The 57,671-nt window shown below is 40.2% G+C and carries 51 protein-coding genes, 1 pseudogene and 1 riboswitch; of the genes and pseudogenes, 16 read left to right on the forward strand and 36 right to left on the reverse strand.

Annotation, left to right across the window (positions count from 1 at the left end):
- Positions 1–541: 541 nt before the first annotated feature.
- Together PTI45_RS20080 and PTI45_RS20085 are read left to right on the forward strand one after the other, a co-directional pair.
- The gene (locus PTI45_RS20080; RefSeq protein WP_069329369.1) at positions 542–1,471 is read left to right on the forward strand and encodes a DUF2268 domain-containing putative Zn-dependent protease; all 930 of its coding nucleotides are present in this window, start codon (positions 542–544) and stop codon (positions 1,469–1,471) included.
- Positions 1,446–2,225: a MerR family transcriptional regulator gene (locus PTI45_RS20085; RefSeq protein ID WP_069329370.1), complete on the forward strand. Its 780-nt coding sequence runs from the start codon at positions 1,446–1,448 to the stop codon at positions 2,223–2,225. Before PTI45_RS20080 ends, PTI45_RS20085 begins: the two co-directional genes overlap by 26 nt.
- A 514-nt stretch (positions 2,226–2,739) precedes the next feature.
- Here the strand turns inward: PTI45_RS20085 and PTI45_RS20090 are convergent.
- The gene (locus tag PTI45_RS20090) at positions 2,740–4,131 is read right to left on the reverse strand and encodes an NCS2 family permease (protein ID WP_069329371.1); all 1,392 of its coding nucleotides are present in this window, start codon (positions 4,129–4,131) and stop codon (positions 2,740–2,742) included.
- Positions 4,132–4,305: 174 nt separating this feature from the next.
- A riboswitch (purine riboswitch) is annotated at positions 4,306–4,404 on the reverse strand.
- Positions 4,405–4,847: 443 nt separating this feature from the next.
- Between PTI45_RS20090 and PTI45_RS20095 the strand changes: the two genes are divergently transcribed.
- The 5 genes from PTI45_RS20095 to PTI45_RS20115 all read left to right on the forward strand — a co-directional run bounded on the left by PTI45_RS20095 (position 4,848) and on the right by PTI45_RS20115 (position 9,950).
- The gene (locus PTI45_RS20095; RefSeq protein ID WP_069329372.1) at positions 4,848–5,648 is read left to right on the forward strand and encodes an ABC transporter ATP-binding protein; all 801 of its coding nucleotides are present in this window, start codon (positions 4,848–4,850) and stop codon (positions 5,646–5,648) included.
- Between the two features lie 3 nt (positions 5,649–5,651).
- A complete protein-coding gene (locus PTI45_RS20100; protein ID WP_083243641.1) occupies positions 5,652–6,467 on the forward strand; it encodes an ABC transporter permease in 816 nt (271 codons plus the stop codon).
- On the forward strand, positions 6,464–7,390 hold the full coding sequence (locus tag PTI45_RS20105; protein ID WP_083243642.1) for an ABC transporter permease: 927 nt from the start codon (positions 6,464–6,466) through the stop codon (positions 7,388–7,390). Before PTI45_RS20100 ends, PTI45_RS20105 begins: the two co-directional genes overlap by 4 nt.
- Before the next feature lie 75 nt (positions 7,391–7,465).
- Complete coding sequence (locus PTI45_RS20110) at positions 7,466–8,542, forward strand: ABC transporter substrate-binding protein (RefSeq protein ID WP_069329373.1); 1,077 nt, start codon at positions 7,466–7,468, stop codon at positions 8,540–8,542.
- A 49-nt stretch (positions 8,543–8,591) separates the two neighbouring features.
- A complete protein-coding gene (locus PTI45_RS20115; RefSeq protein ID WP_069329374.1) occupies positions 8,592–9,950 on the forward strand; it encodes an aspartate aminotransferase family protein in 1,359 nt (452 codons plus the stop codon).
- Here the strand turns inward: PTI45_RS20115 and PTI45_RS20120 are convergent.
- Entirely contained in the window at positions 9,925–11,613 is a 1,689-nt protein-coding gene (locus tag PTI45_RS20120) for a PucR family transcriptional regulator (RefSeq protein ID WP_069329375.1), read from the reverse strand. The genes PTI45_RS20115 and PTI45_RS20120 overlap by 26 nt on opposite strands.
- Positions 11,614–11,944: 331 nt before the next feature.
- On the opposite strand from PTI45_RS20120, the gene PTI45_RS20125 reads away from it, so the two are divergent.
- The 4 genes from PTI45_RS20125 to PTI45_RS20140 all read left to right on the forward strand — a co-directional run bounded on the left by PTI45_RS20125 (position 11,945) and on the right by PTI45_RS20140 (position 16,423).
- Complete coding sequence (locus PTI45_RS20125; protein ID WP_069329376.1) at positions 11,945–13,336, forward strand: NAD(P)-dependent oxidoreductase; 1,392 nt, start codon at positions 11,945–11,947, stop codon at positions 13,334–13,336.
- Positions 13,337–13,473: 137 nt separating this feature from the next.
- On the forward strand, positions 13,474–14,766 hold the full coding sequence (preA, locus tag PTI45_RS20130) for an NAD-dependent dihydropyrimidine dehydrogenase subunit PreA (RefSeq protein ID WP_069329377.1): 1,293 nt from the start codon (positions 13,474–13,476) through the stop codon (positions 14,764–14,766).
- On the forward strand, positions 14,763–16,196 hold the full coding sequence (gene hydA, locus PTI45_RS20135; RefSeq protein ID WP_069329378.1) for a dihydropyrimidinase: 1,434 nt from the start codon (positions 14,763–14,765) through the stop codon (positions 16,194–16,196). Before preA ends, hydA begins: the two co-directional genes overlap by 4 nt.
- Complete coding sequence (locus PTI45_RS20140) at positions 16,196–16,423, forward strand: hypothetical protein (protein WP_069329379.1); 228 nt, start codon at positions 16,196–16,198, stop codon at positions 16,421–16,423. Before hydA ends, PTI45_RS20140 begins: the two co-directional genes overlap by 1 nt.
- Positions 16,424–16,572: 149 nt before the next feature.
- On the opposite strand, the gene PTI45_RS20145 is transcribed toward PTI45_RS20140, so the two are convergent.
- The 9 genes and pseudogenes from PTI45_RS20145 to guaA all read right to left on the reverse strand — a co-directional run bounded on the left by PTI45_RS20145 (position 16,573) and on the right by guaA (position 24,183).
- Positions 16,573–17,358 (reverse strand): lytic polysaccharide monooxygenase, encoded by a 786-nt coding sequence (locus PTI45_RS20145; protein WP_069329380.1) that lies wholly within the window; start codon positions 17,356–17,358, stop codon positions 16,573–16,575.
- 60 nt (positions 17,359–17,418) lie between these two features.
- Positions 17,419–17,622, reverse strand: coding sequence for a carbohydrate-binding protein (locus PTI45_RS24570; RefSeq protein WP_281181706.1), 204 nt, complete (start codon positions 17,620–17,622; stop codon positions 17,419–17,421).
- Between the two features lie 6 nt (positions 17,623–17,628).
- A pseudogene (locus PTI45_RS20150) lies at positions 17,629–18,633 on the reverse strand (chitinase); the annotation flags it as partial.
- Positions 18,634–18,981: 348 nt separating this feature from the next.
- The gene (locus PTI45_RS20155; protein ID WP_069329381.1) at positions 18,982–19,821 is read right to left on the reverse strand and encodes a helix-turn-helix domain-containing protein; all 840 of its coding nucleotides are present in this window, start codon (positions 19,819–19,821) and stop codon (positions 18,982–18,984) included.
- Between the two features lie 195 nt (positions 19,822–20,016).
- Positions 20,017–20,385 carry a hypothetical protein gene (locus PTI45_RS20160; RefSeq protein ID WP_069329382.1) on the reverse strand — a complete coding sequence of 123 codons (369 nt, stop codon included), beginning with the start codon at positions 20,383–20,385 and terminating at the stop codon, positions 20,017–20,019.
- 40 nt (positions 20,386–20,425) lie between these two features.
- Entirely contained in the window at positions 20,426–21,583 is a 1,158-nt protein-coding gene (locus PTI45_RS20165) for a DNA glycosylase AlkZ-like family protein (protein ID WP_069329383.1), read from the reverse strand.
- A 41-nt stretch (positions 21,584–21,624) separates the two neighbouring features.
- Positions 21,625–22,020 (reverse strand): DUF5071 domain-containing protein, encoded by a 396-nt coding sequence (locus PTI45_RS20170; RefSeq protein WP_069329384.1) that lies wholly within the window; start codon positions 22,018–22,020, stop codon positions 21,625–21,627.
- 79 nt (positions 22,021–22,099) lie between these two features.
- Positions 22,100–22,486, reverse strand: a complete 387-nt coding sequence (locus tag PTI45_RS20175) for a DUF6794 domain-containing protein (RefSeq protein ID WP_069329385.1) — start codon at positions 22,484–22,486, stop codon at positions 22,100–22,102.
- A 158-nt stretch (positions 22,487–22,644) separates the two neighbouring features.
- On the reverse strand, positions 22,645–24,183 hold the full coding sequence (gene guaA, locus PTI45_RS20180) for a glutamine-hydrolyzing GMP synthase (protein WP_069329386.1): 1,539 nt from the start codon (positions 24,181–24,183) through the stop codon (positions 22,645–22,647).
- Between the two features lie 269 nt (positions 24,184–24,452).
- On the opposite strand from guaA, the gene PTI45_RS20185 reads away from it, so the two are divergent.
- On the forward strand, positions 24,453–25,106 hold the full coding sequence (locus PTI45_RS20185; protein WP_069329387.1) for a DedA family protein: 654 nt from the start codon (positions 24,453–24,455) through the stop codon (positions 25,104–25,106).
- A gap of 206 nt (positions 25,107–25,312) precedes the next feature.
- Here the strand turns inward: PTI45_RS20185 and PTI45_RS20190 are convergent, their stop codons facing one another.
- The 7 genes from PTI45_RS20190 to PTI45_RS20220 all read right to left on the reverse strand — a co-directional run bounded on the left by PTI45_RS20190 (position 25,313) and on the right by PTI45_RS20220 (position 31,033).
- Complete coding sequence (locus PTI45_RS20190; RefSeq protein ID WP_069329388.1) at positions 25,313–26,488, reverse strand: M20 metallopeptidase family protein; 1,176 nt, start codon at positions 26,486–26,488, stop codon at positions 25,313–25,315.
- A 150-nt stretch (positions 26,489–26,638) separates the two neighbouring features.
- A complete protein-coding gene (locus PTI45_RS20195) occupies positions 26,639–27,274 on the reverse strand; it encodes a DUF421 domain-containing protein (RefSeq protein WP_069329389.1) in 636 nt (211 codons plus the stop codon).
- A 31-nt stretch (positions 27,275–27,305) separates the two neighbouring features.
- The gene (locus PTI45_RS20200) at positions 27,306–27,752 is read right to left on the reverse strand and encodes a DUF3290 domain-containing protein (protein ID WP_069329390.1); all 447 of its coding nucleotides are present in this window, start codon (positions 27,750–27,752) and stop codon (positions 27,306–27,308) included.
- Between the two features lie 153 nt (positions 27,753–27,905).
- Positions 27,906–28,364 carry a thioredoxin-dependent thiol peroxidase gene (bcp, locus tag PTI45_RS20205; RefSeq protein WP_069329391.1) on the reverse strand — a complete coding sequence of 153 codons (459 nt, stop codon included), beginning with the start codon at positions 28,362–28,364 and terminating at the stop codon, positions 27,906–27,908.
- Between the two features lie 63 nt (positions 28,365–28,427).
- A complete protein-coding gene (locus PTI45_RS20210) occupies positions 28,428–29,216 on the reverse strand; it encodes an ABC transporter permease (RefSeq protein ID WP_069329392.1) in 789 nt (262 codons plus the stop codon).
- 4 nt (positions 29,217–29,220) lie between these two features.
- Positions 29,221–30,015, reverse strand: coding sequence for an ABC transporter permease (locus PTI45_RS20215; protein WP_069329393.1), 795 nt, complete (start codon positions 30,013–30,015; stop codon positions 29,221–29,223).
- Positions 30,008–31,033, reverse strand: coding sequence for an ABC transporter ATP-binding protein (locus PTI45_RS20220; protein WP_069329394.1), 1,026 nt, complete (start codon positions 31,031–31,033; stop codon positions 30,008–30,010). Before PTI45_RS20220 ends, PTI45_RS20215 begins: the two co-directional genes overlap by 8 nt.
- 223 nt (positions 31,034–31,256) lie before the next feature.
- On the opposite strand from PTI45_RS20220, the gene PTI45_RS20225 reads away from it, so the two are divergent.
- On the forward strand, positions 31,257–32,360 hold the full coding sequence (locus tag PTI45_RS20225; RefSeq protein ID WP_069329395.1) for an LCP family protein: 1,104 nt from the start codon (positions 31,257–31,259) through the stop codon (positions 32,358–32,360).
- A gap of 159 nt (positions 32,361–32,519) precedes the next feature.
- A complete protein-coding gene (locus tag PTI45_RS20230) occupies positions 32,520–33,839 on the forward strand; it encodes a glutamate-1-semialdehyde 2,1-aminomutase (RefSeq protein ID WP_069329396.1) in 1,320 nt (439 codons plus the stop codon).
- A gap of 162 nt (positions 33,840–34,001) precedes the next feature.
- Here PTI45_RS20230 and PTI45_RS20235 read toward each other — a convergent pair whose 3' ends face one another.
- Positions 34,002–35,360 carry an aminotransferase-like domain-containing protein gene (locus PTI45_RS20235; protein WP_069329397.1) on the reverse strand — a complete coding sequence of 453 codons (1,359 nt, stop codon included), beginning with the start codon at positions 35,358–35,360 and terminating at the stop codon, positions 34,002–34,004.
- A gap of 263 nt (positions 35,361–35,623) precedes the next feature.
- Here PTI45_RS20235 and PTI45_RS20240 point away from each other — a divergent pair, with 263 nt between their 5' ends.
- Complete coding sequence (locus tag PTI45_RS20240; protein WP_069329398.1) at positions 35,624–36,544, forward strand: DMT family transporter; 921 nt, start codon at positions 35,624–35,626, stop codon at positions 36,542–36,544.
- Positions 36,545–36,790: 246 nt separating this feature from the next.
- On the opposite strand, the gene PTI45_RS20245 is transcribed toward PTI45_RS20240, so the two are convergent.
- Positions 36,791–38,089 (reverse strand): VWA domain-containing protein, encoded by a 1,299-nt coding sequence (locus PTI45_RS20245; RefSeq protein ID WP_069329399.1) that lies wholly within the window; start codon positions 38,087–38,089, stop codon positions 36,791–36,793.
- A 167-nt stretch (positions 38,090–38,256) separates the two neighbouring features.
- On the opposite strand from PTI45_RS20245, the gene PTI45_RS20250 reads away from it, so the two are divergent.
- Positions 38,257–39,342 (forward strand): hypothetical protein, encoded by a 1,086-nt coding sequence (locus tag PTI45_RS20250; RefSeq protein ID WP_069329400.1) that lies wholly within the window; start codon positions 38,257–38,259, stop codon positions 39,340–39,342.
- 154 nt (positions 39,343–39,496) lie between these two features.
- Here the strand turns inward: PTI45_RS20250 and PTI45_RS20255 are convergent, their stop codons facing one another.
- The 16 genes from PTI45_RS20255 to PTI45_RS20330 form a co-directional block, all read right to left on the reverse strand.
- Positions 39,497–40,531 (reverse strand): glycoside hydrolase family 88/105 protein, encoded by a 1,035-nt coding sequence (locus tag PTI45_RS20255; protein WP_069329401.1) that lies wholly within the window; start codon positions 40,529–40,531, stop codon positions 39,497–39,499.
- 88 nt (positions 40,532–40,619) lie between these two features.
- Positions 40,620–41,915 carry a rhamnogalacturonan acetylesterase gene (locus PTI45_RS20260; protein ID WP_083243646.1) on the reverse strand — a complete coding sequence of 432 codons (1,296 nt, stop codon included), beginning with the start codon at positions 41,913–41,915 and terminating at the stop codon, positions 40,620–40,622.
- Between the two features lie 77 nt (positions 41,916–41,992).
- Positions 41,993–42,898 (reverse strand): carbohydrate ABC transporter permease, encoded by a 906-nt coding sequence (locus PTI45_RS20265; protein ID WP_083243647.1) that lies wholly within the window; start codon positions 42,896–42,898, stop codon positions 41,993–41,995.
- Between the two features lie 2 nt (positions 42,899–42,900).
- The gene (locus PTI45_RS20270) at positions 42,901–43,809 is read right to left on the reverse strand and encodes a carbohydrate ABC transporter permease (RefSeq protein ID WP_069329402.1); all 909 of its coding nucleotides are present in this window, start codon (positions 43,807–43,809) and stop codon (positions 42,901–42,903) included.
- Between the two features lie 115 nt (positions 43,810–43,924).
- Positions 43,925–45,217, reverse strand: coding sequence for an ABC transporter substrate-binding protein (locus PTI45_RS20275; RefSeq protein ID WP_069329403.1), 1,293 nt, complete (start codon positions 45,215–45,217; stop codon positions 43,925–43,927).
- Positions 45,218–45,709: 492 nt separating this feature from the next.
- Complete coding sequence (locus PTI45_RS20280) at positions 45,710–47,269, reverse strand: response regulator transcription factor (protein ID WP_069329404.1); 1,560 nt, start codon at positions 47,267–47,269, stop codon at positions 45,710–45,712.
- Positions 47,262–49,025 carry a sensor histidine kinase gene (locus tag PTI45_RS20285; protein ID WP_069329405.1) on the reverse strand — a complete coding sequence of 588 codons (1,764 nt, stop codon included), beginning with the start codon at positions 49,023–49,025 and terminating at the stop codon, positions 47,262–47,264. Before PTI45_RS20285 ends, PTI45_RS20280 begins: the two co-directional genes overlap by 8 nt.
- 233 nt (positions 49,026–49,258) lie before the next feature.
- Positions 49,259–50,164 carry an alpha/beta hydrolase family protein gene (locus PTI45_RS20290; RefSeq protein ID WP_069329406.1) on the reverse strand — a complete coding sequence of 302 codons (906 nt, stop codon included), beginning with the start codon at positions 50,162–50,164 and terminating at the stop codon, positions 49,259–49,261.
- Between the two features lie 121 nt (positions 50,165–50,285).
- A complete protein-coding gene (locus PTI45_RS20295; protein WP_069329407.1) occupies positions 50,286–51,560 on the reverse strand; it encodes a stalk domain-containing protein in 1,275 nt (424 codons plus the stop codon).
- Between the two features lie 127 nt (positions 51,561–51,687).
- Entirely contained in the window at positions 51,688–51,957 is a 270-nt protein-coding gene (locus tag PTI45_RS20300) for a hypothetical protein (protein ID WP_069329408.1), read from the reverse strand.
- 135 nt (positions 51,958–52,092) lie between these two features.
- Positions 52,093–52,965 (reverse strand): inositol monophosphatase family protein, encoded by an 873-nt coding sequence (locus tag PTI45_RS20305; RefSeq protein WP_083243679.1) that lies wholly within the window; start codon positions 52,963–52,965, stop codon positions 52,093–52,095.
- Positions 52,966–53,012: 47 nt separating this feature from the next.
- The gene (gene uvsE, locus PTI45_RS20310; protein WP_069329410.1) at positions 53,013–54,014 is read right to left on the reverse strand and encodes a UV DNA damage repair endonuclease UvsE; all 1,002 of its coding nucleotides are present in this window, start codon (positions 54,012–54,014) and stop codon (positions 53,013–53,015) included.
- Positions 54,015–54,106: 92 nt separating this feature from the next.
- A complete protein-coding gene (locus tag PTI45_RS20315; RefSeq protein WP_069329411.1) occupies positions 54,107–54,424 on the reverse strand; it encodes a hypothetical protein in 318 nt (105 codons plus the stop codon).
- A 251-nt stretch (positions 54,425–54,675) separates the two neighbouring features.
- Positions 54,676–55,767, reverse strand: a complete 1,092-nt coding sequence (locus PTI45_RS20320) for a D-alanine--D-alanine ligase (RefSeq protein WP_069329412.1) — start codon at positions 55,765–55,767, stop codon at positions 54,676–54,678.
- Between the two features lie 129 nt (positions 55,768–55,896).
- Positions 55,897–56,196, reverse strand: coding sequence for a chorismate mutase (locus tag PTI45_RS20325; protein WP_069329413.1), 300 nt, complete (start codon positions 56,194–56,196; stop codon positions 55,897–55,899).
- A gap of 157 nt (positions 56,197–56,353) precedes the next feature.
- Positions 56,354–57,328, reverse strand: coding sequence for a glycoside hydrolase family 5 protein (locus PTI45_RS20330; RefSeq protein ID WP_069329414.1), 975 nt, complete (start codon positions 57,326–57,328; stop codon positions 56,354–56,356).
- Positions 57,329–57,671: the final 343 nt, after the last annotated feature.

The raw sequence follows: 57,671 nt of genomic DNA on the forward strand, positions 1-57,671 counted from the left end.
TTCGTTTTTCGTTGTCTGTGTTTCTCGGTGACAACTTTTATATCATATCATGTTTCCAACCACTTGGCAAGCACTTTTTTTGAAGTGTTTTTTCAAGTTGTTTTCGTATGATATTTTGTGGATGTTGTCGTTCGTTCGTGACAACTTTTATAATATATCATGGCTGAATTTATTTAGCAAGCATTATTTTATATTTTTAATTTTTCATTTCATCAGTAGGTATTAAGTAGACATCTGGTTGTTATTCTATTGCAGTTTATTTATTCTACTTCTTTAATCCTCGAGCCAACAGAGTCTCTACTCTCTACTCTCTACTCTCTACTCTCTACTCTCTACTCTCTACTCTCTACTCTCTACTCTCTACTCTCTACTCTCTACTCTCTACTCTCTACTCTCTACTCTCTACTCTCTACTCTCTACATTATTGTACGATTCGGCGCATTAGAAATGAAAGTTTATGATGTGCCTATTCTTTTCTTGACTGTCACGTAAGGGGATACTTGATAATGGAATAGTCATCTTTAACAAAGGAGGGATTACAATGAATATAAAGACACTACGTTCAGATCGAATCTATCAATCAATTATAGATACTTCATCAGAACAAAAGGTAGAACAGTATCGTACACAGATGTTGCTTCCTTTTATAAAGAAATGGGATATTCAACAAATCCCGTATAAAGCAGATGCCTCTCATTCTTTTGATGTAATTACATTTAATAATATGATGAATATTGCTCCACAAGATATTACTGAAGATGTGTATCCTCTATTAGAAGCCATTTCCTCTGAACAGTTTTGGAAAGATTGTGATGCAGCTGTGCAGGATAGTTTGAGCTTATTTGAACAAAATCAAATTCCTTTGAGTGTTACTAACTATGTGTATACCGTTTTATTAGGGGATTCTAATAGCTCCGTCTTAGCGATTAATGAAGGAATCTGCGGAGATGGTGGAATTCCTGGTCATATTCTAGTTACACTGCTTCCAAATGAGTATACACTCCCTCGCATTCAGTCTGTACTCGCACATGAATGCAATCATAATGTAAGATATCAATTTATCAAATGGAATTATGAGCAGATAACGTTAGGAGAATTAATTGTGAGTGAGGGATTGGCAGAAAGTTTTGCCACTACTCTATATGGTGAACATTTATTAGGACCGTGGGTGTCCAAAGCAAATATGAGTACTTTAAATCATCACATTAAGCCCCTACTAGAAGATAAAATGGATCGAAGTGGCTTTAATCAAATAAGTCCTTATTTATACGGTGATGACATTACTAACATGCAATATGGTGAACCTGTAGGAATGCCTTACGCAGGTGGCTATGCTTGTGGTTATTATTTGATTCAATATTATTTAAAGAAAACCGGCAAAAGTATTATAGAAGCAACGATTACTCCAGCAGAACTTATTTTAGCGGAGACAAAGGAATTTTGGCATGAAACCACAATTGTTCTCGATTAAAAATATACTTCATATTACAGGGATCACTAAACGTGCATTGCATCATTATCATAAAATTGGTTTGTTGCCTCCAAGTTATGTTGGTGAGAACGGATATCGGTTGTACGATCAACAAGCACTTGCGACATTACAGATGATTTTGCTATTTAAAGAAATGGGATTTTCACTGACAGAGATATCTATTATGCTTCCTTTATCTAAAGATGAACAAAAAGAGATCTTACTTCATCAACGCGGTCTACTTGAACAACGAAAACAAAAGTTGACTACCGTTATTGAACAATTGGATCATTATATAGAAGGAACAGATATACAGAAGCTAAATATATTTGATGATTCTTCTACTTTCTCTATCAAAGATCAGTATGATACAGAAGCTAAATTGGTGTATGGAGATACGGAGAAATATCAGGAATTCCAAGCAAACCTAGAACATTTATCTGATAGCGATAAAAAAGAGGCATACACACAATTTTCGGCAGATGTTGAGCATATTTTTCACAGGATCGCTCAACACCAGCAACTTTCCCCATCTTCTAATGAAGTACAAGACTTAATAGGTCAATGGAGCCGTATGCTTGGGCGGTTTATGGTTTGTGATGAAGCTATTTTATTATGTATAGCAGAGACTTATGTGACTGATGAACGTTTTGTTCGTTATTTTGATCAGTTTGGTGAAGAAGGTTATTTGGACTTTTTGCATCGTTCTATTGTTTATTTTGTAAAAGAGTATAAAAAGTTGAGTGAGAGTTAAGTATGTAGGAGTAATAGAAATAAGATCCATTTTAAAAAATGAGTTCGGTTATATGAAAGGAAAAGAATAAATTGAATAGATCGAGCACATTCATTGAGGATATACACAATACTCATGAAAAATATAGAATACGAGTAATAAGCGAATCATTAAATAAGTAGATGAATCGAATATAAATAAATTAAATAGAAATGAACTAAAGAGAATTAAATCAATAGAATGAACTCAATCAAAAACCCCTTTTAACGGCTCTGTTAGCTGTTAAAAGGGGTTTTAGTTTTGTTACTCTTTGATTAACTTAAGGCTGATTTATTGCTTTTTTAGTTATGCCTAAATTTTGAGTTATGCCTAAATTTTGAGTTTTAATGATTTGTATGTTATTCCGTTAGTTAGACTTGCGTACATTACGGAATATTCCATACTGCTGTTACTTTTCAAATGATGAGTTAACTTTTAAATAATGCATTTCTTACTGGTATCATTTGATTCGAAAATATAATGTGATGATACTGGATTACTCTGAGCCCAGGAATGCATAGCGACAGATGACAAGGATAGCAAGTACCCACATCAACCAGTGTACTTTAACTTTACGCGGTGAAGCGATGTTGCTAAAGAATCCTAAAACTACGAAAGCAATAATACCTGCTGAGATCCCGTTTGCAATACCATTTGTAAATGGCATAAAGATAATCGTTAAGAAAGCAGGGAATGCTTGCATAAAGTCGTCCCACTCGATCTTGCTTACCTGACTCATCATCAATACACCAACAATTACTAATGCTGGAGCTGTTGCCGCAGAAGGAACCACCAAAGCTAAAGGAGCAATAAACAATGCACATAAGAACAATACTCCTGTAGTAATAGCGGTCAAACCTGTACGTCCACCTTCAGCTACACCTGCTGTACTTTCAACATAAGAAGTAATTGTACTTGTACCTAAAACAGCACCTGCACTTACCCCTACTGCATCAACCAACATAGCTTTGCTGATTTTCTTTTCGCCTTCTTCTTTGTTTTTGAACAATCCTGCACGTTCGGCTGTACCTACCAATGTACCGAAAGTATCGAATAGTTCAACAAAGGTAAAGATAAAGATAATTTCGAATAATCCTATACCGATTGCGCCTTTGATATCTAATTGTCCAACCGCTAGATTATCAAAAGAAGGAATCCAATGTGCAGTAGACAAACTGCTTAGATCTGTAACACCCATTGGAATACCAATCAATGTAACTACGATAATACCGATTAATAATCCACCTTTGATACGTAATACCATCAGTATACCGATAACGAATAACCCGATAATCGCAAGTAATGTATCCGGGCTATGCATGAAATCGCCCAATGCTAATTGGAAATCAGAACCTTTAACTGTTACAGGAGCTGCTAATTGAGCAACATCTGTAACGCCTTTAACCGTAGCTGATACCGAAACTACATTTCCAAGCTTCAATCCAATAATGGTGACAAATAATCCTATACCTACAGTGATCGCCATTTTGATTGATTGTGGTACAGCGACCAGCAATAACTGACGAACTTTGGTAATTGTTAAAATGATAAAGATAATCCCCGAAAGAAACACTGCACCTAAAGCCGCTTGCCATGTGATCATTCCGTTGGAGCTAAGTACAACAGTCATAAAGTAAGCATTCAAACCCATACCTGGTGCAAGAGCTACCGGAATATTTGCAAATAATCCCATTAAAATCGTAACCAATCCAGCACCTACAGCTGTAGCGAAAAACACGCCTTCTGCGGGTATACCTGCTCCACCTGGTCCCAAGAACAAGTTATTAACGAACAGAATGTATGCCATCGTGATGAAGGTTGTTAAGCCTGCGATCATTTCTGTTTTTACACTCGTGCCGTGTTCCTTCAACTTAAAGAAACGTTCCATTATTGCTATCTTCCTCCTCTTGGAAATGAATAGAGAAAACGACAAGAGACCCCGATAGACGAGCTGTTCATCGGGGTCTCTAAGAATCAAAATAACGGCGTGTCATAGTATTCTTAAATAGTCTATGTATATCGATATCGATATCGATATACATAGACGCTAAAGAAAACCTACACTGCCATTGCTTCATTCCGTAGAGAGATCATTCCGGTGATCCGTAGAGACTCCTGAGCCTATTCTCAAGATTATACGAAGTGTTTTTCAATTGTCGCCAAACTCTATTCGCTGTCTTTGATACGTGTTGTTATTTTCATATCAAACAGCTTTACTTGTTACATTCTAGGATAGGATTATAAGGTTGTCAATCAAAAAGCGAATGTTATTTATATGTACATGTGTAATCGTTCGTCAATCTGTAAATATTATCTGTAATAATGATCACTTGATCGTTTTTCACTGCCAAAAAATGATAGATTAATTCTAATTTTAACGAATATATGAGTGATCTGGACAAAGTGACGTAATTTTGTGATAGCAATCTTACTTTTTGTCTAATGCTATACGCCTTTGTTTTATTTAATATGTTAGTTAATCGAACATAAAGTTAGTTTATCTGACATTTAATATTGAGTTTAAGTCAATTTTTGATTATGATATGACTTAATAAGTTAGGTTAAACGTCATTAGAGGCTTATGAATCTTTGGAGGGGATAAAAATGTCTTTGACCGCTTCTACGGTAAAGCATCAAGTACAAACACCTGAGATTCAGCTAAAAGATGTTGAAATGCGTTATCCAACAGATACTGGTGATGTTCTTGCTCTACATCAAGTGAGTCTTGATATTGGCAAAGGAGAATTTGTCTCATTATTAGGCCCTTCTGGTTGTGGAAAAACTACATTACTTCGGCTTATGGCTGATCTGATTCAGCCTACCAGTGGCAGTATTCATGTCGCAGGCAAAACAGCTAAAGAAGCACGATTAGCTCAAAAATACGGGATTGTTTTTCAAAGTCCTGTGTTGTACGACTGGCGTAAAGTCAAACAAAATGTAGCGCTTCCTCTAGAGTTAGTAGGCGTTAGTAAAATCGAACGTGAACGCAAAGCCATCGAATTATTGGAATTAGTAGGACTTGAAAAATTTGCAGATCAATATCCATGGCAACTGAGTGGTGGTATGCAACAACGAGCTGCTATTGCAAGAGCACTGGCAATGGAGCCTGAAATTCTACTAATGGATGAACCGTTCTCTGCCCTAGATGAATTTACAAGAGAACGCTTAAATGAAGAGTTATTGTCTGTATGGAATAACATTCAAAATACGATTGTATTTGTGACTCACAGTATTCCCGAATCGATTTTTTTATCAGATCGAGTATTTGTATTATCCCCACATCCTGGAAGATTGTCGGCAGTGGTTGAAATCCCTTTACCTAGACCACGTACACAGGAAATGCGTAACAGTCCAGCCTTTTTTGAATTGATTGCCCGTATTCGCGATAGCTTTGAAGGGGTGTGACGTATGAAAGGAAATCATCTTTTTGTACGTAATCGCCTGTTGCCTGCTATGGTCTGGGTTATTGCGATCTTGGTAATCTGGGAACTTACATCATGGGCACTATTAAATATAGGTCATCTGCCTTTGGCTCAATCCAAACTTCCTTATCTTCATGAAGTGCTAGCCACCAGTATTCAATATAGTGGAACGTTGATCAAAGAAGGTAGTGCTACATTTGGTAATGCAGGCATAGGATTTTTGCTTGGCGCTCTGGCAGGTGTTGTACTGGCTATATTGATGAGCATATCGACATGGATCGAAAAATTAACCTTTCCATATGCTGTAGCTTCACAAATGATTCCGGTACTTGGACTCGCACCTATTATTTATGGAATTGTACGAGATGAGTATATTTCACGGATTCTGATCTCGGGATATATTACATTTTTTCCGGTAGCACTCAATATGTTACGAGGATTACGAAGTGTTGAACCTTCCGCTCTCGAATTGATGCATTCTTATGCGGCTAAACCGTGGAGTATTTATTGGAAATTACGATTACCTGCTGCTATCCCCGGACTTTTTAGTGGATTAAAAATTGCGGCTCCTCTAGCTGTAACTGGCGCTATTCTTGTTGAACTAATGGGAGCACAACATGGTATCGGCGTGATTATGCTTCGCAATCTGTATTATGGCCCTTCTCATGTATATATGTTCTGGTCGACTGTTTTTATCGGAGCTTTACTTGGCATACTCAGCTATTGGTTGATTAGCTTGATCGAACGTATCGTATCTCCATGGCAACCTGAATTCCGCTCCAAAGGAGGTAGCCATTCATGAACAAACCATCATCGGCACAGAACAAAAAAGTGGCTGCTACATATATCTCTGAATTACCTTCTTCAACTCTTCCTTCTCCACATTCTTCGTTAACAGAACAGCAACAAGCAAAAGGAACAGATCAACCTTCGCGCAAACGTCAGAGCAAGAACAAATCATTATTAGGTGGTGGAAAACTATGGCTTCCTCTTGGTTCAGGTATCTTATTCGTGGCATTATGGCAAATAGAGGTTTTTCACAAGATATTTGATCTTAAAAAATATCAACTTCCTCTTCCTTCAGCAATTGCATCGTCTATACAAGAAAATTGGAGTCTTCTACTATCCTATACCGGATACACATTAGCTGAAGCTGTACTGGGCATGCTCATAGGTTCTTTATTCGGATTCATTATTGCTCTTATTGCTACAGCTTCTCCACGTTGGGGTGCAGGAAGTCTTACTTTAGTAGCCGCTTTAAATGCTGTTCCTATTGTAGCGCTGGCTCCAATTATGAATCTATGGTTCGGTGATGGTATCGGTTCACGAATCGCTATCGTCACTGCAACAACTATGGCGGCTATGGCTCTTAACGCTTATAAAGGAATGTCATCTGTTGATCCACTCGCTCTTGATCTTATGCATTCCTATGCCGCCAATAAAGGAAAAGTCTTTCGTTATTTACGTATCCAACATAGCTTACCGTATGTATTTACTGCTCTCAAAATCAATGCTACTGCTAGCATGATCGGAGCTATTGTCGGTGAGTTCTTCTTTTCTTCGCAAGGACTGGGTTACCTCCTCTCTAATTCTATCAAAATTGCCAAAATGCCACTGGGTTGGTCATGTATCGTGCTGGCTGCTATCGCCGGTATTATTTTCTATATGGTGGTAGAGCGATTAGAAAAAGTATGTATTCGCTGGCATCCTTCTCAGCGCACCTAAATGACCGGGCATACATCCGCTTTATTTTCGCATATAGCTATCGAGAATAGATTAACGATTCAGGGGGAATAAAAGATGAACATCCAACCACAAAAAGTTCAAGCCAGTCTTGTAATTATGCTGGTGATCATGATTACGATGCTTGCAGGATGCGGTGGAATGAAAAGTGCTTCGACAGACACAGGTACAACAGCGAATGCCAATGAAGCGACTTCAACAGAACCCGTAACCGTCAAGTTACAGTTGAAATGGGTACCTCAAGCACAATTTGCTGGTTATTTTGTCGCTAAAGATAAAGGTTATTATGAGCAAGAAGGTCTAAATGTGGAGATTCTTCCAGGCGGCCCAGATATTGTTCCTGAGCAACAGGTGGCTGGTGGTTCCGCAGATATCGGTGTAGATTGGGTTGGAAGTCTGCTGACGAGTCAGGAACAGGAAATGCCATTGATTCAAATCGCTCAAATTTTCCAAAAAAGTGGTCTAGTGGTGGTATCTAAAAAATCGGCTGGCATTAACTCTCCTGCTGATCTAAAAGGTAAAAAAGTAGGCAACTGGATGGGTGGAAATGAATTCGAACTATTGGCTTTATTCGATAAGTACGGGCTTGATCCGAACAAAGATGTGAGCTTTACCAAACAAGGATTCACAATGGATCAATTTCTAGGTGGCGAATTAGATGCCGCTTCAGCTATGACCTATAACGAATATCAAATTTTGCTAGAGTCTGGTCTTAAAGATAGCGATCTGAATGTGATTGATATGAACGACGAAGGCGTAGCGATGTTAGAAGATAATTTATTTGCCAATAAAGAGTGGCTAGATGCGAATAAAGAAACCGCCGCTAAATTTGTACGTGCTTCACTTAAAGGATGGAAAGATGCGATGGCTGATCCTGAAGCGGCAGTTGACAGTGTAATGAAGCAAGCGGAATCGGGCAGTACTACGAAAGAACATCAACTTAAAATGATGCAAGAAGTAGCAAAATTGATTCAACCTGAAGGATTCGATGAAACTAAAATGGGCTACACTGACGAGAAAATGTTCCAGCAGACTGCTGATATCGCTTTGAAATTTGGCGTCATTAAAGAAGCGGCTAATGTGCAAGAAGCGTATACCAATGAAATTGTAGATATGGCTAGTAAAATGCAGTAAGAGTCACTGCTCGCTATTAATGATCCAGCAACAGAGAGGAGAAATCATCATGCTCGAATTAGGAACAGACAGTGAATCAGCAATCCAAAAGGATCAGCGCTATTTGTGGCATAATATAACTCCTTACAATGAAGCAGCTCCACCGATGATCGCTGCGACAGGTAGTGGATCATGGGTAACAGACACCAATGGTCAGCGTTATATGGATGGAATGTCTGGTCTATGGTGTGTGAATGTGGGCTACGGTCGCAAAGAGTTAGCGGAAGCGGCATATGAACAACTGTTACAACTTCCTTATTTTCCATTAACACAAAGTCATATGCCTGCGATTGCACTTGCGGAAAAGTTGAATAACTGGCTTGGTGATGATTATGTGATCTTCTTTTCTAATAGTGGTTCTGAAGCTAATGAAGCGGCTTTCAAAATCGCACGTCAATATCAACAACAGATTGGACAGCATTATCGCCATAAATTTATTTCGCGTTATCGTGGGTATCATGGTAGTTCTATGGGTGCGCTATCAGCTACAGGGCAGGCTCAACGTAAATATAAATATGAACCGTTAAGTGGTGGATTCCTGCATGTGGCTCCACCGGACAGTTACCGTCGTCTGGCTGGTCAAACAGTAGAAGAGTTCAACCTGCACTGTGCTCAAGCGATCGAAGATATGATCATCTGGGAAGGGGTTGAAACGATTGCCGCTGTAATTATGGAGCCTGTGATTACGGGTGGTGGTATTATTATTCCCCATCAAGTGTATATGGATCGGGTACAAGAGATTTGTCGTACTCATGGTGTGCTACTTATTATAGATGAAGTGATCTGCGGATTCGGACGATCCGGTCAAAAGTTCGGGCATCATAACTTTGGGATAAAACCGGATATTGTGACGATGGCTAAAGGATTAACGAGTGGGTATTTGCCACTATCAGCTACGGCTGTCCGCAAAGATATCTATGAAGCATTTAAAGATAAAAGTGATGATTACGGGCATTTTCGGCATGTAAATACATTTGGTGGTAATCCTGCGGCATGTGCATTAGCACTACGTAATCTGGAAGTGATTGAGCAAGAACATCTTATTGAACGTGCTCAACTGTTAGGGCAACGCCTCAATACAGCAATGATGGATATTGCAGATCATCCACTAATCGGTGATATCCGTAGCTTCGGTCTGCTTACAGGCATTGAATTGGTTGAAAATAAAGACAGTAAAAAGCCAGCGTCACTCGATATCGTGAAGTCCATAATTGCCGGTTGTAAACGTAAAGGACTGATTATCGGCAAAAATGGCGATACGGTCGCTGGCTATAACAATATACTTACTTTTGCCCCTCCATTATCTTCTACAGATGAAGATTTGGAATTCTTGATTAGTACATTCAAACATGTGATGAGTGAGCATTAGGTACCGTCATTTTTTCTGGATACAAAAATTGATAAGCACGTAGAGCGACTTGAATCGATATGCGATTTTCAGGTGACATGTAATCTTCACCGAGCAGTTCGGTAATTTTGTCTAAGCGATAATATAACGATTGGCGTACGATAAATAATTTCTGCGCGGCAATCTGCTTGGAACCATCATGATCCAGATATACTCGTAATGTAAGAAGCAACTCACTGCCTTTGGACTGATCATGGTCAATCAGAGGCCCTAGATAGTTGCGAATAAAGGTCTGAAGCGTTTTGCCATCATTCAAGCTGAGTAGTAATTGAAATACGCCTAATTCTTCATAAAATAGTAACGTACTATCCGAACAGGAATACAGAGATAAGGCTTGAACAGCTTCTTGATAACTGGCTGAAACATTTTTCAAATGATGACCGGATTTACTTACACCAATAATTAATTTCAAATGCTTCAGCTTATCATCTGCATGAATATGTTGTAGAGATTGTAATGCCTGTTGAAGTCTTGGCTTCGCAGGCATTTTGGCTTGTTGATCCAGAGCAATCACTGTCAGTCGATTATTTTTGAGTGTGATAAGCGGATGAAATAGATACTTTTCGAAAATAGACCGTAAAGCTAGCGAAAGATGAAATGTGATCGACTCCCACTCATTCTCCGAACTGTTCCATTTTACATCTTGCGGATTCTCAATTTCGATAAGGCAGACACGATAAGGTAATTCATTCATGGCGGCGAAATCAGGTCCAATTAGACTTTTGAGTCGATGTTCATCTTCAATCCTTCCATAAATCAATTCCTCCACCCATAGATTTTCCGAAAATAACTTGCGTTCTTCCATATAACGGGTACGTAACAATTCTTGAGCGATGGATAGCGAAGCCGAATCTAGTAATAAACAATCATACTCTTGTGGTTTGTGCGGACAGATCAACATAATGTATGCCCATGTCTGATCCAAAGCACCTACAGGCTTGAGCACAATCGTTTGTTGCTGATATTCACGAAAATAAGGTGCAGTATCATGTTGTACCCCATCTATGCTTTCATTAAATGCTGCAAAAAAATCCAATAGCGGACGTTGCTTATCAGGAGAAAGTGCCGGGAAAAAGGAAGGTTTGCCTTGCAACTGTAAATAGATCACTTGATGATGCGTGCTTTGATGTAGCAATTGTAATACTTTCGTAGTGCCTTGCGAAGTGAGCGTTAACCGATTGAATTCACGTGAAATACTTTCTAATTCTTGAAGCATACGATGATGGTGATTAATAATCAATGAGTGTAGATCGAGCGTAATATCTACAAACCGTACGGTTTCTTTAAAAATAATCAAAGGAAAATTGTGGCGATTGGCAAGTTCAATCATTTCAGCAGGAATCTGTTGAAAAAAGTCGCCCAGTTCAATACAAAGACATGCTGCCTTTTTCTGAATTAAATTTTCCATAAATTCGAGTGCAGTTGCAAGATGATGATGGAATTGCATACCTGTAGTCAGAATCATTTCTTCTCCATGAATAAGACTTTCAAAATTAGAACTCTCCAGCACATGTACCCAACGAACATAATTCTTTGTTCCTCTGATTCCTCCGATCACTTCTGCTTGAGCAAATAAAGGTCTTGTCATCGCATCTTCGATAGTAAACATACGGTTTCCTTCCATCTCTCCCCCGCCTTTCTCTAAATCATGGATCAATCACCTTTATACAAAGTAACGTTCAGCCGCAGCTGTATCTACGCTATGGTCGTCAAAAATAAACTTTTGAAATTAGACACTCTGTCTAATGTAATAAAAAAGCGAATTGTCTATAGTTTTAATATATAAATGTTATATTACATAACCTATATGGGTATGAATTATACTATATTTATGCTTTATATGATATTTTAAAATAATTTCACCGAAAAAATCTATAAAAAGATCGATATTAGCGAAAAATATGTTACATTATTTAACACAAAATAGTTTTCTATACCCCAAGGAGGTTTAACCGATGGAACTTTCTTCTACATTGGCTTCGTTTACACCTGATCTATTTATGCATAATTTTGCGGAAGCAGAACCTGGTCTAACTCACAAGGGAGCTATAGAAGAATCGAATCGCTGTCTGTACTGTTATGATGCGCCATGTATAACAGCTTGTCCTACCGGAATCAATATCCCTTCTTTTATCAAACGTATTGCAACCGATAATCTAAAAGGCGCTGCATATACGATTATGGATGCTAATCCTGTTGGTGCTAGTTGTGCTCGTGTCTGTCCAACAGAAGAGTTATGTGAAGGCGCTTGTGTACTGAATGAAAGTTCCAAACCGATAGATATCGGAAGATTACAACGTTATGCTACGGATTGGGCGATCGAAAAAGACGCTTCTTTATTCGAAGCAGGTATTCCTAACGAGAAAAAAGTAGCGGTGATCGGTGGCGGTCCTGCTGGCTTGGCTGCTGCTCGTGAATTAGCACGTGAGGGATTCAGTGTCGTGATCTATGAATCGAAGCCACTTGCAGGTGGACTGGATACGCATGGTATTGTCTCTTTTCGTTTACCTCAATCCATATCGCTCTGGGAAGTTGAACAAGTACGAAAGTTAGGCGTCGATATTCGCACCCATATGAAAGTAGGCACTGATATCACTGCTGAGCAATTACTGACGGAATACGATGCAGTCGTCTTAGCAGCTGGCATGGGATACGTTCCTCCGATCAAAATTGAAGGGGAACAACTACAAGGCGTCTATGATGCGATTCAACTGGTTGAACAGACCAAAACAGGTCAACCTCATGTTAATCTAATCGGCAAAAAAGTAGCGGTGATCGGTGCAGGTAATACGGCTATTGATGGAGCTACCTGTTCAGTACGCTTAGGTGCTTCTAATGTGAAAATGGTCTACCGACGGACACGCGAAGAAATGACTGCTTATGATTTTGAATATGAATTTGCCAAACAAGAAGGGGTAGAATTCAACTGGTTAACATTACCCAAGCGAATTATTGGTGATGCTACAGGTAAAGTCACTCATCTAGAGTGTGTGCAAATGAAATTAACAGGTGAACTTGGTAAAGACGGGCGGTTAGTGCCGATGCCTGTTGAAGGTTCTGAATTCTTAATGCCCGTCGATGCTGTGGTAACAGCGATTGGACAAGAACGCCGTACCGATCTGATTGAGCATTTTGGATTAGAACATACATGGGGTGTCGTCAAGATTGATACGACGACTCATCGTACCTCTAATCCCAAAGTATATGCCGCAGGCGATATTATATTCGGATCGGGTCAAGGTGAAGCAATGGTCGTCTCTGCTGCGCAACAAGGAAAATTAGCAGCTTATGCAATCAGCCAACATTTACTTGCTCAAGAAGATCATTCTTTACGTTCGATTGTATAAAATAAGGCTTCCACTGCTATCAATACAAATAAGATCATTAAAATAAATCAATCCAAAATCTGATTTATAAATAGAAGATAGGCACATCTAATGTACTGTTTGAGATATAAGATGATATGACTAGGAGGTTGTTGATTATGGCAGATTTGAGTATTGATCTTGCAGGTATTCGTTCCCCTAATCCGTTCTGGCTCGCTTCTGCACCACCTACGAATACAGGATATCAAGTACAGCGTGCTTTTGAAGCAGGTTGGGGCGGAGCGGTCTGGAAAACGCTGGGTGATCCGATTATTAATACATCTGCCCGATTTGCAGCGATTAATTTCAACGGACAACGAGTCGCTGGATTTAACAATATTGAATTGATCTCTGACCGTCCATTAGATGTAAATCTTAAAGAAATCTATGAAACGAAAAAACGATTCCCCAATCATGCAGTTATTGCTTCTCTAATGGTTGAACCGACTCAATACAAATGGCATGAAATTGTAAAACGAGTCGAAGATGTAGGTGTCGATGGATTGGAATTGAACTTCGGTTGTCCGCATGGTATGGCTGAACGTGGTATGGGTGCGGCTTCCGGTCAACAACCCGATCTAGTCCAAGCACAGACCACATGGGCGAAAGAAGTAGCAACGACACCTGTAATTGTGAAATTAACTCCAAATATTACGGATATCACGGTGGTGGCTCGCCATGCTGTTAAAGGTGGTGCGGATGCGATTAGTCTGATCAATACGATCAATAGTCTTGCTGGTGTCGATATTCATAGTTGGAATACGATACCCCATGTCGGTGGTAAAGGGGCACATGGTGGATATTGTGGTCCTGCGGTAAAGCCGATTGCCCTAAATATGTTAGCCGAATGTGCTCGTGATATGAATGTAGGTGTACCTATCTCAGGAATCGGTGGCATTTCTACATGGCAAGATGTGGTTGAATTTATGTTAATGGGAGCTACAGGGATTCAAGTCTGTACTGCCGCAATGCATCACGGTTTCCGAATTGTCGAAGAAATGATCGATGGTCTCAACAACTATTTAGATGATAAAGGTCTTAGCTCGGTGACTGAATTGATTGGTCAAAGTGTATCCCGTTATTCCAATTGGGGTGATCTAGACCTTAATTATCAAGTTGTTGCTCGAATCAATGAAGAAAATTGTATTAACTGCAATAAGTGCCATATTGCTTGTGAAGACACTTCCCACCAATGTATTGATATGCTGACCAATGCTGAAGGAAAAAGTATTTTGCAAGTTCGTGAAGAAGATTGTGTAGGTTGTAATCTGTGTTCTATCGTCTGTCCTGTAGATGGTGCGATAGATATGATCGAAATACAAAACGGTATGGCGCCAATGAGCTGGAACGATCGTCAAAAAATGATCGGTTCGTTGAATGATTCGTATACCGGAGCTGAGGTGATTGGATGAAAAAGATTATTCGAAATGGAACGATTGTAACAGCAGCAGATACGTATGTCGCCGATCTATTAATCGAACATGGGATCATCACCAGTATCGGGCTTCATTTGGAAGCAGAAGATGCTGAAATAATTGATGCGAGTGGTTGCTATGTATTCCCTGGAGGTATTGATCCCCATACTCATCTTGATATGCCTTTTGGTGGAACCGTTACGGCTGATGATTTTGAGTCTGGCACCAAAGCAGCTGCATTCGGCGGTACAACGACAGTGATTGATTTCTGCTTAACGACTAAAGGTAATACCTTGCAAAGCGCTGTCGATACATGGCATAAGAAATCACGAGACAAAGCTGTCATTGATTATAGCTTTCATCTGATGGTCTCAGAAATTAATGATATTGTATTGGATGAATTACCTCAGATTATTGAAAAAGAAGGCATTACCTCATTTAAAGTATTTATGGCGTACAAAAATACATTTCAAGCCGATGACGGTACATTATTCAGAACATTGCAAACAGCGAAGCGTGAAGGCGCACTCGTGATGGTACATGCTGAAAATGGTGATGTGATCGAATACTTAGTCGAACAAGCACTAGCCGCTGGACAGACAGAACCTATCTATCATGCGCTTACCCGTCCTCCTGAATTAGAAGGTGAAGCTACCGGACGCGCTGCTTACCTTACCGGTCTGACGGATTCGCAATTATACGTGGTGCATGTGACTTGTGCGGAAGCTGTCTACAAAATTGAAGAAGCCCGCCGTAAAGGTCTACGTGTATATGGAGAAACATGTCCTCAATATTTACTATTGGATCAGAGCGATTTGGAAAAACCGAATTTTGAAGGAGCTAAATATGTATGGTCTCCTCCTCTACGTGAGAAATGGAATCAAGAAGTGTTGTGGGATGCTCTCTGGAATGGAAGTCTACAGACGATTGGTTCCGATCAATGCTCATTTAATTTTAAAGGGCAAAAAGATCTGGGGCTTCATGACTTCTCCAAAATACCGAATGGTGGGCCGCTGATCGAAGACCGATTCAGTGTCCTTTATTCTGAAGGAGTTGCTAAAGGACGAATCTCACTTAACAAATTTGTCGATATTATTGCTACAGCCAGCTCACGTCTATTTGGACTTTTTCCGCAGAAAGGAACACTTGCGATTGGTAGTGATGCTGATATTGTGATCTTCGATCCAACCGTCAAACGAACGATCTCAGCGCAAACGCATCATATGAATGTCGATTATAATGCTTTTGAAGGAATAGAGATTACAGGCGAACCGGTATCTGTACTGAGTCGAGGAGAATTTGTGATTCGAGATAAACAGTTTGTCGGTACGCCGGGAACCGGTCAGTATTTGCATCGTAATCGGTTTGAAGTTCCTACAACCCTGTTATCTTCTACAACTGAACAAGTAAGTGGAGGGATACGATAATGTCTGCTTTCGCTGATTTTGAAAAAGAAAAGCTGGCGATCGATCAATGGCTAGATAATGGATATAAAGTTATCGCTATTCAGGAAAGTCTGGAAGGCGCATGTGTCAAATTCAGTAAAGACCCTTCTCGTGCTAAGCATGATGATCTTCATCTCATTACTGCTGATGCTCGTAAATATCTAACGACTCGCTTACTAATGAATGGACAACTCGCTCGTTCGGTGTAACCTCTCCTCTTTACGCATAGATATCCTCCTATTCAAAAAGCCCATCTATACCGAACCAGTACCTCTTACTGGATTCGATCAGATGGGCTTTGAGCCATGTTGTCATTTCAAAAAGTAGATTGGCTTAGAAGTGAATGGAAAATATGAATTTACTGCAATCCAGCAAGCAATTCCCAGACATCTGAATGACCTGGCATTTCCCCGCTTGTCCACCATTTCGCACGATACGTTTTGCCATCATAGCTGACAGTATCTCCACCAACATAAATCATAGAAGGACTCCAAGCGTTAGCAGAAGGTTGTCCTGGATCAGTAGGAGTCGTCGGTGTTGTTCCTCCAGTACCTTGTCCCGTAATATTCACATCGATCACCTGATAAAAAGCATTGGCGGTATCGCTAATATCCCATACGCCCAAGATGACATGGTAGCCACTGCGGTCTGACGGAATATTAATCGTATGACTCACATTCGCAGCCGGCTTGGCTCCCTTGTCATTAATCACAGCAATTTCTTGCAATGTACTACGCTTCAGTGGTTCATTTGGATTCCAACCTTGCTTGGTGATGTAATACTTCCAACTGGCTGTTGCATGTTGAGCTGTTAATTTCCATTGAACTTTGAGTGCACCTGTTTTGATATCTGTTTTGTGCCAGCGGGTAGATGTCTGATCATCTAGCGGTCCAAATCCTGCTACGCCGCCGCTTGCAATATGCCCATCTGTCGGTCCTGCTGATGGATAGCCTTTGAGTGCTTCAATACTTTGCGGTTCATACTGAGCACTTCCCACATTGGTATTGAGTCCGAGTGCATTCGATCCTTTGTAAGCACGACTAGCAGGCTGTTCGATATAACCATGTGCCCAAATGGTACTGCTCATTAACAAAGCACATGTACTAATAGCCACAGTCGCTGTCATCGCCTTTTTCCAATTCATTTATAGACCTCCCAAGTGTTCCAAATCTATACGGTATAAATGATATGATCGAAGAATCTATTACAGTTGTTGCCATACATCTGCTTGTCCAGGTGTCTCGCCTGTAGTCCACCATTTGGCACGATACGTTTTGCCGTTGTAGCTTACGATATCTCCACCGACATATACGGCGGATGCTGTCCAAGCTTTGGCTGTTGGTTGATCAGGATTGGTTGGTGTGGTCGGTGTCGTTGGATCGGTTGGTGCAGTACCGTTATAGATCAAGTTGTAGTACGCATTGGAAAAAGCTTTGTTGTACGGTGTTCCTGCACTATTGCTACCTAGATCCCAGTTTACTGACCATGTCATTACACCTTTGAGCGATTGACCTTGTGATTGTAATTTGGAAAATACGTTATACACTACTGTTGGATCTTTGACCGTTCCATTGCCCCCTGCATCTGGATTAGCAGGTAAGCCTAGCACTAATTTATTGGCTGGAATCTGTAGCAATCCTCTTGTGCCATGAATAAATGAATCTGCCATATAGTAAAGGAAATTATATTTGTCTGCATCTGAATTTTGAGCTAACCACTTGCTCACTTCATCGACCCAGATGCCATCGCCTGCCTGATTGTACAATTGAGGCGCTATAAAATCATAGTAGCCTGCCAGACTGGTTAAGTACGGTTCGTAAGCTCCACCTGGTTTCAAGTATGGAAATTCAGGAGCCATACTAATCAGAAAGTTCTGACCTTGCGCTTTGTAATGATTTTTGACGATCTTAAGCGCGGCTGGAATAACCGTTGTGTTACTACCTGCTTTGATCGAATTTTGCTCCAGATCAATATCTAATCCATCAAATCCATATACATCAACCAGACGAATAATCTCATTGGCAAAAGCTTGCTCTTGTCCTGCACTGAGTTGTACATGAGCATCTGCTCCACCTAACGAAAGAATAACGGCTGTTCCTCTTGCATTTAACGTAGCGACTTGTTGACGAAATTCAGCATCGGTTCCTCGATCTGGCTTAAATGTAGGAATACCATTTCCAGTCATAAAAGCAACCATAACCACATTGTAAGCTGTTGGAGATTCGCTCAAAGCCATCGTACGTGAAGTCCCACCTGCATAACCGTCTTTAGCAGAAGATGTCCAATTTTGCCAGTAGCCTACCATAACTTTTTTGCCACTGATACTTGGCATCGTGGAAGCACTATCTGCGGCTTGAGTGGTCGGCATCGATGTAGCCAGTAACGAACAACTCATCACTCCTGCTAATACCCATTTCATTAATTTGCCTTTTTGAATGATATTCATCATATACACTCCTTCAAATAGTGGAATAAGATATTGCCTGATACCCTTACGATTTTCCCGACAGCATGCTACATGACAATGAACAACATAGGTTTTCCTATTTTCCAATAAATCCCTTTTCAAGGTATAACTGAATTATACTGCTTAGATTGTGAAAAACTTATGTATATCCGCATAATCTAAGGCGAATTGTAGTAAAGGGCTATTCTCTCGCTGTTGATGATTAGAAGAGTGAGCAAATAAGATCAAAAAAAACAAAAAAACCTTCTCCATATGGAAAAGGTGCATAGTGTCAAAAATGGCTATATCGTGCAATACCTTTTAATATACGCCAAATAGTTCTTGCAACAACTGCGACTTGGCATAACACTGCTGTGCTTTGAACTGTTGTCCAATCTGCTCATAACTGTAGCCACATTCATAATACAGTTGATCCAAATAATAACCGATCTGATGATTAGCACAATAACGGATACCCTGAGTGGCATATTCAATCGCTGTCCGATAATCTTGCGTATCTGAATAAGCTTTGGATAAATAATAAAAGATCGGCGTAAATTGATCATTTCCCTCACGATATATATGCAGGGCACGCAGGCATTTATGTAACCACCCGATACATGCTCGATAATCCCCGTCCAATCCATAAGCAATGGCTAGTGCTTGAATCACTTCAATCTCATACAAAGCTGGAATCCGTTCGCAATGATAAGTTAATTTCAAAGCTAACTGAATCATCGGCAATCCACGATCTACTGTACCTAAATTCACATGAGCGTTTCCTTTCTGATACAGTACAAATTGCTGATCCATTAGCGAATAACGGCATATTTCTTCTACCTGATGATCTTCGATATATTGTAGAAGTTCCTGATACATATGCTTTTTCTGCAAATATTTGATGTTTTTGCGGATGCTCTGAATCTCATGAATCTGTTGTTCATTCATATCGAAAAAGATCCGAATATCCAGACTAAACTTATGAGCGATCTGAAATAAAATCTCAGCCGATACCGATTCTACCCCCTTTTCAATACGACTGATCTGCGATTGATTACAAATGCCTAACGCCAATTGTTGCTGGGTTAATCCACGTTGCTGTCTAATCTCTCGAATCCGTTGCCCGATCCAGCGGTAATCCAGTATCGTCTGGTTAACCATTGTGCACAACCTCCCGAATACTTCGATGATCTCTATATCATAAGCAATCGATCAAGGCAGCATCAGGTGTAGAAATACGCATATCGAGAGAATTTCTTAGTATCTATTAGCAAAGCAGATCATTTGGCACGATCTCGGATAAAATCTCATTGATGCAGTCGAATAGAAAAGTATTTCCCTAGTATTCCGCAGACTTTATGGATAATCCAGTGTTCCTTTTACAACAACATGCTTACCTTTGCGATCTTCAAATACTTTGACATGGACTTTGGCTTGTTCTTGAAATTTCGGCAGATTCATCGTGTACACCGTTGTCTTAACAGTGGCTTGAAAAGGAAGAGATGTGGGTCGCTCAATCTTTAGCACAAGAACAATCTCAGGTTGCCCGCTACTATACTGACCTGTAGGCGTACTAGAGATCACTGTTGCTCGCGCAGAGTACCCTTCCAATATCGTCTGTTCTGTGATGCTTTTCTTATTCAGGACTCTTGGTAATACAATAGCAATCACTGCAAAAAATATTAGTAATCCGATACAACTTAATATTAGTGTAAATGGCTCCAATGCTTTAATCTCCTTTGGCGGATAAATACCTGTTCTCGTTCTACTTCAAATACGTAGTCTCTTGCATAGAAACGATCTGCTCCGCTTCGACAAATACGCATAACTGTTCCAAAATCGATTCAATCGTTGACTTATGCTCAGTTGCTTGAGCTGCATCAAACAGCGTTAACTTTTGCACATGTAATTCCCTGCGCTGACGATCATTTTTGAGATCAACCACACCAACGATCTGTTCCCCAATCAAAATGGGCATCGCAAAGTAACCGTATGTCCGTTGCTCTTTGGGCATATAACTTTCCAGCTTATAATCTACATCAAATAGCTTCAACAATCGTGACCGATCACGAATCATATTATCAAATGGAGATAGCAATGTGGCTGCGCTACCTTCTATATTTTCAAGTGTCGTTAGTAACGGAATATCTTGTGTACGTATAAAATGCTCTTCAGCAAATTCTTCAACCTGTATACATTGAATATGTCCCTGCTCTAATTGTTGCTTGATATACTCGCTGACTGCTGTTTTGTTGAGGTTAAAGCAAGCTTTCAATTCTTTCAGTGTAGCGATGCCTAGATTCTCAAACGTTAACTCCATTAAATACGTATTCAATGTCGGTTCATGCTCAATCGTGCGCTGGTCTTCAATATGCTGGTCAGTGCGTGTATATAATTTATTGAAATGGTGATCTCGACTGACCTTGACCAAGCCTGCACGCCATAACTTATCCAGTGCTCGCCTTGCTGGTGTCATACTCCATGTCGCTCCACTAGATGGGTGATCATGTTGAATATCACGTGAGCGCAATGGCTGATCGACCTGCACTTGCTGATAAATATCCAAAATCAAATCCAACTGAGGTTCGTTCATGATTTTCACATGGTGATGTGCAAAATAATGATGCAAATGTTCATATGAGGATGCAGGCAACAAACACAAAGCAAACAAATACACTTCAAATATCGACTGCTGTTCATACAATTCTAATAACCATTCTCGCTTATACCGATGATCTCTTGACCAGAAAAACAAGTCCTGACTACGAGATAACACATTCATCGTATCGAGCTGAACATAACCAAGGCGGTTAAGGGTATGTAAGACTCCACTAGCATCTTGATAGTGATTGAGGTGAGGTTGTAACAGTCCTTGTTGGTGCAATTGCAGACGCTTCATCTGTGCTATAGTCGTTGTCAGCATAGCGATCCTCCTGATCATTTTATATTTTATCGATATGATTTCTAATGATTATCTAGTGTCTGTAAAAGCTCTTGCGCTGTTAGATGTGACTCTCCTTCAACTTCTTCTTTTGTCGGCGAGTATGCAATTCGCTGAAGCTCTGGTTCTAACTTTCGAATCAAGGCTACTGGTAAAAAACTTACAATATATTGCAAACACCATTCGATCCATTCGGAATCATTTGTATGTAAGACGTTTCGTACATGAGGAACAATCTCATTAGGAACTATAAGCAATATTTTGGACATGGGTATTGCAACAGGCCAGTTAATATCCTGCAACCATACAAGTAACTCTGAAAGAATAGGGATCAATGCTTGAGGATCTAACTGCTGTAATCGCTGGATGGCGCCAAAATCAAATTTGGACTTAGGGATTAAGTGATTGGATTCGGTCATATTATAGTCTCCTTTACGTATGAATATCAAAATGTAGATATCTCATCATGACTGTTGGTTGTTCTATCTATTTTTAAAACTAGTCTCTATGCTCTATATTTAACCGTCTCCATATTAATTTGAGAATATGCCTTGATACCCCATCATTATCTAACAAACCTGTTAGAAGAAAATAATACAAAGGTTCACTTTCTGAAGTTAATATATCTGGATCTTCTCCAGCTTCAATAATCAATACTCTTTTGTAATGTTCTACTAAGTTTGGAACTTTCTCAGGATCAGATAATTCATAAGCATTTCGAATAAACATTCCAAATGACCAATGAAATTCAAATAGATGATTTTCTTCAATATTAAGAAAATGTTGCCTCATTCCATCTTCAAGATGATATTGCATAATATGATCCACTATTCCTTCAAAAGAATCAATGATTTGCTTTGGAGGTAAGGAGTTGGTTTTATCCATGAACTTCAATCCTTTCGATAAGGTCGGTTTGGCAGGAGTTGATTAACAAATCATGTAACTGCTCTGTTGGTAGCATGGATGATCATTCCTTTTGTATATAGTATAACTAAAAAAAGCCTCAAAACCTTAGATATCTAAGATTTTGAGGCTTGGTTATTTTACTCCCACTCAATCGTAGCTGGTGGTTTGGATGTAATATCATACACAATCCGGTTCACATTATCAACTTCATTGACAATACGTACCGAAATCTTTTCTAATACATCCCACGGGATACGTGCCCAGTCAGCAGTCATACCGTCAATTGACGTTACTGCACGAATACCTACAGTATATGAGTACGTACGAGCATCGCCCATGACGCCTACGCTCTTCATGTTAGGAAGGGCTGTGAAGTACTGCCAAATTTCGCTTTCAAGACCCGCTTTAGCGATCTCTTCACGTAAGATATAATCCGAATCGCGAACGATTTGCAATTTATCTTCAGTCACTTCGCCCAAGACACGAATCGCTAGACCTGGACCTGGGAAAGGTTGACGCCATACGATGGCAGCTGGTAATCCACATTGTTCGCCGACTTTACGTACTTCGTCTTTGAATAGTGCTTTCAGTGGCTCTACCAATTCAAAGTGCATATCTTCTGGCAATCCACCTACATTATGGTGAGATTTGATCGTTTGTGCTGTTGCTGTACCACTTTCTACGATATCCGTATACAGTGTACCTTGTGCTAGATAAGCGAAGTCACCCAATTTACGGGATTCTTCATCGAAGCAGTAGATAAATTCGTTACCGATGATTTTACGTTTTTGCTCTGGATCGTCAACGCCTACTAATTTAGACAAGAAACGCTCTTGCGCATCAATTTTGACAACTTTCATATCGAACTTGCCGACGAAAGTCTCCATTACACTTTCCGCTTCACCTTTACGCAATAGACCGTGGTCGATAAACATACATGTTAATTGCGGACCAATCGCTTTGTGCAACAGAATCGCAACAACTGAAGAATCGACACCGCCACTAAGTGCGCATAACACATTTTTGTCGCCGACTTGAGTACGAATCTCTTCGATTGTATCTTCGATAAACGTCTCCATACTCCATTCGCCCGCACATTTACAAATTTCATATAAGAAGTTACGGATCATTTCATTACCGAACACAGAGTGACGCACTTCTGGATGGAACTGCACTGCATACAATTGACGCTCTGCATTACTCATTGCTGCAATCGGTGCAGATTCTGTGCTTGCATCCAATACGAATCCTTCTGGCAAACCGACTACATGGTCACCATGACTCATCCATACGGTGTGACTGGATTCCATGCCTTTATTTAGTTCGCAATGAGCCATAAAGTCTACATCTGACTTCCCGTACTCACGCTTCGCAGAACGTTCTACTTTACCGGACAATTGTTGAGCCATTAACTGCATACCGTAGCAAATACCAAAGATCGGCACATTGAGATCATAGATCGCTGGATCTACATGCGGTGCATTTTCAGCATATACGCTAGATGGTCCACCAGAGAAAATAATTCCTTTTGGTGATAATTCACGAATCTTTTCTACAGGTGTATTAAAAGGCATTAACTCACTGTATACCCCAAGATCACGGATACGTCTTGCGATCAACTGGTTATACTGTCCTCCAAAATCGAGCACTACAATTATTTCACTTGGACTATTCATTCACGAGCCTCCCATATTTCAATGAGTCTAATTATACCTATGTGCAAAAGCCACCGTCAAGGCTTCCCACCTTACTATAGCAATTAAAATCAGGGTTTCTTCCCGTCTTACTCAAGATTGCGTTTACATTTTAGAAATAACAAGATTTCTTTTAAAATAGACCTGTTAATAGACTTTGTACTTTCCGATAGATTATGATGTAATAGATTGTTTTATTTTAACAACAATAGTCAAATATAGAGAAATTATAGTCTTCCGGAGGACAGCACATGCAATTGATACATTATATAGAATCTCTTTTTACTGATCATGGTTATCTGGTACTATTTCTAGGGTTGTTGCTTGAATTTATTGCTCTTCCGTTCCCTGGCGAAACAACGATGGGATACGCTGGTTATTTATCTTATATGGGTCGCCTCAATATGGCATTATTATTGCTGTGTGCTTTTGCCGGTACTACGATCGGAATGACGATTACTTATTTTATCGGTCGAAAAGCAGGGCTTCCGTTCTTACGTAAATATGGCAAATGGTTGCTTCTTCCAGAATCGAAGTTGGATAAAGCACAATCGTGGTTTGGTAAATATGGATATACGCTTGTGTTTTTTGGATATTTTATACCGGGGGTACGCCATTTCACTGGTTACTTCTCAGGTGTGATGAACTTTAAGTTCTGGCGGTTTGCTGCTTATTCGTATAGTGGAGCATTAATCTGGGTTGGTGTATTTCTAGCGTTAGGTCGAATTTTCGGACCACAATGGACGATGGTCTTTCACTGGATTCATGAATATTCATTTGAAGCGATTGCGATTATTGTGGTGCTAATCTTGTTCTTTATTCTTGTGAAGTTCCGCAGAAGATTAGGAATTGCACTAGTGAATCGATTTGGTAAAAAAAAGCCCGATGATTCCGCAGGTGAATAAACTAAAAATTAAAAAAACAGCGAAGAACCGGGCAATGGATGCCACGATCTTTGCTGTTTTTTTATTATTTTATATTGAATGTGACACTATTAGAAGATATGCTCATACTGTTATTAGTACTTTGTTCTTTTTTTGATGATATTTTTTATTAAGTTCTATATACAAAGTTCTGTTGTATCTTCTATCATCGTATCATCCAGAATAACCTACAGTAATTTCTCTGCTGCAATACCCAAAAAGACTTTGGCTCCATTCACAAGCGCACGTTCATCAATATCGAATCGTGGATGGTGATGAGGGAATGCGGTATCTTCAGTTTCATTTTTCGATCCGACAAAGAAGAAGTTACCCGGACGTTCTTGTAGATAATAGGCAAAGTCTTCTGCACCCATCGCTGGTGGCAACATGAGAAATGCTTCTTCACCCATCGTATCAACGACGACTTTTTGAACATGTTCTGTTTGTTCTGGTGTATTCACGACGGTTGGATACCCGTGAATATAATTAATTGTATATGTGGCATGATTGGCTAAAGTAATTCCGTGTACCAAGTCACGAATATCTTGCTCGATCTTAGTTCGAATCTCTGGATCAAACGCACGCACCGTACCTTCGATCTTCGCTTTGTCGGCAATAACGTTAAACGCTTGTCCTGCTTGGAATACACCGACAGTCACTACTGCTGATTGCATAGGGCTGATATGACGGGATACAATCGTCTGCAAAGCACCGACTAACTGGCTACCAATCACGATAGAATCGACTGACAGATCAGGCTGTGCTCCATGTCCGCCTTTACCTTGAATCGTAATCGAAAAGGAATCTGCCGATGCCATCGCAGGGCCTGAAGCTGTTCCGATTTTGCCTAGTGGAAGAGCACTTGCTAAATGCGCTCCATACACTTCATCGACTCCGTCTAATGCTCCATCTTCGACCATCGCTTTGGCTCCACCTGGAAGTAATTCTTCAGCATGTTGGAAAATAAAACGAATCTTGCCTTTCAAATGGGCTTGTTGATCACTAAGTACACGGGCTACGCCAAGTAGTGTCGCTGTATGCCCGTCATGTCCGCAAGCATGCATAACGCCATCATTTTGCGAACGATAGTCCACTGTATTTTCTTCATGGATGGGCAATGCATCAAAGTCTGCACGAAAAGCAATCGTTGGCCCTGCTTGTCCGCCTTGTAGATCAGCTATTAATCCGCCTTCACCTACACCTGTCCGCACTTCATAACCGAATCCTTTGAGTGTATCTGCAATAAATTGTGATGTTTTGACTTCTTGAAATGATAATTCAGGAAACTGGTGCATATGTCTGCGCCAAGCGACCATTTGATCAAATTGTGCTTCTATTGCTTGTATCCATTGTTGTTTTACCATAACTGTAAGCCTCCTATATAGTGTGAATCAACCTCTAAATATTCCATTATTTAGAAAAAACCAATGACTCCAAACTAACATAGCTCACTCTTTATGTCAAATTTATCATATAAAATTATAGTATTATAGATACTATTTAATTTCTAATTTTTACTTTTTGTACGCATGTAGACGGAGTTCACCTGAAATATATTCACCCAAGTAAATCTCTGATATCTGATGATGTGTTTCTTCTTTAACTCGATTTTCTAACCATTCGATATCTTTATGAATAAGATCGAGTACATCTTGATTCACCTGTCCATCGACAATAATAGGATAGCGTATATTTTCGTCTCCATACTGGATGACGGTTAATTGTCCATTTTGTTCTAATATCGCTCGTTTTACATTTTGGATTTCGTAGATACCTATTGCACGTAGCTTGAACATTAATTCATTGGCTGAAATACCGCAACGTAGACATTCTCCCACTTCCACTTCACCATTGACGACAAGATTGATCGGCTTGCCATCGACAATACGTTTAATATATGGATTGTGCTGTTTGAGGAATTTGATCATAAATACAAGTAATGTCCAGATCATCAATACTAGAAAAAATTGCAATGGCTTTACAGCTTCATTGTAGATCACACCCCCTATAATGCCCCCGAGCACATAATTCTGTACTTGATCGATGGCAGATGTAGGTGCTAGATTACCTTTGCCCATTAGATTAATCTGTAACACTAGACAAAGAATACCCAGTGCTAATTTGATAATAACCGGATAATATGCTTCCATAAGTTGGTTCCTTTCTGTCGATTGCAGTCTGTTATTGGTCGTTCACACGAATATCTGGATTGACTAGATATACTGTTTCTAACGTATAGGCGCTCATATCGTCATTAAAATGAGCCGTATAGTATTGAGTCGGTGTTTTGATAATCACTTCATCTACCAGTGTTGTCGAATTCACACTGATCTGCGTCTCATCTAGCTGTTGATCTTTGGCAAGTTGATGGACAAATTGCACCATCTGCGAGTATTTCGAATACGTACTTTGATCCTGGGTATAATCTGAATACTGTACACCGATCAGGAACACAATAACCAATAGCAAAATAATGCTCAAATCACGATATTTCGTTTCGATTCGTTTACGCATATATAATGAGAATAAAATCAATAATAAGATCAAAGCAACAAAAATAAAGATATATTTCAGATAGACATTAAAGGTGGATTGGTTCTCCAAATAGGCTATCGTATAGAAATCCATAGACAAACATCCTTTCTTTTTTTGACGTGTATTTATCACTTATCCTTAGCAACGTAAGCGCAATCTTAGAAATAAAAAAAGCAACGTCTTTGGAAGGACGTTGCTTTGAAATAACTATCATAGATCATCATTAACTTGTAGAGGTAGAGCGACTTATAAAGCAGCAAATACGTCTTCCGTATGCCCTTTAACTTTCACTTTGCTCCATGCTTTGATCAATATACCTTCTTCATCAATTAGAAACGTAGAACGCACAATACCTTCGTATTCTTTGCCATACATTTTCTTTAATTGCCATACGCCAAATGCTTCAGCTACTGCATGATCAGGATCAGACAATAAAGGAAAAGAAAGTTCATACTTTTGTGCAAATTTATCATGTGACTTGACTGGATCAGGGCTAATCCCGAGAACGACCGCACCTTTTTGTTCATAAGCCGCTGCACTATCACGGAAATCACAAGCTTCTTGTGTACAGCCTGGCGTGCTATCTTTAGGGTAAAAGTATAACACGACCTTTTTGCCACGATAATTGCTTAACGAGATTTCTTGACCTCCTGATGCTTCTAGTGTAAATTCAGGCACAGGTTGTCCTACTTGTAGTTCACTCATTGTATAGCCTCCTTTTGAAATATCGCTGGTAGTGATCATACCCTGCTTCAGATCAGATTAGACTTACGATCCTGCTCCGCGATAACGCTTGATCCCACCATTCCAGAATAACAATCCTAATGTGAAAAAGACAATCCCCATCACAGGTGTAATCCACGCCATCCGAATCATTTCAGGTCGATCTAAAAACAGTGCGGCTGGATAGATACCCACAAATGCAAACGGTAATATCCATGTTAGCAAAATTTGAATAATACGGTTGTAGATCGTGATTGGGTAACGTCCATAAGTCTGAATATTGTACATCAACGGAATAATGCCTGTTGGCGAATCCGAGTAAAATGAGATCGAAGTCAGAATCGTATAGATACCTGTATAGATCAGTGTCGAACCCAGTACCATAACAATCAGTGCAGGGATATGCCACCACAACAATTCAATCCCAAGTTGACCTCCACTCCAGAACATAATAATCACACCGATGAACGAACCGATTAATGACGGTGGATCCAGATTTTCTAGAAAAATCTGAAATAGATTATGTGCAGGACGGGTCAAAATGCGATCCATTTCTCCTTTGACAATATAACGATCGCCAAAGTTCCATAGATTCACAAAGCAACTATATAACCCGTAAGGGATCATAAAGTATCCATACACAAATACTACTTCAGCTTCTGTAAATCCACCTAACGTATCGGTATGCGCAAATACAACAAAAATAAAGATTAAGTTCGTCGCTTGAAACAGCAGATCCGAGATCACTTCTACCCAAAAATCTGCACGATACGTTAAGCGTGTCTTCGCATAATTCAGAAAATATTCCCATACCAGTCCAAGATAATATTTCATCTGCTTAGCCCCCCTGTACGAACAGCCGCACACGAGCAGCACGCCATATAAAATAGATAGGAATCAATAATAGAACAAACCAAGCCACTTGAATCCCTAACACTTCCAAAATACCTGTTCCTTTGACACGACCTGTAAATACCGAACCCGGCAAATACGTAATCGCTTGAAAAGGAAGAAAATTCATAATGGAGACTAACCATCCCGGGAAAAAGCTAATCGGAATCAATAGCCCGGAAAATAGATCGACGACAATGCGCTTCATTCGCATCATTCCTTCGTTATTTTCAACAAAAAAGGCAAGCATTCCGATAATAATATTAATCTGCGAGTTAATCAGAAAACTGAAAAATAACATCACAAGAAAACCTATCCATGAGGTGATGCTTGTTGGTAATTGAACAGGGAATAATAGTAACGCAATCAACATCCCTGGAATCATAAATAGTAAGAACCGGAACAACCCTTCTCCGAATCCTTGCATCATTTTGACCATTAAATAGTTGTATGGACGGATAAACTGAATCGCAATCGTACCGTCTCGAATCTCGGTCGCAATCTCTCGATCTAGATTGTTAAAATAAAACGAACGTGCCATCCAAGAAACAGCAACATAGGTCGTCATCTGCGCCGCTGTAAAGCCTGCAATCTGTTCTTTACCCCCGTAGATAGCTTGCCACGTAAAATAATACACACCAATATTGAGCGTATACACGAGAATACCCGAGTAATAATTAACTCGATACGCTAACATCGTCAAAAAGCGGATACGAATAAAATCCCAATACAGACTAGACATGAATCTTAACCTCCGGCTTTTCTGCTGAACCGGAACTGTAGATCTGACGTACAATTTCATCGGTACTGGTCTCTGAAATCTGGATATCCAGAATCTCGACCTGACTAAGCACTGCTGTTAGCACATCAGACACGGCTGTATCTGCGGTTACTAATGCTGTTGCCACCAGTTCACCTTCTTGTGTCCATTGTACCGGTAGGCTGGCTGTCCATGCCTGTAGCTGAGAAGCTGTAACAGCTTTGCCAAACTGGAAGCGTACTTCTTTCCCTTTGCCCCAGCGAGTCTTCAGATCATCTAAGCCACCATCATAGATAACGTTCCCTGCATCTAGCATAATTACGCGCGAGCAAAGTGCTTCGATATCTTGCAGATCATGAGTCGTTAGCAGAATCGTTGTACCTTGCGTACGATTGAGGTCTTTCAAAAATTCACGAATTTCGGATTTGACCACGATATCCAAGCCGATTGTTGGTTCATCCAAAAAAATAATCGACGGATTGTGTAACAATGCTGCAACTAATTCACAACGCATCCGCTGACCCAGACTTAGCTTACGCACTGGACGGCTTAATAAGTCTTGTAATTGTAGACGTTCCACCAGCTCATCCAAGCGTTTTTTGTAATCTGCTTCAGATACCTGATATACTTTACGAAGCAATTGGAACGATTCGATAACTCCTATATCCCACCACAACTGACTTCTCTGTCCAAAAACAACACCGATCCCCTGTACGAACTTTTCCCGCTCCTGATAAGGCACATACCCGTTGACCTTGATCTGTCCGGATGTAGGAACAAGAATACCGGTCAGCATTTTGATGGTGGTTGATTTGCCAGCACCATTTTCCCCGATATACCCACAGATTTCTCCTTGTGGTATTGAAAAGGTAATATCGTTCACCGCAGCGACTTCATTATACTGTCGTGCGAATAAGTCTTTCAGTGCTCCGGTTAATCCTCCGCGGCTCTTCTGAATCTGAAAGGTTTTGCGTAAATCTTGTACTTCGATCGCCTGCATGAGTATCTCCTTTATGCTTGATTGATGTTCATGTTAGATATGCGCTAAATTTGGCGTCATTTATAACAATCTTGTCAATTCGCTGTAATTGATTGTTGCCTAAAAAAAAATTATAATGTACGGGTGTCATGAAGAGCAATCAAAAGTGATAAACAATTTTTCAAATTGGCATTAAGATTCTGTAAACATAGTATAGACCTCACCCTCGAAAGGAAGAAAGAACATGAATGTAAAGACAAAGCGAACGCTGCTTTGGACCGTAGCGATTATTGTAGTTGCGGTTATAGGCTATGCGATTTATTATTTCACAGCAGTATTTAACCAAATTGATGGCTTGCAAAAAACAGGCGCTGCTTCACCTTTCAAAAATGTACAACCTACCAATGTCGCTGCGACTCAACCTCCAGTATGGGAAGGAACCGAACCGGTCAATATTCTGTTAATGGGTGTCGATTCTCGTAGTGCAGACGATGGTGAGATTCCACGTTCAGACACAATGCTTGTCGCTTCACTCGATCCTGTCAAAAAAACAATTCATTTATTCTCGATCTTGCGTGATACGTATATTCCGATCTCTGGTTATGGTGAGAATCGGATCAATAGTGCGATTACCCATGGACCGAATACAGCTATGAAGACCGTTAGTGACTTGCTTGGTATTCCGATTCAATATTATGTCTACACAGACTTCCAGGGCTTTATCAAACTGGTTGACGCTGTAGGCGGTATCGATTTTGATGTTGAAAAAGATATGCATTATACCAGTGCCGCAGATAAGCATGAATATGATATTGATCTCAAAGCAGGCATGCAACATTTAGATGGCAAAACAGCTCTTCAATATGTACGTTTCCGTCATGATGCCATGTCCGACTTTTCTCGTACCGAAAGACAACGTGCTTTCTTAACCGCTGTTGGCGAGAAAATGAAGTCCACTACTTCGATTATGAATTTACCAACGATCTTAGAACAGGTGAATCCGTATATTGATACCAACTTGAGTACCGATGATCTCTGGAAATTGGCTTCGGTCGCTTATGATAGTAAAATGAACGGTAGTGACCAACTACCTCCAGATGACCTATTAGCGGAGAAAAAAGTAGGCGGCGCGGATGTGATCGGCATTAAGAGTAGCGAAGAATTACAAAAATATGTACAAGATGCACTGAACAAATCAGCAGTTGAACCGACTCCTGTATCTACAGGCTCTACGAAAAGTACAACAGGTACAGACAGTTCTTCCAGCTCAAGTGCTAATCCAGAACGTACAGGTAGCTCCTCTTCTTCAAGTTCAACCTCGAACAGCTCAAGCTCTTCGGTGCAGTAAGCTATTAAGATAATCACTCAACATTCTGTAGCAACAATGGTAAAATAAAAGTAGCGCAGTTCAACGATCGTTACACCTGTAATTATAGCGCCCATATCAAGGGCGCTTTTTTCTTGTCTGAACGGTGGTTGCTGTTATTTTGAATAAGGAGCGATTTTATTGAATCCACGAACACGTTCTTCCCAATTATATGAACAAGCACTAGAACATATTGTAGGCGGTGTGAATAGCCCGTCTCGCTCATTTAAAGCTGTCGGTGGCGGTGCACCTGTATTCATGGCTAATGCCAAAGGCGCTCATTTCACAGATGTTGATGGCAATAAGTATATCGATTATCTGGCGGCATACGGTCCTATTATTACAGGGCATGCTCACCCTCATATTACTGAAGCGATTACCAAAGCCGCGCAAAATGGAATTCTGTATGGTACACCGACAGAAATCGAAATCCAATTAGCAATGATGCTTAAAGATAGTATTCCTTCATTGGATAAAGTTCGCTTCGTCAACTCTGGTACAGAAGCGGTGATGTCTACAATCCGTGTCGCTCGTGCGTATACCAAGCGAAATAAAATTATTAAATTTGCAGGCTGTTATCACGGTCATTCGGATCTGGTATTAGTAGCAGCTGGTTCTGGCCCTTCTACGCTAGGCATTCCAGATAGTGCAGGGATTCCAACCAGTATTGCGCAAGAAGTGATTACTGTTCCATTTAACAATCTAGAAGCATTACGCGAAGCTCTAGAACATTGGAGCGATCAGATTGCAGCTGTAATGGTAGAGCCGATCGTTGGGAACTTCGGTATGGTAATGCCTGCTCCTGGTTTTCTAGAGGGATTATGTAAGTTAGCTCATGATTACGGCGCTTTAGTCATTTACGATGAAGTCATTACAGCTTTCCGTTTCCATTATGGTTCCAGTCAGACGTATGCCGGCTTAGACAATCACGATCAGATCGTCCCTGACTTAACCGCTCTTGGTAAAATTATTGGTGGCGGACTTCCAATCGGTGCTTATGGTGGACGCAAACATATTATGGAACAAGTGGCTCCACTAGGCCCTGCTTATCAAGCAGGTACGATGGCAGGTAATCCTGCGTCTGTCGCTTCGGGTATCGCTTGTCTGGAAGTGTTACAAGGCGAAGGGGTCTATGAAGAAATGGAACGTCTAGCGATTCGCTTAACCGATGGATTGCGTGAGTCTGCGGATCGTCACGGCGTAGCGATGACCATTAACCGTATTCGCGGTGCGTTCTCAACGCATTTCTGCGATCATCCAGTGACAGATTATGATCAAGCTCAAGATACGGATGGCGAGAAATTCGCAGCGTTCTTCCGTCATATGCTAGATCGTGGTGTATGTCTGGCTCCATCCAAGTATGAAGCATGGTTCTTAACCACGGCTCATGTGGATGCAGATATTGATCAGACGTTGCAAGCAGCAGATGAAGCGTTGAAGTTGGTTGCAGCAGGGAAGTAATATGCGACTACGCTTCATTATTTAGCACATCCATATATCGTTTGGATGATCCAAAACATAAATCAAGCGACTTGTGTATATATCACAGGTCGCTTTTCTTTTGCTCGATTTATTTTTATAAAAATAGTTACGATCAGTAACTAGTAGCTCCTCATCATAAAGTTACAACTTGGGCGTGATAGATAATTTGCGAATTTCTTTGGCTATGATTTGTAGTGTAGAATCAATCTGTTCTTCAGGCACATTCGATACGTTAATTCGCAGTAAATTCATGGTATACGGGCTATTAGCTAAAAAGTGCTGACTGCCATCCCCTACAACAATCTTCTGCTGTGCTAAGCGCTTGATCAAGACAGACGTGGGGAAATTATCCGGTAATCGCAAAAATGTATGCACAGCCTGATTACGAGGAGCATTGGCAAAAATAGGATCAGCAGATAATTTATCTAATGTACGATGCAGTTGAGCAATACGGCGATCGTATCCTTCCAGTAGATACCGACGATAACGTGTAAACATTCCATTTTTGATATACATATGTAAAGCCGCTTGCGAAAGAACAGAACTGTCGATATCGAGCAATCGTTTATATTGCGAAAAGGTAGAGATCAGCGCTTCAGGTAAAACAGCGACACCGATCCGTAGACCGGGAAAAAGAATTTTAGAATAGCTTTTGAGATAAATGACATGCTCTGACGTATCATACGCATATAGCGGATCATTCGAGACAGCATGTTCCAGATCAGACAAATAATCATCTTCTACAATATACACATCATACTTGGTAGCTAAGGCAACTAACCTCTTCTTATCTGATGTCGATAACGATGTACCGAGTGGATTATGAAATCGTGGAATCACATAGAAAAACTTAATCTTTCCACTCTGGAAAAGACGTTCTACTTTTTCCCAATCCAGTCCATGAACAGTTCGTTCTACCCCTTCCACTGGTACATGTAGCGCTCCCAGTAATTCGATCAGCAAATGGTAACTCGGTTGTTCAATCATAATTGTTTGTCGAACGTTCGGAAAAGGCATCATCGTCAAGATCGATAATGCTCGCTGGATGCCTGAAGTGACAAATAACTGCGATTCACGTGCAAATACCTGAACCTCTTCTAACTGTTGCCTCACTTCACATAATAAGGGTGGCAATCCTTGAGGCATACCGTACGAAAATAATTGATCTCGGTAGACTTGTGTCGCCTGATTAAGACAACTTTGGAAATCATCATAGGGAAACAATTCAGGCGCTGGGGCTGCCGATGATAAATCCACTTGATCGCGTACTGGATAACGCTGTTGATGGTACCCTTGCTGTGCCACATAATACCCACTGCGATCCATAGCATAGATCCACCGCTCGCGTGCTAATTGTTCATAGGCTCCAATAATAGTTGATGGGCTACAATGATTCGTCTGAGACATAACACGAATCGAAGGTAGCTTCTGGCCTGATAATAAAATACCTTGCTGAATCTGCTCTTGAATCTGAGCAACTAATTGTTGTTGTTTATTCATCGGTCTACTCCTTGCCAACCTTCTCATTTTGATATGGAGGTACACATGAGTCCGAGTGATGTGTACCTCATTATTTTTAATCATATATATGTCATTCTTTAGTAGCATTAGTATGTCATATGCTACATCCATTTTTCTATTATCTTCTACTCTATCTGTATCGGTACAGTTTGATTTTATCGTGATTGTGAGCGGTCTACTAGCCGCAGTATATTGAATAAGCGTTCTTATTCTATAGCAAATGATCGTTTGGAGGTATACCGATGTCTACAGATTCAAAGCGTTTACCCGCTTATTTTGCTGCACTGGCTTATGCACTAATTATAGGATTTTCATTTTTATTTATGAAAATGACAGTCGATACCGCTCATCCATTGGATGTACTGGCTCATCGGTTTTTGTTATCTACGTTGGTGATGGGCATTCCGATTGTGTTCGGTTGGATTAAGGTCACATGTACATGGCGAGATATCTGGCGCATGCTACCTTTGGCGTTGTTATCGCCGATTCTATTTTTTGCTTTTCAAGCGTTCGGATTGTTGTATGCTTCTTCTTCCGAAGCTGGCATTATACAAGCAACCGCGCCTATTTTTACATTAATATTGGCGACTTATTTTCTTAAAGAACAATCGTCATGGATACAGAAAAGTTCACTGTTATTGTCGGTGATAGGGGTAGTGTTTATTTTTGTTATGAAAGGCGGTACCCACTTTTCATTGAGTAATCTAGGAGGTATCTTGTTGTTGGTGGGATCTGCGCTTTGTTTTGCAGGGTACGGGGTACTGGCTCGTCCGCTGACACGACAGTACAATCCGCTTCAATTAACATGGGTGACGATGATTACAGCTTGTGTATTATTTAATGTTGTCGCACTTGGTCGCCATCTGATCCTCGGGAATATGATCGACTACGTGCAGCCCTTGCTACAACCGAATTATGGATTGGCTTTGTTGTATTTAGGTATCTTATCTTCGCTAGGCACAACTTTGTTATCTAGTTATGCCCTTTCTCATCTGGAAGCAACCAAAATGAGCGTATTTAGCAATTTTGCTACGATTACATCGATGATCGCAGGCACTGTATTTCTACATGAGCAGTTGATGTATTATCACATCATTGGTACAGCCTTGATTATTCTCGGCGTATTGGGAACCAATTGGGGGAAGCGTTCGATAGAAAGTTGATATGTGAAAAAGAGAAATCAGGTTTTACACATCATTCATATGTAGTAACCACATGTGTAACCTTTCTTTATCTCAATGAATGGTTACAATAGATATCTGTTAGTTCTTCAAACTCAAAAAGAGCCAAAAGATAGTGAAAGCCGTCTGCATATTACGCAAGATGCTTTACTACCTTCTGGCTCTTCATTCTTCATTCTTCATTCTTCATTCTTCATTCTTCATTCTTCATTCTTCATTCTTTTAACATTATGCCAAAATGCCTTTTCTTCTCGCTTCTACAATCCAGCTTGGGAACTCACTTAACAATCGATCATATAACTCTTCATCACTGACTTTAGAAATATCGTCTAATTCGAAAAAGCTGGCATTATCTATAAATCGTCCTTTGAGTTCGTCCAATTGACGCAGAATACCATAGTTGGCATTGCCCAATCCGACAAACTGCCAGAATAGATTCTGATGCGAACTGTCGGTAATCAGTTTAGTGATTTTGCTCTTACTACTTACTCCACCATCGCTGAAAAAGATAATATACGTCGGAATCCGTACATTTGGCTCTTCGACGGTATATTTGCGAATCACATCTTCCATCACAGGCGGTTCATTGTTCGTTCCACCTTTGCTTCCTAATTTATACGTGCGTGCGACATAATCTTTATAATCTTCGGCTCGTACGCTTGGAGCCCGTAAAAATTCTTTGGCAAAAAACCATACATCCAATTCTCCATTATCATCAAATGCTGTTGCAATCGCCAGAATACGCTCAAACGCTTCTTGAACAATTCCTTTTTTATAGAGTGAATACATTGAACCTGAAGCATCGAATACTACCGCCACTCTTGCTTGAATCGGTGGAATTTGTTTCTTTTCCAAAGATAAAGTCACTTTGCGTTTGAGTAAATCGATTTTGCCTAAAGATGGATTAGATGGTGGTGTCACAGATTCGGGTGTCGGTTCAGAAATCACGGGTGCTGGGGTAGTCTCAACAGAACTTGTTGGAACATCTACCGTTTCTTCAGGGCTGTCATCAATTTCTACTCCAAATGATTCAGCTAAAGGCTTCAATCCTCCAAAAAATCCACGTCCGATCGCTCGAACTTTAAATCCTTGCTGATAACGATAGACTTCTATAAAAATAAGCGCTGTCTCTGCGATCGCTTCTGTAATGGTATATGTAATCTCTTGCTCACCAATATGAAGCACAGCCTGGCATCCTTGTACTTCTGCAAAAGTACCGGCTCCTTCTAATGTTGCTGTAAATACACATTTGGCAACAGGAACACTTTGTAGTTTATCCATATCTAATGTGAATTGTGTACTTCGCTCTGTCGATTGTGTACATTGAACCGATTGATGCGGATCAACATTTTGATTATAAAAAATAAAATAGTCATCCGAAGGAACTTTGCCTGCTTCATCGACCATAAAGCAACTGATATCGAGTGGTGACGGTGAAGATTCACATTGAATTGTGACGTTCAATGAATGACCCTGTGCTAAATTAGTATTTTGCCCTTGATTCAATACGATATGTTCGCTAGCCATAACAGCAACCCCTTTTTGAATCATGATTGTTATATTCTTACCATAAAGCCTATTATTTTCCTCGTCAAATCTAAACATTACATAGGCTATAAATATACGGTATAATAGAATAGAATATATAGGTATGCTACATAAAATAAAAGATCGTACAGAAAGGATTATCTTTGATGAAAAAATGGATATTAACGATAGTATTGCTTCTATTATTACCTGTACAAGCCTTTGCTGCAAATAGTACAGATGATCATTTATCTTTTCCTGAAGATTTCCATATTGATACACAAATTGTGAATCTACCCCATGATCAAGCTGTTCTAGTAGATATGGCTAAGTACCATATTGAAATGGTTGATCTCAATACATCGAAGTCACTCTGGAAACAGTCTTATGATCGTATTTTCAGCTACGATGTGTTGATCGGTTCTAATAAGATGGTGTTGCTTGTTGATCATAAGAGCTCGCTACAGAAAATCACATTATCTACAGCGAAAGCCACAATGGGTAAAGTGCTATCCACCACGACTTTGCCACAGACTCTGTATCAATCTGTTGCTGGGAATGGTTCGCAGCTAGATTGGTCTGCACCAACAGCAACAACTAAAGAACAGATTGTAGTTCAATCAACTAAACAGTTATCGGTCTATCAAGCACCGTGGAAAAAGGCTGTTCTCAGCACAACACCTTCGATTCAGCAGACCTTTAATTATGAAAATGCTACTCCGTATCAAGTAAATACTCAATCGCATTATGTGGTCGCTCAATATAACGGTAGTAGCTTGATGCAATCCCAAAATGTCTTTTATATCTGGGATACTGCTCACCCTACAGCAAAAGGCAAAACGATTACGACTCCATGGAATATCGATGCTGATTTTCAATTGCAAAATAATGAACTGATTCTCTACACTACCAATATTAAAGGGAATCCGTTAGGCGCCAATACAGACAAACCTTTTCCAGTCTATGCACGTTATCATCTAGCTACAGCTCAACCTACGTATGAAATGATGCGTACGTTAGCGGATCGTGATGCAGAATGGACAACCGATTATAATAACAATCAAGTCTTTCTTGTAGACGATAGTGAGCAGAAAAATTATTTGTATGATCGTAACGGTAAAGAAATCTGGCAAATGTCCAAAACATCTGACAACACAGTATCCAAATTTATTAAATACGAAAATGGTCTACTGTATATGATTGTTGAAAATTTAGATCATCAGTTCTCGATCGTGAAGCAACCGCTATTGTAATCTTATCTATCTGTTGAAATAAAAAGATAAACACGCTGTTCTTATACAAAGAGCAGCGTGTTTTTTTATATCTTATTTATGGAGCTGACAAGTCTACTTAACGTGATATCTTATACCTTTTTTCGAGACAACTATCTATACGATAGCAAACGATTTAACCAAACACATCTTCTTTGGTTCGTACCAGTTGAGCTAGAAAAGCTAAACCTAATCCTTGTCCCCAACCTTGAATACGTTTGGCTGGCACTTTGCGGTAGCCGTCGATATCGTTCATGACAGCCGTCCCTGCGGATACACCTGTGATGGTGCCATCTTCTTTGATTTTCGACAGAATGCCATCTATCGCTTTTTGCGTATATTTATTATACAGTCTGCCTTGCAATAACAACGCTGTCGCAATACCGGCAGAACCTGATGTCTCCAGATAAGACGTCTCATCTGTTAGTACAGTATGCCATAACCCTTCTGGCGATTGCAGACGTACCAGAGCACTTAATTGATCTCGCAGAGAACCATCGATAATCATATAGGATGGATGTTGCACTGGAATAAATTTGAGTGCTTTTGCCATCGTGAGTGCCGCCCATGAATTACCACGCGCCCAGTACATCCCTGACATATGATGCTGATTCACATGATCCCAACCATGATAATACAGATTAGTATCGTTATCTTGCAAAAATTCTTCATGTCCATGATACTGCTTCAAGCCGTCTTCAATATACTTTTCATTGCCTAACAAATGACCGATTCGCAACAAATAATAACCAGCCATAAACATCGTATCTACCCATGCTTGCTGTGGAAATACATCGGTTAATGAATTAACGGTATGCTGGAAAATACCATCGGCGAAACGCTCGGCTCGGCTATCTAGAAATTCCGCCATTTCTTTGGCAATATCCAAGTACTTCTCTTCACCTGTCGCTTCATATAACGTCAGCAAACAATGACCGATCGAGACGCCATTAACCGATAACTGTGGTAGTCCTTCTTCGATCTGTTCATCGATCCAGATTTTGAGTTTGTCCAAGTATTCCTTTTTGCCAGTCGCTTCATAGGCTTCACATATACCATAAAAAGCCACACCACCCGGCCAATCCCAACGGAAATCCATATTAAATGTACGTTCAACGACACGATCTATCACATCACGGATATGTTGTTCATCAAATTGTAATGCAGGCATAATATAATCATCCTTTCGCTATCACTTATAGAGTTATGATCAGAAATCGGAATATTCTTATTACAGAATAGCTAGATCAGCATGTAGGTTAGCGTAAATACATCAATAAAGGTTGAATCGCTAGCTCACGAATACGTTCAGCAACCAATTGGGCAACTTGAAATGCACCTTGTTCTTGAAAATGCGTATTGTCTTCCATCCCATCAGGAAAATGGATATATTCTCCCGGATACAACCATACGAATAACGACTTGCTTTGTTCTTCACCCAACGACTCTAATAGCATCTTGGTCTGCTCTGCTAGATCAATTAGGGGTACTTGCTGTTCTGCCGCTAGTTCTTTGACAGCTACAATATAATCGCCATGTGTATCCATAAGGAATCCATTAGCATCAAAGTAACGCCGACTTACCGGTGTGATTAAGATTGGGTTAGCCCCTTTAGTGCGAGCGACTTCGATATATTGCAATAAATAATCTTTGTACGTTGTAAATGGTTCTGTACCACGCGCAGGATCATTCTTTTCATCATTATGACCGAATTGGATCAACAGAAAATCGCCTGCTTTGAGCTGATCTGCAATGATAGTCAGTCGTCCTTCATCAATAAAGCTTTTGGAACTACGACCAGATATCGCATGATTATCTACACAGACATCATGTTTGAATAGTGCAGGCAACATTTGCCCCCAACCGGCATAAGGAGCGCCGCCTTCCTTCTGATCGGTTACAGTAGAATCTCCTGCGATAAATAGTTTGAGCACTTGAGGTACTGCTGTAATCTCTACCGCATTTAGACGTGGCGCTTTGCCACTGATATGCAGTTGCAATTTATTGTCGATCACAGGAACGGTAAATAATTTACTGATCCACTGCCCCGGCAACGTGTCGATAGGCGGTAACATCAACTTGCCTGCTCCACATTTGATAATCGTATGGGTAGCCGCTTGTTCATCTCCCACCATGATCTGGATCTGATATGTACCATTAGGTAGATCAGTTATAAATGAAGTCCCTAGCGGAATACAGAAACTACTTTTCAAATGATCGGTAGTCACGACACTCTGGTCTGTACGGTTGTAATGACTGTACATAGCGCTTCGTTCTCGTCCATATACTCTTTCTGGATGTGCAAATCCATACGACGACCTATTCTGCACATTCTCCTCGTACCGATCATCAGGAGACACAGCGATATAACCGGGAGTGACTTCTCCCGGTCCAAAATCATATCGCAATGGTGCAGGTAACGGTTCAGGCACTGAAAGATCAGATGTAGATGAAATAGGGATAGATGACGATTCACCTAATGCTGCGTTGGCATCGCCACCTTCTGTTATCCGCCATGGTTCTGTAGAAGTATGAGTGGTTGATTGATCATTCATTGGTTCCACCATCCTTGCCTAGATCGCTTTGATCCTGAATTGCTACAGTATTGTGCATTATTTATGATTTTTAAAAATTATCCTTTGATCCCACTAGAACTAATCCCTTCAACGATATGTCTTTGGAAAGCGAAGAAGATTGCAACAACAGGTAGTAAGCTGACAATCGACATTGCAAACATCGCACCCCAGTTAGAAGACGATTCGCTATCTAAAAACATTTTCAGACCCATAGAGACTGTATATTTATCCGGTGAATTCAAGTACAATACCGGACCGAGTAAATCTTCCCAACGCCAGTAAAAGGAGAAAATCGCTGCTGTTGCTAGCGAAGACTTAATCAGTGGCAAAATGATCTGTATAAACAAACGGAATTTACCACAGCCATCAATCGTTGCCGCTTCATCCAAATCTTTAGGAATCGTGCGGATAAACTGTACCATCAAGAAAATAAAGAACGGTGCTCCGAAAAACTGTGGAACGACAATTGGATAGATACTGTTCAACCATCCTAATTTGGTGAAAATAATATATTGTGGAACTAGCACGACATCATGAGGCAACATCAAAGTAACCATCATAATCGCAAACCAGAAGTTCCGACCTTTAAAATTCAAGCGAGCAAATCCAAAGGCAATCACAGCAGACGATAAGACAACGCCGACCGTAGAGATCACTACAATCACCAGTGAATTCCACATATAATGTCCGAAAGAATAACCGCCGACACCTTTCCAGCCTGTAATATAGTTATCCCACATCCACTGTGCAGGTAATAATGTATTGGCTGTTGCAAAGATCGTACGGCTTTCTTTGAATGAACTCAGTAACATCCAGGCAATCGGATACATCATTAAGACGGCGAGTAAGCCGACAAAAATATGATAGATGGGCCATTTGATTTTGCGCCAGAACCAACCTTTTTGCGCTCGTGTACTGCTGATCACATTGTATTCCGGGATAGACGCTTTACGTTCAGCCATAATTAACGCCCTCCCCCTTCAGATTCATAGAACACCCACATTTTAGATGTTTTGAATAATACAAATGTTAGAATACCGATAAAGATCAACATTACCCATGCCATTGCAGCGGCATAACCCATATTGTTGAACATAAATGCCTGACGGAATAAATACAGTGAATACAACATGGTTCCATCCAGTGGTCCGCCTTCTCCTTTAGAGATCACATAGGCAGGTACGAATGTCATAAATGCACTAATCGTCTGCATAATCAGATTAAATAAAATAACAGGACTGAGCAGTGGCAATGTTATATTCAGAAATTTGCGTACAGGTGAAGCGCCATCGACACTAGCGGCTTCATACATTTCCGGTGAAATATTTTTCAAGCCAGCAAGGAAAATCAACATCGATGATCCAAATTGCCATACTGATAACGTAATCAGCATACCTAGAGCAGCTGTAGCATTACCAAACCAGTTTACAGGTGCCGCACCGAACGCCATTAAGAAATGGTTGACGATCCCTTGCTCACTAAAAATATTACGCCACATAATAGATACAGCTACGCTGCCACCAATAATCGAGGGTAAATAATAAATTGTCCGATATGTACCCACCATCCGTGATGCTGTATTCAGCACCATCGCAACAAATAAAGCAAAAGCTAATCGTAATGGAACACCTACAAATACATAATAGATCGTGACTCTCACCGAGTTCCAATACTTCGGATCATTGGTAAACATTTTTTCAAAATTACCAAGTCCTATCCAGCGTGGCGAAGTAAACAAGTTATAGCTGGTAAAAGATAGATAGAGCGATATAAACATAGGGATCAAAGTAAAAGCCAGAAAGCCAATAATAAAAGGACTAATAAAAGCATATCCGGTCAAATTGGTTTTTAAAGACTCATTACGTATAGCCATAAGCGTTCGCACCTCCTCAGATCGTTGAGATTTTGAGAGATAAGAGTGAACCGGGTGGAGAATTATCCAACGTCCGGTTCACTTTCTCTACATGTATCAGCTAACGAGTGCCATATTAAGGTTGATTATTGGACAAAATCGCATTAGCATCTGCACGGAACTTCGGTGCGACTTCAGCAGCGGTTGCTTGTCCAAAGTTAATTTGCTCCACGTAATCGGTTAGTGCTGCAATAATCTCAGCAGATCCTACAGGTGGTGGCGGGCTCATAGGCGAACTAATTGGTTCCATTTTGGCAACAAAATCAAATACTTGTTTCTCTGTTTCACTGAGTTCTGGTGCCACTGCTTTTTTCACAGCCGCAGAGATCGGTACACCACGCTCACCTTTGATCAATTTATTCGCATCTTGATTGTTGATCCAGAAGTCGATAAATTTAGCTGCTTCGTCTTTGGATTGCGAACTTTTCGCTACAGCCCAGTACATACTTGGTTGCATATAAATTCCTTTTTCCATATCCGGTCCTACCATAGGAGCAAGCTCCATCGGACGATTCACAACACGCTGTAACGCTACGAATTGATTCGACCATTGCCAGATCCCGATACCTGTACCTTTTACAATATCCGACTCTTCTAGAATCCCTTTAGTCTGGTTCAATTTCTCTTGGGAAGGGACAGCACCTTCTTTGATCAGCTCTGCTAACATGCCGAAGAATTCAGTGAATAGCGCATCATCTTCATATCCAAGTGCGGTTCCTTCTGCATTGTAAAGCGATTGACCTTTGGTACGTAAAAAGTAATTAAAGAAAATATCTGCTGCCATCGAACTATCAAAGTAAATTCCTTTGTCTTTTGCTTTAAGCGCAATTTCTTTATATTGATCCCATGTCCAATTGTCTGGAATTTCATTGATTCCTGCTTTTTTCAAAATCGCTGGATCGTACTGGAATCCTAAAACGTTAACCCCTGTTGGCATACCGTATTGTACGCCACCAATCACACCTGTTTTAAGTACGTTTTCAGTCACATCATCGACTTTAATTTTACTGCCTAAGTAAGGGGTCAAGTCTTCCAATTGTCCATTTTTAGCATATTGGCTAATATAAGATACATCCATTTGCATAATATCTGGCAATTGATTAGCCGCTGCTTGTGGCGCTAGCTTTTTCCAATAATCGTCAAAAGAAGCATATTCGATATCGATATTCACACCTGGATTTTGCTCTTTATACATATCAATAATTTTTTGTGTATATTCATGTCTAGTGTCTGATCCCCACCAAGCAATACGAAGCGTTTTGCCATCTGTACCTCCACTCGCATTACTACCTCCGCTACCTGAATTACCGCAAGCTGTGATAAAAAGTAGAATAGTGACCATGAATAACAGTGCTGTTTTTTTTCTCATTATATTCTCCCCTTTCGTTAATCAAACGGATATTTTGTTAACGCTTACATTTAAGTTGTATCTTCATTTTCGCAGATGAAAGATCACAAATGAATACACAAATCCGATGTGATCGTGTAAAAAACAGAGTAGTCTGGATTTCTGCTAAGACGGATATTTGTATCCAAATGATTTGGTTTACGGTATAAAGTGGCTTTCGCTACGATCATCATCTTATTCTTGTCGTCGCTTGTTGTACTGAACTCCCTTGAATAACCGCTATGCGGTAGGGAGTTTAGTACAAAGGCGAGCGCTTCGCTCTTTCAGAATATGATGATGCTCTTCGCTTGTGCGTTGAGGTACTGTAAATTTGATTTAAGTCAAAATAAAAAGCGACAATCAAAAGTCGCTTTTTATTTTAAAGTATGTTGTACAATAATTTTACTATTGATGTATTTTGATGATTTATTTCATTGTTGATTATCATATTTAATGTATTTTTCGAAAATGAGTTTACTCTTCACTTTTCCGATATTCGGTTGGGGTCATGCCTGTCCATTTTTTGAATACTTGACTGAAATATTGAGAGTTGCCACCGAATCCGAATAGTTCGGCGAGTTCGAATACTTTTACATCTCCACTACGACGAATATGATCAGTTGAGCGTTCAATTCGATAACGATTGACATAATGAGAGAAATTATCGCCGGTTACTTTTTTGAAAATCTTACCGAGGTAATCAGGGTTCATATAGAGCATCTGATTGGCAACACCGTTAAGTGATAATTCAGCACTGGTGTAATTTTGTTCGATGATCTGGATCATTTTATTGACGACCGAAGATTGACGATTCACATTGCTCTTATAGTAACTCATCGTTAAGTAAGCCGCCGCTTCTTGCACGAATTCATGCAATCCAGTCAGTGTATCTAACATCGCCAGTTCTGCCATTCGGCTGGTAAATAAAGAACGTTCTTCTGGTAAGCATAAGCGAATCATAACGGCATACAATTGCAGCACATACGAGCGGGTGACTCCAATATCATGTCTCCACTCCGCTAAAGTTACAAATAAGCGGTCAATTTCCGCAGTCACTTCTTCCATTTGCCCTGATTTGATTAACAGTGTGAATGCTTCTTCATCCAGTTCAAAAGAAGTACTGTCTTTCTGATCGGCTAATGCTAGATCGGACTTGGTAATGATACTCCCTTCGCCTACATAGAAGCGATGATTCATACACTGTTGTGTATCCCGATACATACGACGTAATGAGATCATATAATCCGGTTCACTGAGAGCGATTGTTACTTCTAATTTGTAAAAGCCTGCAAAGACATTCTGTACATGTTCCAGATCACTAATGAGCTTCGAGATCGATGTAGGATCATCTAATAAAAGAAGTAATTCATCCTGCATATGAATCGTTGTGCCCATCAACACGCCATCCAGTAGATCATCCGCGATATTTTTCAGTGCAAATAAATGTTCATATTCATGAGATTCTTCGACACGCATCAAAGCCATACGTACTGGGCGATCACGTAGATTGAGATGAAACAGTTGCTCATAATAATCGAGATCACGTACACCGTACATTTTATTCGCAATAAATTCTTTCAGAAATTGTTCTTTCACTTGGGGCAACATACGTGTAAATTGTTCTTTCATACTGTTTACGAATTGATCTCGTTCATGTTCAACCTCACGTTCGGATAATAATTCACTGATCGCTTCTTGAATCTGACGTTCGTTGCAAGGCTTAACCAGATAATGCTTCACCCCGTATTGCATCGCTCTACGTGCATAATCAAAGTCTTTATGACCGGACAACATAATAAACCGCACATCTGGAAATGATGCATGCGTCTTCGCTACAAGTCCAATCCCATCCAATCCCGGCATCGAAATATCACTGATCACGATATCCGGACAATTCGCTTGAATCTGTTCATACGCTTCCAGTCCATTACGAGCCGTACCGATCAATTCAGTTCCACTTTCTTGCCAATTCACAACCTGTGATATTCCTTCTAAGATCATCCGTTCATCATCCACTAACAATACTTTATACATCTTGCGCTTCCCCTCTTTCATAAGGAATACGAATATGAAAAGCAGTAATCACACCGGGTAGACTTTCAATTTCCATTCCATACTCTGAGCCAAATGTTAGCCGAATCCGTTCGATAATATTACTGAGTCCAATTCCTTCACCACGTGTCTGTACTTGTCCACTATGCAGACGTTCTAGAAATTCAGCCGTCATCCCGGGCCCATCGTCTTCGACACTGATATAAAGTACATCTTCTTCATGTCTAGCTACAATCCGAATATGACATACGTTCACACTGGGTTCCAACGCATAATGAATCGCATTTTCGATCAGTGGTTGTAAAGTAAGCTTGGGAATAAGCGCATCTTTGAGATCATCAGGGATATCGACTTCAAAATGTAATCGTTCTTCAAATCGCATCTGCTGAATCGTGACGTAACTATAGACGATATCAAGTTCACGTCCTAACGGGATCAACTTTTCGCTCATATTCACAGAACTACGTAGCAGAAAACCTAAAGCTTCGACCATTTCAGAGATTTTGGATTGTTTGTTTACTTTTGCCATCCAGTTAATAGATTCTAAGGTGTTGTATAGAAAATGGGGATTGATCTGTGCTTGTAATGCTTTGAGTTCAGTCTCACGAATGATGAGTTGTTTGGCATAATTTTCATCGATTAATTCACTGATTCGCCGTAACATACGATTAAAGGTACGGTGTAATAATCCAACTTCTGTCTGCGAGCCTTCGGGTACAGGCCCCAGTGTTAATTCTTCCAGACGATCCAGATTACCAGTCTCTACCGTTCTCATTTTCTGCAATAAACGTTCCATCGGTCTTGTAATACTGCGAGATAATCGTGTGCCGAAAGCTAATCCTAATAAAAAGATAGCGATAAAAATAATAGTCACCAGACGCTTCATCCATGTAATTCGTTCGAACATCGGGTCAAAAGGAGTCATATGCAAATACGTCCAGCCCGTATAAGGCGATTGAATCCGAGCGGAAAAATACCCGCCTTCCGGCAAGTTCACTACACCATATGGCTGATTGCGACTCAGTTCTTGGTTAATCTCTGTTTCGCTAAATGATAATTTCTCAGGATACACAATCTCTTGATGATCTGCGATCACCAGCGTACTCCCTGCTGACTGATGAACCTGTTTATCGACGATCCGGTCGATCCGAATACGGATAATAACTGTACCTAGATTTTTCAGTGTGAAAGTTGATCCGGTAAAAGCTTTGAATTGCCGCACCGCTAACAATGAAGATTTGCCACCAACATACCAAGCATTCGCTCCATTATTCTGGTCTGCCAATGTTGTTAGATCGGTTCGTAATTCAGCCGGTATCCCTTCACGATTGCCTGCTGACATCACTTCGCCTTCTTTATCAATCACCATCATGGAGTATACAAAAGGTTCAGAACCCGCAAAAGCGATCAAGCGATTGGTCAGCTTTTTGCGTAATACATTTTTTTGATATACCGAATTAGTCTGTTCCAGTTCTGTTAAGTACCGCTGTAATTGTTCGTCTGTGACAACTTTGAATGATAAATGCTCCATATCTTTCAGTTGATTTTCGATTCCGACCGAAGACATATTGAGTAGCTCAGAAGTCTTCTCATACATTTGGCTATCATACGTTTCATACAAATTACTGAGTACCAGTGCATAAAAAGCAAAGCTTCCTAACAACAATGCAGAGATAAGTAGCAACATTTTTCGATGAATACCTAGATTATTGTAAGCGCTTTTAATTCTGGTAAACATAAGAATAGTCTCCACCTTTGCTACCCCTTAGTATTTACACTTTTAATGATAACGTTTACATTTTTATTAATTAAATTCCAATTCCTGTATGTTTATTATAGCGTGAATACTCCAAAATTTCAGTATATGTTTATAAATACCAAGTTTTACAATCGTATATAGCAAAAAATAACCTCTTTTGAGCCTCAGAGGTTATTTGATATGATCTAGTTTAATACACTATAGTTTACATTTTACTTAAGCGTATTTGCTTGAAGAAAGTTTAATATATCGCTATTTAGGATCTCATGAAAATCGGTACGATTAAATCCGGCAGGATCTTGAGAAGGAGGAAATGCTGGATTTTTCATCGTTTCAGGAAAAGGGCTAAGAAATGAAAAATGTCCTGCATTTTGAATCGTTCGATATTCAACTTGTTGAGGATGTGCTACTCCGTGTAATACAATTTGAGCGTGAAAATAAGGAGTATACTGATCTTGCTCCGCATCTAGCATCAGAATAGGTATATCTACATTTTTTAATGCTCTTTCTTCTCGAAACCATACCGATGCAGGTGCTAATAATACAAGTGATTGAATTCGGTGATCTGAAGTTACTTCTATCGGATGTTCGGTTTGATCTGGAGACTCATGGTCAAATGAAGTCGGTAACCCACCTGCTACAGCTAATGCTGTGTACCCTCCCAAAGAATGACCAATTAAAGATACGTGATCAGACTGTACCACTTTTTGAAATACATTATTCTCACAAAACCAATCGATAGCTAGTCCAATATGTCTTGGTCTATGTGTAAGATTCTGTATCGTACCTTCCCATTGATTGTTATTGCGATTATTGTAAAGATGCTCTGGCATACCCACTACAAATCCATGACGTGCTAAATATTGAGCTAATGTACGATGTACCAAAGGGGAACCACTATTCCCATGGGAGATGATCACCAAAGGGAATAACATGTCTTCGATAGGGTCTGCATCTTTTGACAATTCTAATGTGTAGGGTCCAAGTGGTTCGATACATTCAGGACTTGTTGTCGGATACATAATCGTCATTGGCAAGGATACAGCTAATAATGTATCCTCTACTACCACCTGACGATATCCTGCATGATAACGATGGCTTATTTCTTTACTTTCCACATAACACCTTCCTTTTCGTATCTATTGCTATTCTAAAGTTAGTAGTTGCTTATTATGTATAGAGGGCTTATTGCTAAGAACCCTCTCTATTTGATTGCTAAATACGATGTTATTTATTCTATTATGATCTAATAAAGACAGCTTTCCAGCGAGCTACATATTGTACATTATAATCAAATGCTTGAGTGAGTACAGTTAAAGGCACATAGACTTTCTGCGTTCCTTTAGTCGTTTGTATAAAAGCACTATTATCTATCGTTTGAGTAGCACCATTTACTTTGATTTGTTTACTATTTACTGGAATACTGATTTTGTTTTTGCCACTTTGGATGGTTGCTGTTTGTGTAGCATTCGACCAGTTGACTGTTGCACCCAAAGCTGTAGTGACATCTCGCAATGTAACATAGGTTTTGCCTTTACGAATCAGCGGAGCATATGCCGTTTGAAGGGGTTGCCCGTTAGTTACAATCACAGGAGTTGTTGATGTAGCAGATTGTCCTTTTATAAATGGAGTCCTATCCCCTTTACTTCCCCAGATCGTTTGTGCAAAAGTATGAGCAATCGCATCGTACCCTGTCTGATTCGGGTGAATATCTCCCTCTGCAATATGAGTCATAGCTAACTCTTTGCCCGGAAAATCTTTAGAAACATGAGCGACACGCACATCATATCCTTGAGCGACATAAGACTTTACAGTCTGATCAACAATCTGGCTAAATTGATTAGCCACTGTATTCAGTCCTGCATATAATTGAGTGCCTACTTCAGCAGGCATAGGTTGGTATTGATCTGCAACTACAATGACTGCTTTGGCATTGAGCGATGTTAATTGCTTCATAATATGATCGATATTGATTTTGTACTTTGTACCGACTTGATCCAGATTCAGACTGGAAATATCTTGTGGCAATTCATTCAGAGAACCCAATGCGTTCAGGAAATCGTTGCCTCCAATCGTAACCGTAATCAGATCCGCTTGAGCAATATCTTTTTTCGCCTGAATCGTATTGAGTGAATAGACGGCTCCGGGCAAATTAGCTTGAATATCATTCGTCGTGATCTTTGATCCTGCGGTGACTTCGCTTAAATAATTATCAAGTCCTGTACTGGTTAATCCAAGGATGCTGTGGTTCTGAGATTGTACAGCACTGCGGAATAACCCTTGTTCTGCGATTCGGGGTGCAAATCCATCATAATTAGCAGCTTTCACACCTGGCTCATATCCTGCTGTAATCGAATCGCCAAGAAAGACCATATGTGAAAAAGCACGCTTGGCATCTGGATTCTGACTTGAGGTGGCGGCATCCACTTGCGCTCCTCCTAGACCTACACTACTACCGACTAGACTGATTATTACCACCATCAAACCTAGTATTTGTTTATAATTCTTTTTCATTCCGTGCTTCATCCTTTCTATCTCTGGTTCTGTCTAGTAACTTCGATTGTTATTTACACCAAAAAAAGCTGTTATCTATTTTCCCTAAAGGGTGGTAGATAACAGCTCTTTACCCTGTATGATGTGATCAACGAGATTCAGTATCATCTGTTGACTCTGGGCGCTTGATTTTGTTCATGTATTCATCATAACGTCCATCGATTTCTTTCGCCATTTTGCGATATTGCATCGTTTCTTCAGCGATAGGATCAAGTGTAGTCTGAATACGAATCTCATACTTCGAAGGAATCATACGTCGCTCTCTAACCTCACGGTCTTCTTCTTGCATAAAGCCTTCTGTTAAACGTTCGGTTAGCTCGCGTTCTAATTCTTCGGCTGATTTCTCAGATGAGCTCATCTTGGTCACTCCTTTAACGATAATAATCGATTCGCCATAAGGACTTGGTATGTGTAATAAAGCTGGATAGTATAATATTACCCCAAATCGTAGGGGTGTTAATCGTTGTATACCACATGATCCCGATTCAAATCATTACTTTTGAGCCGGAATATGTTGAAGCCCTGCATCGTGTAATTCAGTCATTAATTCTTGATGAATATGACCATTAGTGGCTAACACATTGCGCACAGCTAGATGGTAATCATCTCCTGAAATATCTCCAATTTGACCACCTGATTCAGTCACTAACAATGAACCTGCCGCCAAATCCCATGCGTTCAATCCAATTTCCCAGTAAGCACTTAAGCGTCCTGCGGCAACATAAGCTAAATGTAATGCTGCTGAACCTCCATTACGAATACTACGTACTTTTGGTACAATCGCATTCAGTCCACTCATATTCAGGCGCAACGATTCTCCTCGATCTGCTGGAAAACCTGTAGCCACCAAGCTTTCGCCCAGTGTAGCTTCTTGTGAAACTTTCATCAGATTACCATGCACATAAGCACCTTTACCTTTTTCGGCTACAAACAGTTCATCATGAGAAGGGTCATAGATGACACCAATAATTACTTCACCTTTGTGAGCAAGCGCAATCGATACACAAAAGTATGGGAAACCATGCACAAAGTTAGTCGTGCCATCAATTGGATCGACGATCCATACATATTCTGAATCTTTCACTGCATCAATCGCTTTGGCTGAAGCTGCTGCGCCTGCGCCCACACTTTCTTCTCCCAAAAATTCATCATCCGGGCAGTAGGTTAGAATAAGCTTACGAATCATCTGTTCTGCGCCTTTATCGACTTCAGTGACCAGATCTTGTGAAGAGACTTTAGTATTTAATTGTTTATAGTCACCTAGCTTGCTTTTGATCCATTCGCCTGTTTTGGACGCCGCATTAATAGCTACAGCTACTTTACTTTTTCCACTGACTACATAAGGTACTTTTTGTTGTTCTTCCATCATTTCATTCCCCCTGATTTCTGGAATCTACATCTACCTACATTATATCACGACAACACTTCTATACTTCCACCATCTATGATCCGTACTCCGTCATTTTCGTACTTTGTCAAGTCACGCATTAATTGAAATAGTGCATGGTCTTTATGCTTCGCTTCAAGCATGACATCCAGATGAGAAGAAGTGCGTGCAGCGACTCTGAGAAAATCCAGTAAAGGGCCTGCTTCTACACCATCTGCATGACTTCGACGATCGGTATCGCTTTTGGGACTAGACGCATGAATTTTGGGTGGTAAGTGTATACCATCAGGCACATCAGTACGTGCTAATGGAGAATCCCATGTTTTGGCTACTTCTTCCCACCAATCGGAAGCTGGCTCTCCATGACAATTGACCATATGATGATGAATATCGAGCACCATCGGCAGACCGGTCTGCTGGGCTACTGCAAGCGTCTCGCCTGTGGTATAGGTTTTGTCATCATTTTCTAGCGTGAGACGGCACTGAATCTCTGCACTCAAGCGACCAAAATGTTCTACAAATCGTGCTGCCGATGTAGGCTTGTCTCCATAAGCTCCGCCAATATGGATATTGTTCTTTGAACGAGCATCCAGTCCCATGGCTTTGAGCATATTCACATGGTATTGCAGATCACGAATCGAAGAGATCAGTACTTCCGGTCTTGGCGTACTAAGTACCGTATAATGATCTGGATGAAACGATACTCGCAGATTATGCTTACGCACATAGTCTCCGATCTCTGCAAAAGGTTCTGCCAACGCTTCAAACGGATTCCAATCGTGCAAATCAGTATGGGTCGCAAGCGGAATTAACTTGGATGAAAAACGGTACATCTGAATACCTTCAGCTACATTATGGCGTAACAAACGTAAGGTATTGTGTAAGTTAGTCGTAGCAATTTGTTCTAACAAACGCAAGCCTGCTTCACGATCAGGCAGTTTGCTGAATCTTGCCATTGTCATTGTTTTGGAAGGTGAAGAATCTGCGATTTCTAGTGACATCGCCACATATCCGAATCGTACAATCATAGGGTTCAAGTGCCTCCTCTAGTGTGATGTCCAAGGTGTATACAGAAGAAAAGCATTCGATCTAGTATGATTCTGTATGTGTATGATTAAACCTATTCTTGCTCTCCGAAAAACATTTCATGTGCAAGATCGGTTTGTACTCTTGCTTCTTCTTCTGTTAATTTGCGAACCAATTCAAGTTCTACGGCGGTGACTTCACGACCTTGGAAGTTGATTTCAGCGATAGACGCTGTGATTTTGACGATGGCAATCGCTACGTTTTTGGGTGTATAGGCGATTACTTTTTGTCCAGTTGGATAGACGCGAAATCCGCTTTTGAGCATTTTGCCTTTGCCGTATTCAAGCAGTTCGAGTAGTTCTTGTTCGTTTTTGAACTTACATACGGAGTTAAATTCGGTTTGAAATCCCATGGTCATTGCTCCTTTCGAGTGGGCGGTGGTTGAGGTGAGGTACGGACGCTTCGGGGATAGGATGTTATTGCCGTCGCATTTAAGCTTCCGAAGTAGCTTTCAATGAAAGCTTGTAGCTCTTTCAGAACATTCTATCCCCTCCGCTAGAGGTACCTACACTTTTTCCACGCGGTTTAGTACATTTAATACCTTAAAAAAACCTTAGAGATGGGATGAATTTAGTTTATTTTAGAATCATTGATGGTTGCTTACTATTCTCTTCCGTATTTCAGTTCATGGCGTTGGTTATAGCGATCTATACCTAGTGTGATCAGTTGATCCAATAGGTCTGGATAGGCTGTACCGGTTTCGCGCCATAGTAGTGGATACATGCTAAAAGCAGTGAATCCTGGCATGGTGTTGACTTCGTTGATAAAGATTTCGCCATCGCTACGGCGAACAAAGAAGTCGGCACGACATAGACCGTTTCCGTCGATAGCACGGAATGCACGGATAGCGAATTCACGTAGGTTTTCGGCAAGTTCGCTGTCGATTTCAGCAGGGATGACCATTTTGGATGTACCGTCGATGTATTTAGCATCGTAGTCATAGTAATCGCTAGTGGATACGACTTCGCCGGGAACAGAAGCTTGTGGCAATTCGTTACCGAGTACGCCGACTTCAATTTCACGTCCATCTACAGCTTCTTCGACGATCACTTTAAGATCGTAACGTAAAGCATAGTCAACTGCTTTTTCCAGTTCATTACGGTCTTTAGCTTTGGAAATACCTACACTTGATCCGAGGTTAGCTGGTTTGACGAAGCACGGGTAGCCAAGATTGGTTTCGATCGTTGTCAAAATGTCATATTGTTGCGTTTCCCACTCTTTTGCAATAAACGTTTCGTATTTACACTGTGGTAAATGAGCTTGAGCGAATAGCTTTTTCATAATCGCTTTATCCATACCTGTTGCAGAAGCAATTACGCCTGCACCAACATAAGGCATATCCATCATTTCAAAAAGACCTTGAATAGTACCATCTTCACCATATGTACCATGGAGGAGTGGGAACAATACATCGATTTCGCTAGTTTGGCCGCTTAATTTTTTCCAAAGGATGCTCATCGCTTGTGAAGTGGCTTCTGCACCACCATCGATCTGTAAATCACTCAATTGGCTAGGCGCACCATGATACACTTCGCCCATATTCCAGCGTCCTTGTGGATCGATATAGATAGGCACTACATTATATTTGTTATAATCAATCGCATTTAAAACAGAAAATCCAGTCTGTAAAGAAACTTCGTGTTCTCCAGATTTACCACCGTAAATCAAACCTACTGTTAATTTTGTTGCTGTCATTTCAGAACCCCCGTTAGTCATTGTACATATGAAAGCATGTGAATAAATGCTATTGTAAATGATCGTTATTATATAACCTGTATTCAGTATAAAGCTTGTAGAAAAACACTGCAAAAAAACTTTGTATGCTTATCTATTACTTGGATTGATTCGCTCATGTTCTTGTAGTTCATCTTCAATAAAACCGGCAATCATTGCTCGGTAGACCTTTTCTGCAATCGATGGATTTAATGCGTGTTCTACAGCCAGCTGACGAACTTTATGGATCACTGATTCAACTCTTGCGGGTGCTTTTACAGCATCTTTATCTTTTTTAAAAGCGGCTGCTTGCCTTACATACTGACTCCGTTCACTTAACAATTGAATGATGTGTTGATCCAATTGATCGATACGTTCCCTTACCTCATCTAAATTCTGACAATCTCTCATCTCTGCTCATCTCCTCTATTATCCTCTAGCTAAATCATTTCTAAATCTTGTTTCGTACTATTATAAATGTCTTCCTTATATTACCCAATACAAAATCAACAAAAAAGGCAACTGGACGATCCAGTTGCCTTCTTGTGATTCGCTATTACATATCGTTTTATTGATAAATTCCAGCTTTTTTCGAAGTCGCTTTGATACCATTCGGATCATTAACAACTACATTACCAGCACTTGTTAAGCTACCTGCGGGTCCATTGTTCAGATCAAGGTAAGATAGATCAGAGCTATTACCGTACCATGACCATGCTAACCAACCGACTCCTTTTTGTTGACCGTATTTCATAATGGCATACTCATCCACATCTTCACCTTGATGGTATCCACCAAATTCACCGATGATTAGAGCCAGACCTTTATTGAGTACATTTTCCATATTTGCTTTGACTGTTGCATCGTCTTTACCTGCATATTGATACATATGGATCGAGAATACCGTATTCTTTTTAGAATCGGCTGCCAATACGGCTTGTCCATAATCTACGATGGATTGTGGATATTGTCCCCAACCAGCAGCATCAACGATGAGTGTATGATTGAGTCCAGCATTTCTTAATTTAGGAATAGCTTGCTTGTAGCCATTCGCCCAACCTTCACTATTCCATGAACCGTACCATTCGTTGGCAATATTGATAATGACTCGATCTTCTTTGCCGACTAGCGCATCTTTGATACTGATCCAGTAGTTCACAGCATTATTTAATTTGGCTACATCATCACTACCTGTCGCATCATGCACTTCCAAAACAGCGATCATTTTATATTGATTGACCAAAGCCAGAATATTTTTAACTGAGTTGATATCATCTTTGGTGTACTGTGTTCCATCGGATAATACAATACGTACTGTATTGGCACCTGTTTTGGCGATGGCTGGAATAGCAGCATTCAGATCGTTTTTAAACCAGGTGTGAGAATGATTGACCCCTCTCATCACAAAAGGCTTGCCTGTTGAATCATACAATTTGGTACCGCTTACATAAAATCCGGTAGCAGCAGATGATTTCGATACCCCTATCGTTACAACAACCAACATCATTGCCAATACCACCATCAAGCTTTTTCTCAACAACATATTATTCCTCCTCTGCTATTTTGAAAATAAGCTGTCTTCCGACTGTCCCCTGTAAATTATCACCAAACGTATTAAATTACAATATTTGTTTTAATTGTAATTATTCAATTAGGTGATGAATATGGCATTAATCTAATAGAGCGACTAATGAGTATAATTTAAAAGAAGTATATAATTTATTTTAATCCTTTTTCATAAAGGTATTTAAAATAAAAATATAACTATATAGAAGTAAAATGATCGTATAAAGTAACTCAATATGTTTATATGAGTGATCTCATTTTTGTTATCTATATTCATAGCTATATTTGCACCTGATATGATATTTTCGGCTTAATTAGTC

This window comes from Paenibacillus nuruki (assembly GCF_001721045.1).
Taxonomy (GTDB): domain Bacteria; phylum Bacillota; class Bacilli; order Paenibacillales; family Paenibacillaceae; genus Saccharibacillus; species Saccharibacillus nuruki.

Coding starts and splice junctions, on each gene's coding strand:
- PTI45_RS20080 (WP_069329369.1), top strand. CDS start 542: ATGAATATAAAGACACTACGTTCAGATCGAATCTATCAATCAATTATA.
- PTI45_RS20085 (WP_069329370.1), top strand. CDS start 1,446: ATGAAACCACAATTGTTCTCGATTAAAAATATACTTCATATTACAGGG.
- PTI45_RS20090 (WP_069329371.1), bottom strand. CDS start 4,131: ATGGAACGTTTCTTTAAGTTGAAGGAACACGGCACGAGTGTAAAAACA.
- PTI45_RS20095 (WP_069329372.1), top strand. CDS start 4,848: ATGTCTTTGACCGCTTCTACGGTAAAGCATCAAGTACAAACACCTGAG.
- PTI45_RS20100 (WP_083243641.1), top strand. CDS start 5,652: ATGAAAGGAAATCATCTTTTTGTACGTAATCGCCTGTTGCCTGCTATG.
- PTI45_RS20105 (WP_083243642.1), top strand. CDS start 6,464: ATGAACAAACCATCATCGGCACAGAACAAAAAAGTGGCTGCTACATAT.
- PTI45_RS20110 (WP_069329373.1), top strand. CDS start 7,466: ATGAACATCCAACCACAAAAAGTTCAAGCCAGTCTTGTAATTATGCTG.
- PTI45_RS20115 (WP_069329374.1), top strand. CDS start 8,592: ATGCTCGAATTAGGAACAGACAGTGAATCAGCAATCCAAAAGGATCAG.
- PTI45_RS20120 (WP_069329375.1), bottom strand. CDS start 11,613: ATGGAAGGAAACCGTATGTTTACTATCGAAGATGCGATGACAAGACCT.
- PTI45_RS20125 (WP_069329376.1), top strand. CDS start 11,945: ATGGAACTTTCTTCTACATTGGCTTCGTTTACACCTGATCTATTTATG.
- preA (WP_069329377.1), top strand. CDS start 13,474: ATGGCAGATTTGAGTATTGATCTTGCAGGTATTCGTTCCCCTAATCCG.
- hydA (WP_069329378.1), top strand. CDS start 14,763: ATGAAAAAGATTATTCGAAATGGAACGATTGTAACAGCAGCAGATACG.
- PTI45_RS20140 (WP_069329379.1), top strand. CDS start 16,196: ATGTCTGCTTTCGCTGATTTTGAAAAAGAAAAGCTGGCGATCGATCAA.
- PTI45_RS20145 (WP_069329380.1), bottom strand. CDS start 17,358: ATGAATTGGAAAAAGGCGATGACAGCGACTGTGGCTATTAGTACATGT.
- PTI45_RS20155 (WP_069329381.1), bottom strand. CDS start 19,821: ATGGTTAACCAGACGATACTGGATTACCGCTGGATCGGGCAACGGATT.
- PTI45_RS20165 (WP_069329383.1), bottom strand. CDS start 21,583: ATGCTGACAACGACTATAGCACAGATGAAGCGTCTGCAATTGCACCAA.
- PTI45_RS20170 (WP_069329384.1), bottom strand. CDS start 22,020: ATGACCGAATCCAATCACTTAATCCCTAAGTCCAAATTTGATTTTGGC.
- PTI45_RS20175 (WP_069329385.1), bottom strand. CDS start 22,486: ATGGATAAAACCAACTCCTTACCTCCAAAGCAAATCATTGATTCTTTT.
- guaA (WP_069329386.1), bottom strand. CDS start 24,183: ATGAATAGTCCAAGTGAAATAATTGTAGTGCTCGATTTTGGAGGACAG.
- PTI45_RS20185 (WP_069329387.1), top strand. CDS start 24,453: ATGCAATTGATACATTATATAGAATCTCTTTTTACTGATCATGGTTAT.
- PTI45_RS20190 (WP_069329388.1), bottom strand. CDS start 26,488: ATGGTAAAACAACAATGGATACAAGCAATAGAAGCACAATTTGATCAA.
- PTI45_RS20195 (WP_069329389.1), bottom strand. CDS start 27,274: ATGGAAGCATATTATCCGGTTATTATCAAATTAGCACTGGGTATTCTT.
- PTI45_RS20200 (WP_069329390.1), bottom strand. CDS start 27,752: ATGGATTTCTATACGATAGCCTATTTGGAGAACCAATCCACCTTTAAT.
- bcp (WP_069329391.1), bottom strand. CDS start 28,364: ATGAGTGAACTACAAGTAGGACAACCTGTGCCTGAATTTACACTAGAA.
- PTI45_RS20210 (WP_069329392.1), bottom strand. CDS start 29,216: ATGAAATATTATCTTGGACTGGTATGGGAATATTTTCTGAATTATGCG.
- PTI45_RS20215 (WP_069329393.1), bottom strand. CDS start 30,015: ATGTCTAGTCTGTATTGGGATTTTATTCGTATCCGCTTTTTGACGATG.
- PTI45_RS20220 (WP_069329394.1), bottom strand. CDS start 31,033: ATGCAGGCGATCGAAGTACAAGATTTACGCAAAACCTTTCAGATTCAG.
- PTI45_RS20225 (WP_069329395.1), top strand. CDS start 31,257: ATGAATGTAAAGACAAAGCGAACGCTGCTTTGGACCGTAGCGATTATT.
- PTI45_RS20235 (WP_069329397.1), bottom strand. CDS start 35,360: ATGAATAAACAACAACAATTAGTTGCTCAGATTCAAGAGCAGATTCAG.
- PTI45_RS20240 (WP_069329398.1), top strand. CDS start 35,624: ATGTCTACAGATTCAAAGCGTTTACCCGCTTATTTTGCTGCACTGGCT.
- PTI45_RS20245 (WP_069329399.1), bottom strand. CDS start 38,089: ATGGCTAGCGAACATATCGTATTGAATCAAGGGCAAAATACTAATTTA.
- PTI45_RS20250 (WP_069329400.1), top strand. CDS start 38,257: ATGAAAAAATGGATATTAACGATAGTATTGCTTCTATTATTACCTGTA.
- PTI45_RS20255 (WP_069329401.1), bottom strand. CDS start 40,531: ATGCCTGCATTACAATTTGATGAACAACATATCCGTGATGTGATAGAT.
- PTI45_RS20260 (WP_083243646.1), bottom strand. CDS start 41,915: ATGAATGATCAATCAACCACTCATACTTCTACAGAACCATGGCGGATA.
- PTI45_RS20265 (WP_083243647.1), bottom strand. CDS start 42,898: ATGGCTGAACGTAAAGCGTCTATCCCGGAATACAATGTGATCAGCAGT.
- PTI45_RS20270 (WP_069329402.1), bottom strand. CDS start 43,809: ATGGCTATACGTAATGAGTCTTTAAAAACCAATTTGACCGGATATGCT.
- PTI45_RS20275 (WP_069329403.1), bottom strand. CDS start 45,217: ATGAGAAAAAAAACAGCACTGTTATTCATGGTCACTATTCTACTTTTT.
- PTI45_RS20280 (WP_069329404.1), bottom strand. CDS start 47,269: ATGTATAAAGTATTGTTAGTGGATGATGAACGGATGATCTTAGAAGGA.
- PTI45_RS20285 (WP_069329405.1), bottom strand. CDS start 49,025: ATGTTTACCAGAATTAAAAGCGCTTACAATAATCTAGGTATTCATCGA.
- PTI45_RS20295 (WP_069329407.1), bottom strand. CDS start 51,560: ATGAAAAAGAATTATAAACAAATACTAGGTTTGATGGTGGTAATAATC.
- PTI45_RS20300 (WP_069329408.1), bottom strand. CDS start 51,957: ATGAGCTCATCTGAGAAATCAGCCGAAGAATTAGAACGCGAGCTAACC.
- PTI45_RS20305 (WP_083243679.1), bottom strand. CDS start 52,965: ATGGAAGAACAACAAAAAGTACCTTATGTAGTCAGTGGAAAAAGTAAA.
- uvsE (WP_069329410.1), bottom strand. CDS start 54,014: ATGATTGTACGATTCGGATATGTGGCGATGTCACTAGAAATCGCAGAT.
- PTI45_RS20315 (WP_069329411.1), bottom strand. CDS start 54,424: ATGGGATTTCAAACCGAATTTAACTCCGTATGTAAGTTCAAAAACGAA.
- PTI45_RS20320 (WP_069329412.1), bottom strand. CDS start 55,767: ATGACAGCAACAAAATTAACAGTAGGTTTGATTTACGGTGGTAAATCT.
- PTI45_RS20325 (WP_069329413.1), bottom strand. CDS start 56,196: ATGAGAGATTGTCAGAATTTAGATGAGGTAAGGGAACGTATCGATCAA.
- PTI45_RS20330 (WP_069329414.1), bottom strand. CDS start 57,328: ATGTTGTTGAGAAAAAGCTTGATGGTGGTATTGGCAATGATGTTGGTT.